Genomic DNA, 56,843 nt, shown 5'->3' with positions numbered 1-56,843 from the left:
GCTTCGAGATCGGCGACCGAGCGCAGCGTCACCCGCGCCGCCGATTCCTTTCCCATCGCATGGACCATGACCTTCGGATCGGCAAGCGCGATCAGTCGGTTAGCCTGATAACCATGCGCGAGAAATGCCCCCGACATCGCCCGCCCCACGATCAGCCCGATCACCGGATGACCCGCGAGCCGCGCGCTCGCGTAGGCATCGGCGGCACCGGCGAGCGCCTGGTGGATGCCATACGCTTCCTCGCGGCGTCCGTATGCTTGACTCGCCACGTCGATCACCGCGACGATCGCGCGCTTCTCATCTCGCTTGCTGTCCGCATTGACCACTTCACGCACCGCGCGCGCCACCTCCCATCCTTCGATGAGACCGACCTCACCGCTGCGCGCTCGCGGATACGGGTTGTCCGGATCGGGCACCACAGCGATGAAGCGCGCGGGATGGTCGCCGAGCCGCGCATCGGCGACCCGCACCGACGGGGGATAGCCGTCCTGCAGCGGCGCGCTGTAAGTGAGCGCGTCGAGCCAGACTGCGCCGCGCTTCGAAAGCTCTTGTGTGCTCATGACTGAAACCCCTTGCCGTAGATGGCGGCCGCCTGTTCGGGCGTGGCCTGCACGCCTGGATCGACTTCGGAAAGCCGCGCGAGGAATCCCGCGACGCGTTCGCTGCGGCATGCCTCGGGCCGCCCCGCGCGAAACAAATCGATGACGGCCGCGCGGATCGCGTCGGCGTCGTCGGCGACGTAGTCATCGACGAGTCCCGTGCGATGCCGCTGCTCGCAGCCGGTGAAGCTCCAGATCATCGGACGGTCGCGTGAATCGAATTCGGCGATGCCCGCTTCCTGTTCGATGACGGCTGGGCCGTTGAGGCCGAGGCGCGCTTCGCGGGTGCCGATCAGGTAACTGCACAGGCCCGCTGCGATCGACATGCCGCCGTAGCAGCCGATCGGACCCGCCGTGATGCCGATCACCGGCTGGTAGCGCCGCAAGTCGACGATGCCCGCGTGAATCTCCGCGATCGCCGCGAGTCCGAGATTCGCTTCCTGCAAGCGCACGCCGCCCGTTTCGAAGAGGATGACGGCGCGCGTCGGGATGCCGTTGCGGTTGTCCTCGGCGGCGAGTTCGAGGCTGCCCGCGATCTTCGCCGCCGACACCTCGCCCATGCTGCCGCCCTGGAATCCGCCGTCGATACCGAGCACGACGGCGGGCTGCCCGTCGATGGTGCCTTTCGCGACCACCATGCCGTCGTCGGCCTGCGTCACGATGCCCTGGCGCATGAGCCACGGCGACGTGACGCGCTGGAACGGATCGAGCAGTTCGCTGTACGTGCCTGCGTCGAGCAGCTTTTTCGCGCGGCTGCGGGCATCCAGTTCGATGAAGCTCTGGCGGTCGAGCAGTTGCTGTGTGTCCATGATCTTCACGCTCCGCCGTTTGATTTCAGTTGTTCGAAGACCTGCCCGATGCGCATCTGCACGACGCCGGGCGTCGCGCCCGAATCGTTGATTTCGAGCTTCGCGGCGGGCAGCGACCCGTCGCCGAAGATGCGTTCGAGCACGGCCTGCCAGAGGCGGCCCTTGCCGTCGACGGAAGTCGTGACGTTCACGACGGTGCGGTTCGCCGCGTTCGCTTCGAGCAGCACTTCGAGGTCTCCCGAAGCGACGACGCCCACGAGCGCGCGCCCTTGTGCGGGCTGCCCCGCCGGGAATTCGAGGACGATGGTTTCCATGTGTGTTCCTATGCGTTCGACTGATGATTGGCTTCGCTTTGAAGCCGGTCGAGAAAGAGGGCTGCGGCGAGCAGGTCGGCGGCGCCACCGGGCGAAACGTGCAGTTCCACGAGACGCCGGTCCAGTGCCTTCAGTTCGCGGCGTCCCGCGAGCGCTGCTGCGCCGCCTTGTTCCAGCACGCGCCGTGCTCCGTGCTGCATCTCGGCCAGCGCGTTCGGTCCGCCGCGCGCGAGGACGCAGGTGTCGTCGAGTGTCGCCATCACGGCGAGCAATGCGTTGAGGCGCGCGGCCGTTTCGCTGTCGCCACGCGAGCGCGAACGCACGAGTTCCGGCAGCGCGATATCCACGACATGCGGAAAGCCCGCCTGCGCCTGTCCGCGTGCGCCGCCGACGTTATAGTCGAGGCACGCCTGCTCGCCCTTGTTGCCGGTGATCGCCGGCGCGTGGCGATCCTGCACGCGAGCGATCGATCCAGCGCGTGCCGCGACGGCTTGCGGCGCCAGATCCAAAGGCTCGCGTGCCGCTGCGGTCACGAGCAGCCCGAGCGCCCAGATCGCACCGCGATGCGTATTCACGCCGCCGGTCGCGTCGAGCATACGTGTTTCACCTACGCGTCCGATCGCGCCGATACGTTCGCGCAGCGCGAGCAGCGGCTCAATTTCGATTCCCGCACACGCCATCTCGACGAACGTCGGCTGCAATGCGAGCGCCGATACGCACATCAGTTTCCAGTCGAGATCGTGATGCGCGCCGCGGCTGCGGATATCGACGAGGCCGGGCTTCGGCGCAAGCGTCACTTCGTCGAGCAGAGCCTCCACCACATGCGTGCCGAAAAGGTCCGCCAAGGCCGGTGCGCGGCGCAGCGGCCGAGCTGCGTTGAGTGCGAGGTGCTCGCGCATTACCAGCTCCGAAAGCGTGCGGGCGGCTCGTACAGTCCGTCCGACCAGTCGACGATATCGGCCATGCTCTTCGCGGCGAGCAGCGACCGGCTCGCTTCGCTGCGATGGATGCCGAGGTCTTCGGGCAGTGCGACGAAACCGTCGCGGCGCAGCGCGGCGAGCTTGCCTGCGTCGCTCTTCAGCCCGATCGGCGTGACACCGGAAACGGCCGCGATCATCTCCTTGCGATGGTCGAGCGAGCGCGCCTTGTACAGATACGCGATGCCTTCCTCGGTCAGCACGTGCGTGACGTCGTCGCCGTAGATCATCACGGGCGCGAGCGGCATGCCGGATTCGCGCCCGACATCGACAGCGTCGATCGATTCGACGATCGTCGGCTGGCCGCCCGCCTGGAACGTCTCGACCATCTGCACGACGAGCTTGCGGCCGCGTTCGAGCGGGCTGTTCGTTTGCAGCAGGTCGAGCCATGCGGGCGTCGCGTGACGACGGCCGTGCGGATCGTGGCCCATGTTCGGCGCGCCGCCGAAGCCGGTAAGCCGTCCGTGCGTGACAGTAGACGAGTTGCCTTCGCCATCCATCTGCAACGTCGAGCCGATGAACATGTCCACCGCATATTGCCCCGCGAGCTGGCACATCGTGCGATTGGAGCGCATGGAGCCGTCCCGGCCGGTGAAGAAGATATCGGGCCGCGCGGCGACATACGCTTCCATGCCGAGCTCGCCGCCGAAGCAATGCACGCTCTCGACCCAACCGGTTTCGATCGCGGGGATCAAAGTCGGATGCGGGTTGAGCGTCCAGTTGCGGCAGATCTTGCCCTTGAGGCCGAGTTTCTCGCCATACGTCGGCAGGATCAGTTCGATCGCGGCCGTGTTGAAGCCGATGCCGTGATTGAGCGACTGCACCTGATGCTTCTCGTAGATGCCGCGAATCGCCATCATCGCCATCAACACCTGGATCGGCGTAATGAGGCGCGGATCGCGCGTGAAGAGCGGCTCGATGAAAAACGGCTTGTCGGCCTGCACGACGAAATCGACCCACGAGCCGGGGATATCGACGCGCGGCAGGTCCTTCGGATCGTCGACGATCTCGTTGACCTGCGCGATCACGATGCCGTCGCGAAACGCGGCGGCTTCGATGAGCGAGGGCGAATCCTCGGTGCTCGGGCCCATGTAGAGATTGCCCGCGCGATCGGCCTTGTAGCCCGCGCACAGCACGACGTTCGGCGTGAGATCGACGTAGAGCCGCGCATAGAGCTCGATGTAGGTATGGATCGCGCCGATCTCGAGGATGCCATCCTGGAGGAACTGCGAGATGCGCAGGCTTTGCGCGCCGGCATACGCGAAGTCGAGCTTTCGCGCGATGCCCCGTTCAAAGAGATCGAGATGCTCGGCGCGGCTCACGCTCGGAATGATGAGATGCAGGTCGTGGACGACTTCCGGATCGACCTTCGCGAGCGAACGCGACAGAAAATCCGCCTGCTTCTGGTTGTTCCCTTCGACGACCACGCGGTCACCCGTGGCGACGAGCGCCTGCAGGACATCGACGATGCGCTCGGTGGGCAGCACCATGCCATCCGCGATCGATGCGACTCGCGCAAGCCGGCGATGTTTTTCCGCACGGCGCGTGGCCCAGCGGGACGGGGTCTGACTTTGACTGGACATAGGGACTCTCGCTCAGGACATGAAGCCAAGTCTAGGGAGCGGGAGCTTGCGGTTCAATGACGTTCGGGACGCGACTGTTATCACGAGAGTAACGATCGGAGGAAACGAACGGTCGAACGATGCCGGGATTCCCTTCTGCAACCGGCCCCGGCGGTGCGCCTCATGGAAAACCCGCGCACGCGTAAACCCCGGTCAAATGAAAGGCTCCGCGTAAGAAGCGGGTAAGCGGACATGCTTAACGTAGCGACATGCACCGCTGAGCGTTACCTGTTCCAGCGCGGCAAAAACTGCTGCAAGGGATCTTCCGAAGAAACGGCGCCCGCAACCGGCGCCCGCAAGTCTTCCGGGCAGCGTATGACAATGAAAGAGTCACGGCAGGAGACAAAATGGAAGAAGACCTCGTCCGCAAGATCAAGTCGAACCCGCGCTATCACGAACTCGTGAACAAGCGCTCGAAGCTCGGATGGACGCTGACCGCGGCCGTCCTCGTCGTGTACTACGGATACGTTCTCTTGATCGCCTTCGACAAGGAACTGCTCGCGAAGAAGCTCGGCAGCGGCGTCATGACGCTCGGCATTCCGCTCGGGCTCTTCGTCATCGTGTTCACGGTGGTCATTACGGGCCTCTATGTGCGTCACGCCAACAATACATACGACGATCTGACCGACAAGATCAAGCGGGAGGCCGCATGAAAGTGAAAGCACTTCATCACGTTACTGCGGGCGCGCTGCTGACGCTGTCGGCGGGTGCGATGGCCGCGGGCGGAGACCTCGGCCAGGCCGTCAAGCAGCCGACGAACTGGACGGCGATCGGGATGTTCGTCGTATTCGTCATCGCGACGCTTTTCATCACCAAATGGGCCGCGGCCAAAACCAAGTCCGCCGCTGAGTTCTACACGGCGGGCGGCGGCATTACGGGCTTTCAGAACGGCCTCGCGATCGCGGGGGACTTCATGTCGGCGGCGTCGTTTCTCGGCATTTCGGCAGCGGTCTACGCGAACGGCTACGACGGCCTCATCTACTCGATCGGTTTTCTCGTCGGCTGGCCGATCATCACGTTCCTGATGGCGGAGCGCCTGCGCAACCTCGGCCGCTTCACGTTCGCCGACGTTGCCGCGTACCGCTTCAAGCAAACGCCGATTCGCGCGTTCGCCGCGTCGGGCACGCTCGTGGTCGTCGCGTTCTACCTGATCGCGCAGATGGTCGGCGCGGGGCAGCTCATCAAGCTGCTGTTCGGGCTCGAATACTGGATCGCGGTCGTGATCGTGGGCGCTTTGATGATGGTGTACGTGCTCTTCGGCGGCATGACGGCAACCACCTGGGTGCAGATCATCAAGGCCTGCCTGCTGCTCGCGGGTGCGACGTTCATGGCGTTCATGGTGCTCGCGCAATTCCACTTCAGCCCCGAGGCGCTGTTCGCCAAGGCCGTGGAAGTCCATGACAAGAAAGACTCGATCATGGCGCCGGGCAACTTCATCAAGGACCCGATCTCGGCGATCTCGTTCGGCATCGCGCTGATGTTCGGCACGGCTGGCCTCCCGCACATCCTGATGCGCTTCTTCACGGTGCCCAACGCGAAGGAAGCGCGCAAGTCGGTGTTCTGGGCGACGACTTGGATCGGCTACTTCTACATCCTGACCTTCATCATCGGCTTCGGCGCGATCGTGCTGGTCGGTACAAACCCGATCTTCAAGGACGCGGGCGGCAAGCAGTTGCTCGGCGGCGCGAACATGGCGGCCGTGCATCTTGCGAGCGCGGTGGGCGGCAACGTGTTCCTCGGCTTCATCTCGGCCGTGGCGTTCGCGACGATTCTCGCGGTCGTCGCCGGATTGACATTGGCGGGGGCATCGGCGGTTTCGCACGATCTGTATGCCACCGTGTTCAAGAAGGGCAACGCAACCAGCTCTAGCGAATTGCGTGTCTCGCGTGTGACGACGGTCGTGCTTGGCATCGTCGCGGTGGTGCTCGGCATCGTGTTCGAGAAGCAGAACATCGCGTTCATGGTGTCGCTGGCGTTTGCTGTCGCCGCGTCGGCTAACTTCCCGGTGCTGTTCATGTCGGTGCTGTGGAGCGGCTGCACGACGCGTGGCGCTGCGCTTGGCGGCTTCATGGGGCTTCTGTGTGCGGTGGTGCTGACGGTGCTCTCGAAGGCGGTATGGGTCGATGTGTTCCATTACGCGAGCGCGCCGTTCCCGTACGCATCGCCTGCGCTCTTCTCGATGGCGGCCGGGTTCTTCGGGATCTGGTTCTTCTCCGTGACCGACAAGTCGGAACGCGCGCGCATCGACAAGGCCGGCTTCGAAGCGCAGACGGTTCGCTCGGAGACGGGCATCGGCGCGGTGGAGTCAGCGAGTCACTAAACGCTTCCTGCGACGTACGGCATCACGCTGTACGTCGCGTCAAATTCCCCCGGACGCGTCGAACTGCATCTCCGATTGCACCCACTTCGGCACGCTCCCATCGACGCTCTGTTGCGACAGAGCGCTCGCCTTTACCCCTAGCAAACGAATACTCCGGTCGAGCGTGACGCGCTTCAGACATTCCGTCGCGGCGCGCCGGATCGACGCGGCATCTGCGACGCCCGCTTCGAGCGTGTGATCGCGCGTGACCGTGCGGAAGTCGCTGAACCGCACCTTGATACTGATGCACGCCGACGTGAGATTGCGCCGTTCGAGATCCTCCGCGAGGCGCACGCACAGATTGGTGAAACGCTCGGATAGCTCCGCCCGATCGCGGCGCGGATGCAGGTCGCGTGAAAACGTCGTCTCGCGCGACTTCGAACGCGGCACTGACGATGTCTCGATCTCGCGGTCATCGATTCCTGCCGCGATGCGCGTAAGCCACGTCGCGTAGCTCAGACCGAAGTGCTGCTGAAGCAACGCGGGATCGGCTGCGGCGATATCGCCGACGGTGTGGATGCCGAGCGCCGCGAGCCGGTCGTTCGCTTTCGGCCCGATGCCGTTTACTTTCTTCGCGGGCAGCGGCCAGATGCGCGTCTCCAGGTCGTCGAAGGTGAGGAGAGTCAGGCCGTCGGGCTTGTCGAGTTCAGAGCCGATCTTCGCGAGCAGCTTGTTGGGCGCGACCGCGATCGAGCACGAGAGACCGGTCGTGTCCGCGACCACGCGCTTGATACGCTGGGCGAGCGTGCGCGTCTCGCCGGGCACGTCGGTCAGATCGATATAAATTTCGTCGATGCCGCGATTCTCGATGCGTGGCGCGATCGTCGCGACGGCGCTCTTGAATAGCTCCGAGTAGTGCCGATACGAATCGAAATTGCTCGGCAGCAGGATCGCGTCGGGGGCGAGTTGCGCCGCCTTCATCATGCCCATCGCGGAAAACACGCCGAGCTTGCGGGCCTCGTAGGTCGAGGTCGTCACGACGCCCCGGCCTGCGTACTCGCGCAGCCTGACGAAGTGGCGCGTGCCATGCTCGTCGACGGTCGGCTCCGACCGGTGCCCGCCGCCGACCACGACCGCCTGCCCGCGCAACTCGGGGTACCGTAGCAATTCGACGGAAGCGAAGAACGCATCCATGTCGAGGTGCGCGATGCGGCGGGGTAGGTCGCTCATGTCGGCTGATGCGATGCGGCTTAAGGCGTGCTTGAGGAGAGTGCCGTTATGTTATCAACAGCGCGGGCGTCGCGGGCAAACGGGCTTCGGCGGGCATTGCTACTCGCGGCTATGATGACATCTCCCCGCCGCTCCGAAGGCTGCCTGTCATGAAGATGGCGCCGCTGTCAGGCAGCCGCCGGCGACCTTAAACCAAGGAGCACACGCATGGATTATGTGAAGCTTGGCTCGACCGGACTCGACGTGTCGCGCCTCTGTCTCGGATGCATGACCTACGGCGACCCCGCGCGCGGCAAGCATCCGTGGACGCTCGACGAAGACCGCAGCCGGCCGTTGATCAAACAGGCGCTGGACGCAGGCATCAATTTCTTCGATACCGCCAATACGTATTCGGACGGCACGTCGGAGGAAATCGTCGGCCGCGCGCTGCGCGATTTCACCAAACGCGACGACCTCGTGATTGCGACCAAGGTGTTCAACCGGATGCGTCCGGGGCCGAACGGCGCGGGCCTCTCGCGAAAGGCGATATTCAACGAGATCGACAACAGCTTGCGGCGCCTCGGTACGGATTACGTCGATCTATATCAGATCCATCGCTGGGATTACGGCACGCCGATCGAGGAAACGCTTGAGGCGCTGCACGATATCGTGAAAGCGGGGAAGGCGCGTTATATCGGGGCGTCTTCGATGTATGCGTGGCAATTCAGCAAGGCGCTGTATCTCTCGCGCGAACGCGGCTGGACTCCATTCGTCACGATGCAGAATCACCTGAACCTGCTGTATCGCGAGGAAGAGCGCGAGATGCTGCCGCTGTGCAAGGACATGGGTATCGGCGTGATGCCTTGGAGCCCGCTTGCACGAGGACGCCTGACGCGCGACTGGAACGAGACCACCGAGCGCCAGCAGACCGACGATTTCGGCAGTGGTCTCTACGCGGCATCGCTCGATGCGGATCGCGCGGTGATAGAAGCGGTGGCTGCCGTCGCGGCGGAACGCGGCGTGCCGCGCGCGCAGGTCGCGCTCGCATGGGTTGCGCAAAAGGACACGGTGACGACGCCGATCATCGGTGCATCGAAGCCCGCGCATCTGACCGATGCGGTCGCGGCGCTTTCGCTGAATCTGTCGGCGGAGGAGATCGCGCGGCTCGAAGCGCCGTATGTACCGCATGCGATCGCCGGATTTCAATAGTTCCGGACTCAAGCGGCGGTCCATAACGATCACCCTATGGTGCGGCAAAGAATCTCTGATTGTTCCGGATGCGCGCATGGCACTAAGCTTGCCATGCGCCGCATTCCCGCGTCGATAACCACGATCGCTGATGACCACTACCCTCGTCTATACCCACGCCGCTTGTCTGGAACATCGTCCGGGGCCTGGCCATCCAGAATCGCCGGAGCGCTTGGAGACCGTACTGAGCGCCTTGCGTTCGCCATCGTTTGCGGCGCTCGAATGGCGTGACGCGCCGATGGGCACACTCGAGCAACTCGAGTTGATCCACGATCGCGACTTCATCGATCAAGTTGCGGAGATCGCGCCGCAGCGCGGCTACGTGCCGCTCGACGGCGGCGATACGGTGATGTCGCCGGGATCGTGGGAAGCCGTGATGCGCTGCGTGGGCGCGGCTTGCGCGAGCGTCGATGCCGTCATGAACGGCGATGCGCGCAATGCGTTCTGCGCGACGCGTCCGTGCGGTCATCATGCGGAACCGGCGCGGGCGATGGGGTTCTGCATCTTCAATCAGGCCGCGATCGCCGCCGCTTATGCGTATGACGTGCACAAGCTGGAGCGCGTCGCAGTCGTCGATTTCGACGTTCATCATGGCAATGGCACGCAGGCGGCTTTCTATAACCGTCCGGAGCTTTTGTATGCTTCGAGCCATCAGTCGCCTTTGTATCCCGGCACGGGCAGAGCATCCGAGACCGGCGTGAGCCATAACATCGTCAACGTGCCGTTGCCGCCGGGCTGCGATTCCGGACTCTTCCGTTCAAGGATCGAAGCAGACATGCTGCCGGCCATTCGTGCGTTCGATCCTGAACTCATCATCATTTCCGCCGGGTTCGATGCGCATCGGCTGGACCCGCTCGCGGGCCTCAACCTCGAGGACGACGACTTTCAGTGGATCACGCTGGAGCTGATGCGGATCGCGGAATCGACTTGTCGTGGACGGATCGTTTCGATTCTCGAGGGTGGCTATAGTCTCGAAGGACTAGCGACCGGGACGGCTGCCCACGTTCGCGCTCTGATGGGGTAAGCGGGTCTCTGATCGTCGTTTTCCCGGTTCGGAACATTCATCATATGTTCCGGGCGGTCAGTCTCCCGGCGTGTCCTGTCGTCACAAGTAAAACAATCATCGATCAGGCGCCGCCCCATCTTTCACGTAACTGAGTTTGAAAAACAGGAACGCGTGCACTACCGTTCCTGAAGAACGCCCCTTGCGTTCCGCAAAAAATCGAAATGATCAGCGCGATTGAATGGTTTGTCGAAACTAAGTCATTTTTTTCCAGGCACGGCGGTGGACAAGAGAGACTTCCATGACATTGGGCCGATTCACAATCGCCGCATTCCTCTCGCTGACAGCGCTGCTATTCCCCGCATTCGGCTCCGCCCAGACCTCGACTGACAAGCCCAACATCGTCGTGATCTTCGGAGACGACATAGGCATGTGGAATGTCGGCGCCTACGATCACGGCATGATGGGCCGCACGCCCAACATCGATAGTCTCGCCCGCGACGGTGCGCTCTTCACCGACCAGTACGGGCAACCGAGTTGCACTGCTGGCCGTGCCGCGTTCATCATGGGCCAGATGCCGATACGCACCGGCATGACCACGATCGGCATCCCCGGTTCGAAGCGCGGCATTCAGAAGACCGACCCGACGCTTGCCGAAGTACTGAAGTCGCAAGGGTACGCGACGGCGCAGTTCGGCAAGAACCACCTCGGCGACCGCAACGAATTCCTGCCGACCGTGCATGGCTTCGATGAATGGTTTGGCAACCTGTATCACCTGAATGCCGAGGAGGAACCGGAAGAGCTCGACTATCCGGGCCAGCGCAACCCGCAATACACGAAGGATGTGGGACCGCGCGGCGTCCTGCACACATGGGCCACGAGCAGCGACGATTCCACCGACGATCCGAAATTCGGCCGCGTCGGAAAGCAGCGCATCGAGAACACCGGGCCGCTGACCCGCAAGCGCATGGAGACGTTCGATTCGGAAGTCGTCACGCAAACGCTCGACTGGATGGACCGCACCGGCAAGACGGGCAAGCCGTTCTTCGTCTGGTTCAACACGACGGCGATCCACATCTGGTCGCATCCGCAGATGAAGTACCTTCAACAGGCAGTGGCGGAAGGGCGCGCGGAACAGGACGTCGTGCGCGCGAAGATGCTGGAGCATGACGAGCAGGTCGGCATGATCCTCAAGAAGCTCGACGAGATGGGGGTGTCGAAGAACACAATCGTCGTCTACACCACCGACAACGGCAACGAACTGATGATGTGGCCGGACGGCGGCTACGCGCCGTTTCGCGGCGAAAAGGGTACGACGTGGGAGGGCGGCGTGAGAGTGCCGTGCCTGATCCGCTGGCCCGCCGTGATCAAGCCCGGTACGGACCTGAACGGCATCCAGAGCCATGAGGACCTGTTCGTCACGCTGGCCGCGGCCGCGGGTTTGCCGAACCTGAAACAGGATCTGCTGAAGGGCTACAAGATGAATGGCACGACCTACAAGGTTCATCTCGATGGCTACAACAATCTGGATTATTGGGCGGCGAAAACCGATAAATCAGCGCGACGCGAGTTCTTCTACTACGACGAAACCGACCTGATGGCGATCCGCGTCGATGCGTGGAAGATGCATATCGGCATCAAGAAGGACGGTAGCTGGTTCAACGAGAAGACCTATCCGAGCGTGCCGTACGTCTTCAACCTGCTGATGGACCCGCAGGAGAAAATGGACCCCGAGTCGCCGGAGTGGGGCTATATCGGCCGCAAGTTCGTCGCGCAGAAGCTGTGGGCGCCGACGGCGGGCGTGCCATTTCTGCAGGCGCATTTGAAGAGTTTGCAGGACTATCCGCCGAGTCAGGGCGCGGATACGCTCAGCATGAAGAAGGCGGTCGACGAAGCGATGCGGAAGCTCTCGACACCTACCGGCAGCAGCAACTAAGCGACGCTACTGCGCGTTCTTCCTCAAGCGCAGCGGCGTCGTCCCGATTCGCGCGGAGAACAGCGCCGTCATGTGCTGCTGTGACGAGAATCCGCATGCCGCTGCGACATCGCATAGCGGCGTATCGGTCGCGCGCAGCAGCTGCGTCGCCGCATCGATCCGCTTTTCCAGCACGAATCGATAAAGCGAATACCCGGTGCGTGCCTTCACGCCTTCGAAGACCACGCGCACCGGCAAGTCGAGCGTCGCCGCGATCTCCGCGCAGCTCAGCCTCTCCTCAATGTTGGCAGTCACGTACTGTTCGAGGCGCGAAAATTCGGCGTCGGAAATGCCGCGCGTGCGCTTGTCGGCGGTGGTCTCCAGATGCCGCGTCGTTTCGATCCAGGCAAGTGTCGCGAGGCACTGCATCTCCCACGGGTCCACGCGCAGAGCGCTATCGGCCGGTACTTTCAGGCGCGCATAGCGCACCAGATGACGGATCGCATCAGCTCCGAGGTTGCTGCGGCTGTCCATGCGGCGGGTCGCGCTTGCATGGCGCTGAAACGCGTCGAGATACCGAAACGCGATGAAGCCGTTCCGAACCTGCTGCGCCTCGATCCGCATGCTGCCGCCGCGCGCATGGAACGCAGCGGTCTCCGCCTGAAACGTGAAGGGGAGCGCGGGGCCGTCGTCGTAACGCGTCTCCGAAACGATCGTGCCGAGCAGCAGACAGATCATGTCGGGCGCATCGGCTACTTCGAACGTGTAGGGCGTTCCGCCGGAGATGCAGTATTCGAGCCCGGGCGCGCCGGATACCGCGCTGAATCCGTTGATTCGCCTCTGGGTGGATGGCTGGGGTGTCGCCCTCACTTGTCGTCTCCGATTGCCTAAATAGTGCATTTTTCACGAGTATAGCCACGCTGCGGCGCTCCAATGGGTCGCCGTTTGCGAACGCGCCGTGCGTATTTTTCAGCCTAGTGTTGACCCTGATGCCGCGCGATGCGGCAGGAATCTGTAATCCGCGAAACATGAAAGACCCGATGATCGCGTCGCCGTACGGTGTGGCTCATTACACCAAAATACGGAGACAACGATGGGAAGGATCAAACGACCGCTGAGATTGCGACGCGAAACGCTGACGCTCGCCATGATCAGCGCAACGTGCGCGATGCAGCTTGCAAGCACGGCCCATGCAGCGGGCATCCCGTTCGCGACCGACCGCCCTCAGACCTGGCAATTCAGCTCGGACTTCGAAGGCTCATACGATTCCTTCGGCCAGAACCTCGGATGGAATCACGAGGGCCGCGCGTTCGATTCACACGGCAACCAGATCGACGGTCCGGGCACGAACACCTTCGTCGGGCTCTCGACGTTCATCCACTACTGGAAGCTGCCTTCGCTGCCCCACGTAGGTTTCAACGCCAGCATCACGGTGCCTGAGATCCGCTCGCAGGGATCGCAATTTTCAGCTAGCGGCATCGGCGATCCGCTGCTCGGCGGCCTCGTCTGGTACAACCCCGCGCCCGCGACGACGCTCGGTTTTCAGGCGTACGTGCAAGTGCCGATCGGGCAGAACAGCGTATCGACGAATACGTGGTCGTTCTGGCCTTCGGTGTTCTACGACGACTGGTACGGCCACGTGAACGTCGATCTGCTGGTCGGCGGCATCCTGCGCGGACGCACGCTGCGCTCCGGCCAGGACGATCTTAGCCCGGGCAACACGTTCCATCTGAATCTGCGCGTCGGCTACAGCATCTCGGCGCCCGATAACCCGTTCGCGATTCCCTTCTTCGCCTTCGATCATCAAACGAGCGGCGGCACTTTCAACCAGACCGCCCTCACGGCGGTGCCGAACAGCGCGAGCCGCGAGACGACGGTCGGCGCGGGCGTGCTGTTCCAGTTCAAGCCGAACAGCCTGCCGTTCCTGCATCAAAAGATGTACGACCAGCTTTCCATTCAATACCAGCACTCGGTGTCGGGCCGCAATACCGCGCTCACCAACGGAATTCTGGTGCAGGCGTGGCACTACTGGTGAGCGCCGCGCCTTGCATCAACCGCATATGAAAACTCAGGAGACGAACATGATCGATGACAAGAAACATCCCACCGCATCGCGGCGTAACTTCATCAAGGCGGCGGGCGCGGGCACCGCGGCGGCCGCGTTCGGCGCGGTGACGCTGTCCGCCAAAGCCGCCAGCGAACTCAAGTTCGACGCGGAGTACGACATCGTCGTGTGCGGCGGCGGAGGCGGCGGCTTGCCGTGCGCGCTCTTCTCGCGCTGGCTCGGCAACCGCGTGGCGATCCTCGAAAAGGCGGGCAGCGTCGGCGGTACGGCGGCGAAGGCCGCGTTCTGGTACTGGGTGCCAAACAACGAGCCGATGCGGCGCGCCGGCATCGCCGATCCGAAAGCGGATTATCTGCGCTACGTGGCGCGGCTTTCGCGGCCCGAGCAATACGATCCGTCGCTGCCGAAGCTCGGTCTTTCGGACTGGGAGTACGAGATGTGCGAGGCGATCTACGACAGCGCATCGCCCGCGGCCGAGCTGCTCGCGAGCAAGGGCGCGCTGCCGTATCGCCATGAAGGATCGGTGCCCGACTATTGGGCCGAATTGCCCGAAGACAAGGCGCCACGTGGCCGCGTGCTGTTCCCGAAGGACGGTTTGCCGAGCATGTCGGACGGCGGCCGCGTTGCGATCCGCACGCTGAGCACGGCCGCGCGGCGCGACGGTATCGACATTCGAACAGGGTATCGCGTGCAGAAGGTGCTGGTGGACGGCAAGGGCGCCGTGATCGGCGTCGAGGCGCAGACCGAAGAAGGCACGCATTTTCGCGCGCGCGTGAAGAAGGCGGTCGTGTTCGCGACAGGCGGCTTCACGCACGATCCCGAACTGCGCAAGAACTTCCTGCACGGCGCGGTGTACGGCGGCTGCGCGGCGCCGACCAACGAAGGTGACTTCGTGCGCATTTCCAGCGCGCTCGACGTGCAGTTGCGCAACATGAACTACTCGTGGATGGCGCCGATCTCGCTCGACAAGGCGATCGCGAAAGACGGCTCGCTCTCCGGCATCTTTACGCCGACGGGGGATTCGATGCTCTACGTGAACAAGTATGGCAAGCGCGTCGTCAACGAAAAGCTCGCGTACAACGAGGTCTGCGCGACGTTCTCGCAATGGGATGGCGCGAAGGGCGAGTATCCGAATCTCGCGCTGATCTCAATCTGGGACCAGCAGGCGCAGGACCATTGCGCAAGCGACGACTACGGCAGCCTGATCGTGCCGAAGGGATCGAATGACCGGCACGTGTTGCGTGGAAACACGTTGCCCGAACTTGCCACCGCGATCCGCGAACGTCTTGCGAAGCACAAGAGCGCGGTCGGCGGGATGGATCTCAGCGACGACTTCCTCCGCAATCTCGACACGACGATAAAGCGCTTCAACGGCTTCGCCAAGACCGGCGCGGATGCGGACTTTCATCGCGGCGAGCGCATCGTCGAAAAGCTGTTCAACGGTCCCGTCAGCAAGAAGGCGGACCAGAAGAACGAAACGATGTATCCGCTGAGCGCGAAGGGGCCGTATTACGCGGCGCTGATCGTCGCCGGCAATCTCGATACGAAGGGCGGCCCGAAGACCAATTCGCACGGACAGGTGCTCGATGTAAGCGGCACACCGATCAAGGGGCTGTATGGCGTCGGCAATTGTGTCGCGTCGGCGTCGGCGCGTGCTTACTGGGCGGGCGGCGGCACGCTCGGGCCGATCATCGCTTTTGCGTATCGCGCGGCGAACGCGGCGCATGCGGAAACCTCGACATCCATCTGAACCGGAGCGAAACCATGAACCGAAAATTTGTGCTTGGCGCCGTGCTCGCTCTCGCCGCTGGAGCGAGCTACGCGCAGGACGCGCAAGACACCGTCGCGATCGGCAAGAAACTCACGACCAACAACTGCGCCGTGTGCCATACGTTCGGCAAAGGTGAGCCGAACGGGCAGGGGCCGAACCTGTTCGGCATCCTCGGCAAGCCGTTCGCATCGGAGCCGGGCTTCAAGTATTCAGCGGGCATGAAGGCGGCCGCGGCCAGCAAAGTGTGGGACGACAAGCTGCTCGACGCGTGGCTCACCGATACGCAAACGGTCGCGCCCGGCAATGCGATGACCTACTTCGAAGGCGACCCGGCGCGACGCGCGAAGATCATCGCTTATCTGCGGACGCTGCACTGAACGACTTCATTGACTTAGGAGACGAACGATGGAAACCACCATGAACGACGAACAACGCAAGATCATCGCGCTGGAATATCTGCGCCGCCTCGACCGAGGCGCTCCCTTCTTCGATCTCTTCGACGACCACGCCGAAGTGTACTTCCCGAAGTGGGGTATCGCATCGGGGCGAGACGCATTCGAGAAGCTCTTCGCCGATCTCGGCTCGATCGTCGCGAAATTCAAGCACGATCTCGCGTATCTGAACGTGATCCAGCAGGGCGATACAGTGGTGGTCGAAGGCACGAGCTATGGCACGACACAAGGCGGCGTCGAGTGGCGCGCGGGTGTGACGCATGCGGGCCGTTGGTGCGATGTGTTCGAGATTCGCGACTTCAAGATCCAGCGCTGCTTCATCTATCTCGATCCCGACTACGAGGATGCGGATACGAAGCGCTATCAATGGCTTGCGCGGTGATGATGTGAAAAAGAGCGGCCGCGGCCGCTCTTATTGATTGATGCAGTCAGAACTTCGTTTGCAAGCCGATTCGAGCCAGCGTCTGCGAGCGGTTGCTTGCCGCCGCATCCGGTTGCAGCAATCCGTTGATCCACGCGCGCGTCGTAGCGCCGTCGCCGCTTGCGCGCTGGTAGATCGCTTCGACGTAGGCAAGCGTCGCCTTCGAGAAATGATATTGCACCGCAGAGCTCACCTGATGCGCTTTGTTGTTCGACAGGACTTCGTTGCCCTTCATGAACTGATAGTCGAGCCCGGCCGACCACGGACCGGAGATCGTCCACAAGCCGCCTGCCTTGTAGACGTCGATCTTCGCGCCGCTCGCCGTGTTCTTCGTGTTCGTGTAGAGGAGCATGCCGAGCACGCTGCCGAGCTGGTAGTGCGTGCCGAAGCCGAAGTTGCGGATGCCGTCGTGACCTTCGCCGAGTTCCGGATACTTGACTTCGACATACGCGGCACCGATTCCGAACGGACCGTTCTGATAGCTCGCGCCGAAACTGATCGACGAATTCTCCGAGAACGATCCAGGCACGCCACCGAAGCCATACAACGCGCCGAAATTGAAGCCTGACAGATCAGGGCTTCGATATTTCACCGCGTTCGACACGCGCGTGGCGCCTGCCATGCGGTCGAAGTCGAAGGCGCCGGTGGGATTGTTCGGCACGCCGAGCGCGCTGAACGGACCCTGCCGAAAATCGTAGAGTCCGCCGAAGAGCAACGCGCCGTCGAAGAGACCGAGCGTCAGCGTCTCGAACATGAAGTCGTATTGATTGCCGAACGTGAGCGTGCCGTAGCTATCGTTGGACAAACCCACATATGCCGTCCGATTGAAGATCTGCCCCGCGCCCGGGATGGTCGATCCGTTGCCGAGATCGAACTGGGAGGTCAGTGCGAATACCGCCTTGTTGCCGCCGCCGAGGTCTTCCGTTCCCTTGAACGTCAACAGGTTCGGTGCGTAGATGCCGCTGTCGAAGAACGTGACCGATTTGCCGTGCTGGTTGTTGACGTAAGTGATGCCGCCGTCGATCATCCCTTGCAACGTGACGCTGCTTTGTGCCTGTGCGTGTGCCGCCGTGAGCGCCATCAGCACACAGCATGCGAGCCTAATGTGAACATGTCCTGCCTTCCTCATGCTTCTCTCCCCCATCGTTGATGAATATTTTTCTGTCCTCCATGCGAATCGGGACCGGCGTAAGGCGTGCGCCCAGGCAAGGTCCGTCGATGCAGACGCCGTCCTCGAAGCGGAACATCGCACTGTGATGCGCGCACATCACGAGTTCGCCGCCGTATGCCCAGAACGTGTTCGGCTCGTAGTTCAGAGGGATCGAGAAGTGCGGGCAGACGTTGCGATAGGCCCATGCATCGTCACCGCGACGCAGTACGAGGACTGCGGACGCCGCTTCGATACCGCCGCCGTCCGGAACGTCGTCGAGTGCGCAAAGGGCGTTGTCTCCGGTGGAATCGTTCATGACCGGTTCGCTGCGATCAGCACGAAGTCACGTTCGACATCGAAGTGAGATTCTTTGGGCACATAGTCGACGACGAGCGACGACTTCACGCCAAACACCGCATCGGAATCGACATACGGATCGTCGGATGAAAACAACGCGGTCGTGAGCGTCTCGTAGCCGGGCGCGGCAATCCGGAAGTGGACATGTGCGGGCCGCATCGGATGGCGGCCCGTCGCGACGAGCATTCGTCCGACGGGCCCGTCAGTGGGGATCGGATAGCTCGTGGGCTTGAGCGAGCGGAACGCGTATTCGCCGGCTGCATTCGAATGAAAGCGGCCGCGCAGGTTGCCCTCCGGCTGGTCCGGGTCCTGTCCTTCGTACATGCCGTTGGCGGCCGTTTGCCAGACCTCGATCAGCGCGCCGGCGACCGGTCTTCCATCCACATCCACCACGCGCCCTCGAAAGACAGCAGGGTCGCCTTCCGTCTGTGCGATGTCAGCGCCGAACTCCGCTTCCTTCACGCCATCGCGATAGAACGGCCCGAGCAGGCTGCTCTCGGTCGACTGTTCTTCATGGCGCTGGTTGATCGCATCGAGCACAATCGAGAAACCGAGCGTGTCCGACAGCAGGATGAACTCCTGCCGGATGCCGTCGCACTTCTTGCCCGTCGCGGTCAGAAACTCGATGCCATGGCGCCACTCGTCGTGCGTCAATCGCACTTCGCGCGCGAAGTCGTGCAGATGACGAACGAGCGCGGTGATGATTTCCTTCGTCCTCGGTTCGGCGCATCCGCTGAACGCATCGATGACGGTTTCGGTGAGGTTGTCATTGGTCAGGTCTTTCATGGTGTGGATGCCTCAGGAGTGCGGTACGGAAGGAGCGGAATGCGCCGCATGGACCTCGCCGCGCGAGGATGACGGCGCCTTGTCGATAAACACGACGTGCCGCGCAACCGGGAAGAGCTGCCAGCCGAAACGACGCGACACGTACCCCCAGATACCTTGGGGAAAGAACATCGTGACGACGATCGCCAGCGCGCCCAGACCGATGAGATACCACGTGCCGAAGTAGGACAGGAACTTGTTGAGAAGGAAGAAGACGAGCGTGCCGATGATCGGGCCTTCGAGCGTGCCAAGACCACCGATCATCACGATGAAGATTGCGAACGCGGTCCAGTTCACTGAGAACGCGGCGTCCGGCGAGATGCGCAGATTGCCGACGAAATAGAGACCGCCCGCGAGTGCCGTGCCCGCTGCCGACACCAGATAGACCACCAGCCGCGCACGCTTCACATCGACGCCCTGGCTGTTCGCAGCGATCGCGTTGTCGCGCATCGCGGTGAGCGCGAGGCCACGTTTCGAACGCAGGAACACATACAGCAAACCGATTGCTGCGGAGACGATCGCGAGCGCCGTCCATAGCGTCAGCGATTCGCGCAACACGCGCGGCACGCCCTGAAACGCCGTGAGACTCGTACCCGATCCGCCGCCGAGCCACGATACGTTCGCAACCGTTAACCTGAATACCTCCGCGATCACCCATGTCCCGATCGCGAAGTAACCGCCTTCCAAACGGAACGCCACGAGCGAAACCGGAACGGCGATCAAAGCGGCGATGACAGCGCCAATCGGCACCGCGATAAACGGCGAGATGCCGCCGTAGTTGGCGAGAATCAGCATCGCGTATCCGCCGATGCCGAAGTAAGCCTGCTGCCCGATCGACACCATGCCGCCGTAGCCCGCGAGCAGGTTCCACATCAGCGCAAAGACCAGGTAGGCCGCGATCTGCGTGAAATCGCGCAACGTGTCGCGGCCGGCCCAGTAGGGCAGGCTCGCCACGATGACGGCCGCGATCAAAAGCACGAGCACGGCCACTCTGCTCGCGCGCGTCGCACGCCGGACTTCGAAAGCTCGTTCGCGCATACTCATGTCTGTCACCTCGATAAAACGTCAAGCGGTCTTGGGGAAGAAGCCTTGCGGCCGCACGGTCAGCACGGCGAGGAACAGCACGTGCCCGAGCCAGATACCCCAGCCGGGATCGAAATAAAAGCCGATCTGTTGCGCGATCCCGAGCGCAATGCCGCCCGCGAACGTGCCCCAGAACGAACCCATGCCGCCGATGATCACCGCTTCGAACGCGTAGAGCAGCAGCGCGGGGCCATCGGTCGGGGAGACTGCGGTCCGCATGCCGTAGAGCGTCGCAGCGAGCGCGATCAGCACGAACGCGATGCTCATCGCGAGGGCGAACGTGCGGCGTGGGGAGACGCCCATCAGTTGCACGATCTCGCGATCGTCGGAGGTTGCGCGAAACGCGCGGCCGAGCGGTGTGCGGCCGAAGAGCCATTGCAGCGCGAGCGTCGCGGCGATCGTGACGGCGAGCGTGAGGAGCGGCAAGAGCCCCAAGGCGATGCCGCCGGGCAACGCAAAGCTCATCGATTCGAAGCCGCCCGTTGCGAGCGAACGCGGGTCCGCGGAGAACACTTCCTGCAGCAGGTTCTGAATGACGATCGAAAGCCCGAAGGTAACGACGAGCGAAGGCAACGGATCGCGTCCGCTCACGCGATTGAGCACCGCGAACTGCACGGCATAACCCGCGCCAAAGGCGATTACGATCAACAGCGGCACGGCGAGCCACAACGGTACATGCGCCCAGCTCGTCAGCGCGAAGAGCACGAACACGAGCAACACGATGAAGTCGCCGTGCGCGGTATTGGTCAGACGCATCACGCCGAACACGAGCGACTGGCCCATCGCGAAGAGCGCATACAGCGCACCGAGCAGGACGCCTTGCAACACTATATTGACGGTCGAACTCATGACGTCACTCCGAAATAGGCTTGCGTGATCGCTTCGTCGGAGACGTCGGCGGAGGCGCCCGAAAGCGACACACGTCCCTCCTGAAAGCAATAGAAACGCGACGAGACCTTGCGCGCCAGTTGCACGTCCTGCTCGACGACGATCGCGCTCATGCCGTCCGCCACGATCGAAGGCAGCGCTGCGTAGATCTCGCGCACGATGACAGGCGCGAGCCCAAGCGAGAGTTCGTCGCACATGATCAGATCGGGGTTGCTCATCAGCGCGCGGCCGAGTGCGACCATCTGCTGCTGGCCGCCTGAGAGCGCCGTCGCCTGATGGCGTCTGCGTTCCTTCAGCACAGGGAACAACTCATAAACAGTCTGCAGATTCCAGTGTCCCGGCCGTTCGCAATATCCGCCGAGCAGCAGATTCTCTTCGACGGAAAGGCTCGCAAATAGCCTGCGTCCTTCCGGCACGAGCGCGATGCCCTTGCCGACAATGCTCGCTGCTGGCATGCCGCCGATCGCTTCGCCCTTGTAGAGCACCTGCTCCGGACGCGTGCGCAGCAAGCCTGCGAGCGTCTTGAGAAACGTCGATTTGCCCGCGCCATTCGAGCCGATCAGCGCGATCACTTCACCGCTGTTCACGGCCATGTCGATGCCGAACAGCGCCTGAAAATCGCCATAGAACGCGCTGAGCGCGCGTGTTTCGAGAATCGCCGGCATGCTCAAGCCTCCAGACCGAGATAGACGCGCTTCACTTCGGGATCGTCCATCACCGCAGCGGGCGATCCCTCCGCGAGGCGCTTGCCGAAGTGAATGACGAGCAATCGATCGGCAACGGCGAGCAGCGCATGCACGACGTGCTCGATCCACACGATCGTCACGCCATGCTCCTTCACGCGCTTGATTTCATCGACAAGTTCATGCGTCTCCGGCTCCGTGAGACCGCCTGCAATCTCATCGAGCAGCAACAGCTTGGGACGTGTGGCGAGTGCGCGCGCTAGCTCAAGACGCTTGCGGTCCAGCAGCGTGAGTGTGCTCGCAAGCTGATTTGCGCGGCGCTTGAGACCAGTGCGCTCCAGTACGTCGATGCACACGTCGTAGGCCGCGTGTTCTGCAAGCTCGCCGCCGAACGTCGCGCCGACCAAGAGGTTTTCGAATACGGTCATCCCGCCGAACGGACGCGGCACCTGATACGAACGCCCGATCCCCGCGACGCAGCGCTTGTGCGGAGCGAGCGCGCCGATATCGTTGCCGTCGAAGTGGATCGTGCCCGCATCAGGGCGCACGTCGCCACTCACAAGGTTGAAGAGGGTCGTCTTGCCCGCCCCGTTGGGGCCGAGGATGCCGTAAGTCTCGCCGCGCTGGATCTCGAAGCTGATGTCGTCGGTGACCTTCAGTGCGCCATAACTCTTCGAGACGCTCGACAATGCCAGAACGCTGCTCATCGCTTTGTCTCCCTCGTCATGCGATCAGCTTCAGCGGGCCGGAGAGCGGCACGCTGGGAGCGAGTTGATTGTTCACGATCGCGAGATCGAAGCGATGCGGTTGTCCTGCCGCAGTCTTGAGCCACTGCCCGCCGACGAGCGGCGTCTTCGCAACGTTCTTCACCGGGCCGCTGCCCCAGGCCACGCGTCCGACGACGGTATCGAGCTTCGTCGTCGCCACGGCGTCGCGGATCGCTTCGTTCGAGTCGATGTCTTTCGTGCGCTTGAACGCATCGACGGCGATTTCGAAGAGCGCGTGCGCGAAGCCGATAGGCTGCGTCCATTGCTTCGACGTGGCGGCTTCGTACGCGTCGGCAAGCTGCCGCGCGGACTGTCCCGTCAACGAAGACTTGAACGGATGTGACGGCGACCACCACACTTCGGTCGAGAGGCCATCGCCGAGATCGCCGAGCGCTTCGATGGAAGTCGGAAAGAGCAGCGCCTTGCCGATCGAAATGACCTTCGGCTTGAATCCTTGCTGACGCGCCTGCACGAGAAAGTTCTTTGCATCAGGCGGAATCACGACGCCCGTCACGATCTGCGAGCTGCCTTGCTTGAACGCGGAAATCTGCGCGGAGAAATCCTGCGTCATCGACTGGAAACGGCCCGGGTCCTTCAGCGTGAAGCCCTTTTGCGCGAGCACGGGCGGGAAGCCGAGCTTGCTGTCGCCCCATGCGTTGCCGTCGCCGTCGTTCGGGAAGAGGCCGCCGACCGTCTTGTTGGTCTGCACCGATCGCCACATGCCTGTGTAGACGGCGATCACGTCCTCAAGGCCCCAGAAGAAGTGATAGGTGTAGTTGAAACCCTTCTTCGGGTCGCCTTTTCTGCCGAAGAACCACGGCTGCCACGGAACGACAGTCGATACGCACGGCATCTCGTTCACTTCGCACGCGTCGCTGACCGGGTTCGCGGTTTCCGGCGTGCCGGAGACGAGCATGATGTCGACCTTTTCCTTGAGGATCAGATCGTTCGCCACTTCGCCCGCGCGGTTCGGATTGGACTGGCTGTCCTTCACGAGGATCGATACCGGATACTGCTTGCCGCCGATCGTAATGCCGCCCTTCAACGCCGTCTGCATCTGCTGGATCGTGAAGCGGTCGGCTTCGCCGAAGGGCGCGAGCGGCCCCGTTTGCGGCGATACGTAGCCAATTTTAAGCGTGCGCGGACCTGCGGCGTTTGCGATGCGCGCGAGCATCGGTGAGCTGCCAACGAGCGCGGCGCTTGCGGCGGCCTTCACGAATTGACGGCGAGCGCCGTCGATGGATCGATCGTCCATGTTTGTCTCCTTCAGTCTATTTATGGTTCTGCGCCAGCGTTTTTCTGTGCTGTGCGTCAGGTTGGCGCGCGGCCTTCGAAGGCCGCTTCGAGCAAGGCCCGCAAAGGCGCGCGTTCCAGCGGACGCGGGTTCCAGTAAGGGTTCTTCAACGCGATGTCCAATGCGATGTCGATGTCGCTTTCCTTGAAGCCGATATCTTTCAATGCAGTGGGCGCGCCGTTATCGCGCGCGAGATCGAATGCGCCTCGTGCGGCGTCCGTCGTGCCTAGTGCGCGTGCGATGCGCTTCATCGCTTGCGGCGCCGCATCGCGGTTGTAGGCGAGCGCGTGGGGTAGCACGATCGTGTGCGTCTCGGCGTGCGGAAGATTGAACGTGCCACCGAGCGTGTGGCACAGCTTGTGATGCAGCGCCATGCCGACATTGCCGAGCACCGCGCCGCACAGCCAAGCGCCGTAGAGACAGTCGCTGCGTGCATCGAGGTCACCGGGTTGCTCGACGACTTTGCCGATGCCTTGAGCCAGCGCACGAATGCCTTCCTCGGCCATCAGGCTGATGACCGGATTCGCGTCCTGCGCATAGAGACCTTCGGCCGCGTGCGCAATCGCGTTGATGCCGCTCGTGACCGACAGCGATGCAGGAAGCGACACCGTCAGCGCCGGATCATAGATGACGGTCTTCGGCAGCACGCGAATGTCGCGGCCCGTCTTCTTGAGTCCCGCCTCCGTGAGACCGTAGATCGGCGTCATTTCGGAGCCGGCATATGTGGTAGGAACGGCGAGTATCGGCAGCGACGAGGTCAACGCGATCGCCTTGCCGAGCCCCGTCGTGGAGCCGCCGCCGATTGCTACAGCGCAATCGGCGCCGACCCGTTCTGCGTACTCGCGTGCTTCGCGGGCGGTCTCCATGGGCACGTGCATCACCGCTTTTGCAAACACGCCCGTGACGCGCACACCGAGCCTTTCCGCGAGTGCTTCCGCCTGTTCGCGCTGCTGAGGCGTCGAGAGCACGATGGCGCGCTTCGCGCCGAGCAGATCGATCTCACGCTCAAGATGTTCGATGCTCCCTGCACCGAACACCACGCGCGACGGCATGCCCTGATAGATGAACGAGTTCATGATTTCAGCGCGGATAGTAAGGCGGAATGTTTGCATCGACATTCACCCAGACCGACTTCGGCTGCGTGTATTCGCGCATCACTTCGAAACCCATCTCGCGTCCATAGCCACTCGCGCCGACACCACCGAACGGCGACGCGGGACTCACGCGCTTGTAGCAGTTGATCCACACCATGCCGCTCCTCAACTGCCGCGCGAAGAGATGCGCGCGTTGCAGGTCGCGTGTCCACAAGCCCGCGCCGAGGCCGTATTCGGTGCCGTTCGCGATGGCGAGTGCTTCCTCGTCGTTGCTGAACGTGCTGACCGTGACGAACGGGCCGAACACTTCTTCCTGCGCAACGCGGTCGGTAGGCTTCGCGGAGACGATCGTCGGCTCGACGTAGAAGCCCTTCGCAAGCGCAGCGTTCGCGGGCGCCTTGCCGCCTGACAGCACGCATCCGCCTTGATCGCGTGCGACATCGACATACGAGAGCACACGGTCGCGATGCATCTGCGAAGTGAGCGGGCCCATCTCCGTGGAAGGGTCGAGTGGATCGCCGATCTTGATCGAGCGCGCGAGCGAGGTGAAGCGTTCGAGCAGTTCATCGGCGACGGATTCATGCACGATCAACCGCGACGCCGCGATGCACGCCTGCCCCTGGTTATGGAAGATACCGAACGCGGAGCCTTGCACGACCGCATCGAGATTCGAGTCGCTGAAGACTACGTTCGCGCCCTTTCCGCCGAGTTCCAGTTGCACCTTCTTCAGGTTGCCGCTCGACGCCTGCACGATCTTGCGGCCCACGGCGGTCGATCCCGTGAACGCGACCTTGCTGATCTCCGGATGTTCCGCGATGTATTGACCGGCCACGTAACCGAGCCCCGGCAGCACGTTCACGACGCCCGGCGGAAAGCCCACTTCAGCCATCAGTTCAGCGATAGCAAGACTGGAGAGCGGCGTGAGTTCCGCTGGCTTCATCACGACACAGTTGCCAGCGGCGAGGGCGGGCGCCATCTTCCAGCTTGTGAACATCAGCGGAAAATTCCACGGCACCACCTGCCCGACGATGCCGACGGGCTCGCGCGTCATGTAGTTCAGGAAGCCCGCTTCGACAGGGATCACGGAGCCTTCGACCTTGTCGGCCATGCCGCCGAAGTAACGGAACGTCGCGGCCGTGCGCGGCACGTCGAGGTTGCGCGTGTCACGGATCGGATGACCTGTGTCGAGCGATTCGAGGCGTGCGAGTTTATCCGCGTTCGCTTCGATCGCATCGGCGAGTTTGAGCAGCAGCCTGCCGCGCTCGGCTGCGGCCATACTGCTCCATTTCGGGAAAGCGGCCTTGGCTGCATCGACCGCGCGATCGATATCCGCGCGTCCGGCCATCGAGACTTGCGCGATGACCGAGTTGTCGTGCGGGTTGACGCTCGCGAGCGTTTCGCCGCTCAGTGCCGGAACGAAGCGGCCATCGATGAAGAGTTGCGTTTGCATGTCGGTCCTGCCTGAAGAATGCTTAAGACAAAGCGGTCCCCGCGACGCCGGTTCTCGGCGTCGTCGTTTCGATGCGGGGCAGGGAAGGGGTTAGCGCCGGGCGCTTTAGAGGGGCACCGGGTACGGCGGAAGTTCGCCGCTTTCGTAGCGCTTGGGCAGATCGGGCGTCGCGTTCTCCCACACGAGCAGCATGGAGCGCTTCTGCGAATACCCTTTGTGGCGAATATCGGCGGGCATCGCGGCGATGTCGCCCGCGTTCATCGTAATGCGCGCACGCGGCTCGCCGGTGTCCTTGTCGGCAACGTCCCAGATGATCTGGTCGGAGAGTTGCAGGAACCACTCGACGCGGTCGTTGCCATGAAAGACCGGCAGCACGAACTCCTCGGTCGTCGGGCAGAAGAGGCTCTGCTTGCACACCGACGTCACCGACGGATTCCACGTCACGTCGGAACGCGACAGGTACTTGAAAAGACTGAAGGCATGCAACTGGCCTTCGAAACCAGGCGCTGCGTGAATCTCGGGTTCGTCCTGCTCGATGTCGGCGAACTGGCGGTTGACGGGAAGATCGTCGCGCAATGGCGAGTCGCCTTCGAGCCCCGGCATGCGTTTTGTCGCAATACGCGTGCGGTCGATGGCGGCGATGTTGTCGCCGTGCTTGGCGCCGAACGCGGAGCCGGTTTCCTCGGGCGCGGCGAACGGATCGAAGCCTTCGTTGACCCAGTCCTTCAGGATCGCCTTGAAGGTCGCCATGATCACGGGTGTCTCGAACTGCTGCGTGTAGTCGACGCCCGCGTCCTTGAAGCTCGCGTTGTACGCGCCGGCGTACATGTCCACCTTGCCGTAATGATTGCGCGTGCCGATCACTTCATCGAAGTTGACCCAGCCGTAGAAGAAGCCCCATGCCACGTCGCGCATCATCGCGCGCAGGAAGTCGTCGGCGTGCATCTGGTGGGAGCGGGTCTGTCCGTTCGACGGCCACTTCACCGTGGCGAAATAGGCGTCGCGGCTGAATTCGAAACCACCGAGTTTGAAGGTGCGATAGCCGGTGACGCTGTCCGGGTCGGTCGCGACGACGTTCTGAAGAATGCTGGCTTGATCCATGATGTACTCCGAAAGGGGTGGCGTTGATTGCGTGTCGGTTACTGGATGCAGATGTCGGCCCACTTCTCGACCGAAGCCGACCCGAGGATCGTCTGCACCAGCAGCACACCCGCCTTCCGCGCTTCGAAGCGATACGCGGCGCCCGCGGGCAGCAGCGCCTGATGACCGCGGCGCAAGCGCACGAAACCCATCGACTGGCCCGAGGGTTCACCATCGAGTTTCACGGTGCCTTCCGTTTGTTCGCCGACGAGCGGACCATCGGACGGCTTGATGAAATGAACGTCGATCTCGCCATCGAGCGCAACCGCGAATTCATCGTGCGATGCCGTGAACCACGGCGAGGTGCCTTCCGCGCGCAACGTCTCGATCACATACTTGAGGTTCTTGCCGACGACGACCTTTTCGTACGGCGCCGAGGTGTTCGCAACCTCGAACACGTTCGACATCGCGTAGTGTCCGGGTTTGCCCTTGATGATTTCGATCGAGCCCTTGCGGTAATTGCCGAGGCTGCCGAGTTGGGTAGCTTGCATGTCTGTCTCCATTGCTCTGTTGATCTTCGTGAACGTGCTGCCTTGGAACGAAGATTAGGGCCGCCTGTGCGGCAAGGCAATGGAACGAGGGTCGCGTTTCGCGAACGCTGCGTACGTCGATTTCGACGCTAGGGAAACTACTGATATCAGGCGTTGCGAAGGCTCAGGCGTCGCCGAGTTCTTCGTCTACATTGCGGCTTTCGTCGTCGGACGGCGAGATGCCGAGCGCCTTGTCCCACTGGGGTTCGCGCAGATATCGCTCGCGCAGGAAGTCGACGAACGCCTTCACCTTGGTGGTCGATCGGTGCGACGCGGGATAGACCGCCGAAAGCCAAAGCGGCGGCGCCGCGTACTCGGGCAGCACGTGCACGAGCCGGTGTTCGAGGAGATCGGCGGCGGCGACCATCGTCGGAAGATAGGCGACGCCTGCGCCCGCGCGCGCGAATTCCAGGAGCAGGTGCACGCTGTTCGTCTTGAGCACCGGATTGAGCGAGACTTCATAGCACTCGTTGCCCTTCATGAGCGGCCACTTGTCGCCCCACGGATAATGCGAATAACGCGCGAAATCGTGACGTACGAGATCGAGCGGTGTTTCGATGACGGGTTCCTCCTTAAGGTACGCGGGCGCCGCGCACAGCACGCCGCGCACCGGAAACAGCTTGCGTTCAACCAGCAGGTTCGATGCGGGCGGATAGATCTGCAGCGCGAGATCGAGGCCTTCCTGGACGGGATCGATCACGCGGTCGTTGACGGTCACGACGAACTCGATGCGCGGATGCGCCTCGCGAAACGCGATCAGCGCCTCGGAGAAGTGCCCGAGCGCGAAGCCCGGCAGCACATGAACATTGAGCGTGCCGGAGAGCGACTGGGTCTCGGCGCTCGTGCGGCCCGACAGGTCGTGCACTTTGTTCACCAGTTGCACGCACTCGCGATAATAGGTTTCGCCGGCTTCTGAAAGGCGCACGGCGCGCGTCGAGCGATGAAAGAGCGCCACGCCGAAATGCTCTTCCAACTGCTTCACCCGCGACGTGACGACGGATTTCGCGACGCCTAGCTGCCGTGCCGCGCTGGCGAAGCTTTGTGCTTCGGCTGCGCGTACGAATGCCTCCATCGACATGAAGATGTCCACGCTGTCTCCACTATTTGATTTGTCCGAATGCCCCTTTCAGTTCCCAAGCGCGCACGGATGCCTAGAATAGCCGTAGATGGACTCATGCAGCAACGCCCAGGGAATGCAACGAACGTATCACGTAACGACCGCGAGGCCTTCATGATCCTCTATCCCGATCCACCCACGTCGCTCGCCGATTTTCCGGTGTCCGCGTTCCTGCTCTCCGGAGCGATAACGGTCACCTGTCCCCAGCCTACCTTTGGCAAGGAGCCCGCGGCGTTGATGCAACTCGTGCTCAAGCGGCGGCCCCCGTGGGAGAACGAATTCCGTCAGATCTATTCGGTCGCGCGTGCGCACCACGGCGGGTTCGAGGAGACGGTCAATGCGCTGCAGCCATTGGCGAAGTCGCTTGGCGTGCTCGCGCTCAGCTACGCAACCGATATCAAGGGACTCGAACATGGCGACGCGCTGTTGCAGGCAAGCGGCGCAAAGGCGGCCGAGTGGCAACCGCTGATCGGCGGCAACCGCGCTGCGACCGGCTTCTTCAGACACCTGTCCGAACAGTACCTCGACTTCGACAAGGATCTCGAAGCCCTCTATCGCTATTGCGATCACTTGTACAAGGAGAACCTCGTGCCGCTGACGCTGCTCAAAATCTACCTCACTAGACTCGCGTTCACGGACACGCTTCGCGAAATGCCGGACATGCCGCTGCTTCTGACGAACGAGCGACTCCCAGCGTTCCTCGCGCAGCTTCCGGTCGACGTCGACGTCGATGAAGCGGGCAAGGAAGAGGATCGGCACCGGTTGATTGCGTGGGAACTCTTTCAGCGTCTCGTGTCGCCTCGATTCGGCGTGCTGGATGCAAAAGGCGTCGAAGTGTTGCGCTCGTTGCACGAGAACAAGCGCGAGGAAATCGAGCGATTGCGGGAGCGCTGCAGTGTGATGGCTTACGAGGTCGCTCCGTCCGCAACGGCACCGGCATTCGAAAAAGTGATCGCCACCAAGGCATCAAAAGAGATCAGGGAACTGTTCGAGCTCGATAGCAAGACGAACCGGGAATATATCGCCGGAATCTTCTCCGATGCGAAGACCTGGGCCGCGTTCGCGGCAGCCGTCTCATTCCTGGTCAGCGGCGCGCCCTTGTTGCTGAGCGCAGGCGGCGCAATCAGCGCGCTGTCGCTCGTTGGGGCCAACGGGGTGAAGGTGGCGTACCAAAGGAAAGAGAAACTGCGCCAGAGCGACTTCGCGCTGCTGTATTCGATCGCGCGCATGCGCTGACGCTGCGCGCACGCATTTTTCGTCGGCAGTATCATCGGCGTCGATGCCGTTCATTCGCCATCGTGCATTCCGGCAAACCTCCGTTCGATCGGAATAACGGCCGCATGCGATTCGTTGATACTGGTTCAACGCACGATCCGCTCTCCATCGTGCGCTAAGAGGCGCAACCCAGCATCGCCATGTCACGCGACTGGCACCACGCGCCGCACTCAGCAACCTCGACGTGTACGAAGGAGCAGAAAGTGCCAGATAATGTGCGCGATTCGACTGGCGCCCAGCGGAAGCTGGGCGCCGGCGCAGTGGTGGTGAGGCTCGGCGTGATCGGCGGCGCGGTGTTCTGCGTGGCAGCGGCGTTCGCGTATGCGGGCGGCTGGCTCTCGCCGGGGCGCCTCACGCAGACGAAGATCGTCGCGGCCTTCGAGCAGGCGAACGGTCCGCATCCCGGTTTCCGTCGCAATCACGCGAAGGGGGTGTGCGCGACGGGTTGGCTCGACAGCAACGGGCAGGCGGCCGCGCTCTCGAAGGCGGCGCTCTTTGCGCCCGGCAAGGTGCCGGTCGTCGCGCGCATCGCGTATGCGGGCGGGCTGCCGTTCATCCCCGACGAGCCCGCCACGGTACGCAGTCTCGCGCTGCGCTTTCTTTCCCCTAACGGCGAGGAATGGCGCACCGGGATGATCAATATCCCCGTCTTCCCGGTGATGACCGCGCAGGCGTTCTACGATCAACTGGTCGCATCGAAGCCGGACCCCGCGACCGGCAAGCCCGATCCCGCAAAAATGGACGCGTTCGCCGGCGTCCATCCGGAATTCGTCGCTGCGATCAAGCTCATCAAAGCCCGCCAGGTGTCGTCAGGATTCGCCGATGCCACGTACAACGCGCTCAATACGTTCCGCTTCGTCAACGCGGAGGGCGTGTCGACGCCGGTGCGCTGGTCCGCCGTGCCGCTTCAGCCGTTCGCGCCGGCAGCCGCGGGTGGCGCAACGGCCGACAAGAACGCGATGTTCGATGCCCTCATCGCCGAGGTGGCGAAGCATCCGGTGCAGTGGCGGCTGATGATCACGGTGGGCCAGGAGGGCGACCCGACCGCGGACCCGACGCGGCCGTGGCCCGCCGATCGCAAGCAGATCGACGCGGGCACGGTAACGATCGACAAGCTTTCGAGCGAAGACGACGGCCCTTGCGTCGACGTGAATTACGACCCGATGGTCCTGCCCTCCGGCATCACCGCATCCGACGATCCGATCCCGAGTGCGCGTTCAGCGGCCTACGCGCGTTCGTTCACGTTGCGCGAAGGCGAGCGCAAAGAGAAACCACCGAGTGCGGTCACGCCGCAGGAAGTCAGCGCGGGAGGCCAGTCATGAGCACGAGCACTGCAAGCACACGTTTCGCCGCGTCGTCGCGCTTACTTCACTGGCTGATGGCCGTGCTGATCCTCGCGATGCTGTTCATCGGCGTGGGGATGGCGGCGTCCGCATCGCCTCGCTATGCGACGCTGGTGTCGATTCACAAGCCGATCGGCATCGCGATACTGATCCTCGTCGCGATCCGCCTCGTGAACCGCTTGTTCAACCCGCCGCCGCCGCTTCCCGCGGACATGCCGGCCATTCAGCGTTTTGCCGCGCATGCATCGCACTGGGTGCTCTATGCGTTGATGTTCCTGTTGCCGCTGATCGGTTGGGGGATGCTATCGGCGGGCGGTTACCCGATCGTTCTGTTCGGACCGCTGCAACTGCCGCCGATACTGGCGCAGAACGCCACCGTCTACGCGACCCTGCGTCAACTGCATACGATTCTCGCGTACCTGTTGTTCGCGACATTCCTGGTGCACTTCGCGGCGGCTCTGTTTCATGGGCTGATCCGACGCGATGGTGTACTCGAAAGCATGCTGCCGGGACGCTCTGGGAAGTAGCGAGATTTCTTAAGGGTCGCTTGCTGCGGCCCTTAAGAACGTAAGCATGCTCTTTCGCTCAGCCAATGACTTGACAGTGAGATATTAAGCGTCAATGCTGCGCGGGGTGATTGCATTCACCCATCGCGCAGAACGATCGTGCAGATGAGGCTCGTTGCCGCGCAATTGATTCGCTTTCCAGACGTACGACTCAACGACCTTGGAATCGAATTCATGATCACGACGCGCAAACTCGTCGATCGCTTGATTACGCTAGCCGATATAGCCGCGGTAATCGGCCTCGTGGCGGTATTTGCGGGGAGTGTCGGGCTGATTCTGACGAAGCCGCCGGTCGTATGGGTCGACGTCGTATATGACGACGCGTATTATTATCTGGGCATCGCGCGCAATGTCGTTGAAAGCGGGGTGAGTTCGTTTCTGCCGCCCTTCAAGACAAATGGATATCAGCCGTTGTGGCTCGCGCTGATATCGGCATCGGCTTATCTGTTTGGCACGTCCGTCACGTCGATGGCCGCGCAGGTTTGTACGTTGTCGTTCCTCTTCATCTTCTTCTTTCTATTGGTTTCGAAGCTTCGCTACGGGGTGATTTTCCCGGCTGCGGCGTGCATCGGCTATCTTCCTTTTGTCATGGCGCATAGCATGGAAACCGCCATGCTACCGCCGCTTTTCATTCTCTTTCTAAGTCGCAGCACGTGGAAATGGCGCGGCGTATTCGGTGCGCTGCTGTTCCTTGCGCGGCTCGATGCACTGAGCCTGATCATTGCAAAAGACATCGTCGATCTCGTTCGGTACAAGAAGGCCGATTTCAGGAAATACGCGATCATTGTTCCCGTAATCGCAATTTACGCGTGGATCAACTACAGCCAGTTCCATAGTATTTTCCCCGTATCCGGTCTCGCGAAATCGATCGGCAACGTGACGGGCCAGAACGTCGCAGTTGCGGTATTTCATCTCACCGCCATGTTCTTTGCAATAGCGATCGCGGCGGGCATCGCGATCTACGCTGCCGTGACGAAGCTGCGCCCGCGCCTTCAATTTCCCGATGAACTTGCGACGTGTTTCATCGCGCTCGTAATGTGCGTCGTGTATTACCTCGTTAATTCGGGCTGGCCGGTCTGGCCTTGGTACTACTGGCCGGAATTCCTGCTGACCTACTATCTGATTCTCGAAGCCGTGGAGATCATACGAGCGCATTCATCGACGCTGCAAACGAGGCGCTGGTACGCGTTGACGCTGCTCGTCGTTGCGCTCTTTGCGCTCGTGCGTCCGGCATTGAGTTTCCCGCTTTACCGAATGAATTTTCTCAGGCTTTCATATGCCGACCGGGGCGCTAAATACGATGCCTTCGGCGCCGAGAATGTCAGGCTGGTGCAATACCTGCATAACAAGGGCATCGCGCCGGGCACCTTCTTCGCGATGGGAGATCGCGGAGGATCGTTCGGCTTTTTCCTTGGCAACGAATACCGTTTCCTGCACACCGAGGGGCTCGTCGGCTCGTATGGCTACTACGAGGCCTTGCGTGCGGATGAAGGGCGCGAGTATGTCGATGGCCTCGGCCTCGACTACCTCGTCGTAGACCGGCAGAATTACCTGAATGAAGGCAATGTGATCGGCGTCATCGAACCGGTGATGCCGCTTTCGGCGAGATCGGGCGTCTACCTTCTTTGTTTCGATAAAAGCGCGATCCAGTTCACGCAGGAATATCGTTCGCAGACGCGCTACCTGCTCGATTACAGGAAGCGCGTCGCGTGTCCCGCTGGTATGACGAACCAATTCACTGCGCTGAAGAATCACTACGGTGCGGTCGTCCGATACACGTTCCCCGTGGAGTTGAAAAACCGTCACGACTTGATGTATCGTCTGCTGGGTTTGCCGTACTGCACGACGCGCAGAAATTGCTGATCGGGTGACGGCGCTTTCAGCCGCCTCTTCAATGCCCCGCGCTTTGCCCACCGTCCACGTGGAGAATTTCCCCCGTCACGAACGGAGCCGAGTCGAGATACAGGACCGCGTTCACGATATCGCTCATCTCGCCCATATGTCCGACCGGATGAAGCGCGTCGAGCGCCGCATGCGTCTCGACCGCGTGCATCGGCGACTTGATGATTCCCGGCGACACCGCATTCGCCCGGATGCCTGCCTTCGCGTACTCGATCGCCAGCGACTTGGTGGCCGAATTGAGACCGCCCTTCGTGAGCGAGGCCAGCACGGAGGGCACGCCGGCGACCGCATGATCGACAAGGCTCGTCGTGATCTGCACGACGTGGCCGCTCGAACGCTTCTCCATCTCCGCGATGGCGAGCTGCGTGATGTGGAAGAAGCCGTTCATGTTCACGTTCAGCACCGCGGCGTAGTCTTCCTCGGTGTACTGCGTGAACGGCTTCGCGATGAAGATGCCCGCGTTGTTGACGAGCGTATCGATGTGTCCGAAGCGCGCGATGCCTTCGGCGATTACGCGCTTCGCCACTGCGCGGTCGCCGATGTCGCCGGCTACCGTAACCACGTTCGGATCGTCAACCGGCTTGATCGAACGGGCCGTCGCGATCACACCGTAACCGTGCTCGCGGAACGCCTTGACCAGTTCACCGCCGATTCCTTGCGATGCACCCGTTACCACGACGACTTTTTGCGTATTGCTCATGATGAACCTCGAATGTAAGTTGGTTTGTAGCGGATCGGGCCCGCGGCCTCGATGGGTTCCAATTTAGACTTGTCGAAGCGGGTTGCGTACACACGCGGTGGACTAACAGTATTGAGTGGCGGTAACAAATCGATCTGCACGATCGTTTCAATTTCGATACGCTTTCGCATCATGGACACCATTCGCTACATGAAAATCTTCATCGAGGTGGCGGAGTCGGGAAGCTTCACGGCCGCCGCCAATCAGCTCGATACCACCACGGGCTACGTCTCGCGTTGCCTTTCCGAACTGGAAACGCACCTGCGCACGCGGCTTCTCAACCGCACGACGCGGCGTATCGCGCTGACGGAAGCCGGAGAGCGTTACCTGAACCGATGCCGCGCGATCGTCGCCTCCGTGGCGGAGGCCGAGGCCGAAGCGTCCGATGCGCACGCGAACCCCGTCGGCACGCTGCGCGTGCACGCGATGTCGAGCATCGGGCAGAACTATGTGGTGCCGGCGATCGCCGCGTATCAGGCGCGCTATCCGTCGGTGACGGTGGATCTGACGCTATCGCAGAACGTGCCCGATCTGCTGGAGGAGGGATACGACGTCGCGGTGCGCGTGTCGCCCGACGCGCTGCCCGATTCGAACTACATCTCGCACAAGCTCGGCTCGATGCATAGCGTGCTGTGCGCGGCGCCGTCTTATCTGGCGGCGCACGGTACGCCCGAGACCGTCGAGGCGCTGGCGGAGCACGTATGCCTGCAAGTCGCGATGCCCATGTTTCCGTCGAGGAGCTGGCTCCTTTTCGGGCCGGAGGGCGCGCGCGAAGTGCATCTGCCAATGGCGCGCTTTCGCGTCAACGTGCCGGATGCGATGGCCGTCGCGCTTCAGGAAGGGATGGGCATCGGCGCGCTGCCGACGCTCACGATCCGGTCGCTCTTTCGCAACGGCTCTCTCGTGAGAGTGCTGCCCGGCCACTATCTGCAGCCGCTCAACATCTACGCGATGTACGCGTCGCGCCAGTTTCTCGATGCGAAGATCAGGACGTGGATCGAGTTCCTGCGCGAATGGATCGCTGAAGCGCTCAGCGCCGACAACGTCATGCTCGAAGGCAAAGACGCTGCGGCGCCGTTGAAGGCTGCTCCGGATGCGTGAGAGGGATCATCGCGTGCACGCAATCGCCGCGAGCACCAGCGCGACGCCTGCGGCGGCGAGCGGCTGATTGAACGAGTGCGTATGCGCGAAGAGGCTGTTCGCAACGAGCGGCCCGACGATCTGCCCGACGCCATACGCCGCCGTCATCACGGCGATGAGGTTGAAGCGAACCGTCGACGCGACGCGTCTTGCCGCCGGCATCGCGATCGTCACCGTTCCCACGAACGTGCCGCCGACGAGGATCGCGCTGCCGAGAAACGCGATGGCGCTCGCGTCGATTGCTGGCAAGATCACGCCTATCGCCTGCACCAGCAGATTCGCCGCGAGTGCGGCGCGGCTGCCGAGCTTCTGGTGCAGCCAGTGCCACAGGAAGCACGACGGCGCCGCGCCGAGCCCGAACGCCGCCCACACGTGCACCGGATTCGTATTCGCGAGCGCTTCCTTCACGAGCAACGGCAGATAGGTCGCGGTGACGATATAGCCGAATCCCGCGAGGCCGTAAATCAGCACGAGGCTGCGCGCACTGAGGATCGATTGCTGTTGCCTGCCTGCGTCAGCGGGTGCTTCACTGGCTTCGCTCGTGATCTGGCGCGAGAGCGTCGGCCCGGCGACGACGCACAGTATCAACGCGACCGCCGCGAGCAGTGCCCACAAGCCCGCGCCGTTCAGGCCGACGCGCCCGCCGAACGCGATGATCTCCGCCGATGTCACGATGCCCACGCCAACGCCTGCATACAGCACGGGTGCGCCCTGGTGATATCCGATCACATGAAAGAGCCAGATCGAAGCGGCCACAAGCGCGACGGCGCTCAACGCGCCCGCAACGAACCGCACGCCGATGATGTAAGCCGTGCCGAAATGCAACGACAGCGCGGCGAGGCAGGCGATGGTTCCGATCATCGCAAACTGGGCGAGCCGCGCTGCGTGCCTGTTGTCGAACCGCGCGGCGAGGATTGCGCCAAGCAGATAGCCCGCATAGTTCGCCGATGCAGCGAGCGACCCTCCGGCGACGCTGATCGCGCCTTCCCTGACCATCAGCGGATACATGCCGGTGAAGGCGAAACGTCCGAAACCCATGCCCACAGCGAGAACGAGCGCGCCCGCGAGGGTCGCCAGAAGCGGCGCGCTCGTGTTTGATCCTGCAAATGACTTGTCCATTGGACGTTCCTCCCTTGTGTCCGTAACCATGTGGATCATTATTCATGCGCAATCGGCGGGAACAATGCTCGGGCGGTGAAAGGACTGTTTACTGGAGGGAGCCGGAGGTTCCCGCGGGCGGACAGGACGGAGTTTCAACGCGGCGGAACAAGTGCTGTCCGGTGACGGAATATATTCAGGCAATCACCATGCACAAAGGACAACCTCGCTTGATTGCCCCGGTCGAATGGTATAGAACTGACGATGCGGTCACCAAAACCTCGACACGGAGCCGAATCGGGCACGGAGGCGCCCACCGTCTTCCGGCCGCGACTGGAAACGCTGATCTGAGTCAAGTATTCGAGACGCTCTTCAGCCATAGTTTCCGCCTGCATATCGAAACATCGAATCATCGAAACGGGTCTCGCCGAACACGCGGTAGCTTAAAAACGAGTCGCGAAGTCGCAGGGCACTGGGGCGCCGTGAGTGACGCACCCTTGCCCCTTGACGTTCCGACTTCCGAGGACAGCGCGAGCCCGATGGGCGCGCGTGTCGTCCGGTTTGCAGCTCTTGCCGATACCGAGGCTCACGCCATGGATGCCAGCACGCCGCTCGCCCGCAGTCACGAGATCAGCAGGAAGGTCGCGCTCGTGTTCCAGAAGCGCATGGAGAATGCGCAGACGCACTTCCGGGAGCGGCTCTCCGATGCCGCCGGCCCTGACGCAACACGCGGTGTCCTGGCGCTTTCCCCCGCATCGTTCGACCCGTTGGCGGGCTACCGTTACGCACTCGACGCGATGCAGCGCTCGATCCTCTTCTGGGACACGCTGCGCGAACGCGGCACCGCCTTCGTCGAGCAATCGGCGAGCGGACTCAAGCCGGCGCTCCATTTCGACTACGACACGATCCTCGACGGCCGCACCTTCGCGCGCCCCGTCAACTACGCGCTGCTCAAGATCAAGCCGCCGCCCGGCGTGACGATCTCCGACGAGCGCCGCCCCTATCTGATCATCGATCCGCGCGCCGGCCACGGACCGGGCATCGGCGGCTTCAAGGACGATTCGCAGGTTGGCGTCGCGATGCGGGCGGGGCATCCCGTCTATTTCGTCGTGTTTTATCGCGATCCCGAGCCGGGCCAGACGCTCCTCGACGTATGCGCCGCCGAAGAAGAATTCGTGCGCAAGGTGCGGGCGCTGCATCCGGAGAGCCCGCGGCCCGCGATCATCGGCAATTGCCAGGGCGGCTGGGCCGCGATGATGCTCGCCGCCTCGAACCCCGACGACACCGGGCCGATCGTCATCAACGGCGCGCCGATGTCGTACTGGAGCGGCGCCTGGAGCGAAGGCGAGGGCGACAATCCGATGCGCTACTCGGGCGGCATGCTGGGCGGAACGTGGCTCGCGTCGCTCACGGCCGACCTCGGCAACGGCAAGTTCGACGGCGCGCATCTGGTGCAGAACTTCGAGAACCTGAACCCGGCCAACAGCTTCTGGGACAAGTACTACCACCTGTACGCGAATATCGATACCGAGCCGCCGCGCTTCCTCGATTTTGAGCGCTGGTGGGGCGGCTATTATCTGATGAACCGCGAGGAGATCGAGTGGATCACGCGCAATCTGTTCGTCGGCAACAAGCTCTGGTCCGGCGACGTGAAGGACCCGGCGGGCAAGGGCTTCGATCTGCGCAACATCAAGTCGCCGATCGTCCTGTTCGCCTCGATGGGCGACAACATCACGCCGCCGCAGCAGGCGTTCAACTGGGTGGCCGATCTCTACGGCAGCACGGAGGAAATCAAGGCGCGCGGGCAGGTAATCATCGGGCTTCTGCATAAAAGCATCGGGCATCTGGGGATCTTCGTGTCGGGCAAGGTCGCGCAGCGCGAGCACACGCAGATCGTCTCGGTGCTGAAGACGATCGAGTCGCTGCCGCCCGGCCTCTATGCGATGCAGATCACGGAGCGCAAGAACGAGCGCGGCGAGACCGAATGCGAAGTCGATTTCCATGAGCATCGTCTGGAGGAGATTCTCGAGCGGCTGAATCGGTTCGAGCGCGTCGACGAGAAGCCGTTCAAGGCCGTGGCCGAAGTGTCGGACTTCAATCAGCGCGCGTACGAACTCTTCGTACAGCCGTACGTACAGGCGACATCGAACGACTTCACGGCGCAACTATCACGCGCATTCCATCCGCTGCGCTTTCAACGCTGGGCCTTCTCCGACATGAATCCTTGGCTCGCGTGGCTCGGCCCTGCGGCCGCGTCGATCAAGGCGGCGCGCAAGGACCCCGTGGACTCGGGGCCGTATCGCGACGTCGAGAAGGCGGGGTCGGAACTCGTCAGCGCGTCGATGGATTTCTACCGGGCGATGCGCGATGCGGCCACCGAAGCGGCGTTCTTCATGTGCTACGGCAACATGGCCGCGAAAGATCGCGCAGATACAACGCCAGCGCCCGCTGCGGCGGACGTCGTGCCGGACCCGCGTGAGTTGCCGTTCGTGAAGGAAGCGCTCGATGCCATATCGGAAGGCGGCTACGCGGAAGCGTTCGCACGCATGGCGTTCCTGCTCAAACGCCACGGCGAGCCGATTCCGCTCGCGCGACTCGTGCTGCAACAGGAACTCGCGAACGATTACGCGGAATTCCTGCCGAACTTGCAGCCCGATCAATGGCGGCGCATTCGCGGCGAGCAGGAGATCATCGCGCGTTACGAACCGGAGCAGGCGCTTGTCACGTTGCCGAAATTGCTGGCGGACCGCGTCGAAAGGAAACGCATCCTGACGCTGCTGGACAGGCTCGTTACCGACGAACGCGTGCAGCGCGGCCAGCCGACCGACGAACAGCGCGCGATGCTCGAACGGATTCGCACCGTGCTGCTCGGCAAGGCCGCACGCGAGCCGCGCGCGACGACGCTCGCGCGTTGAAATGCTGCCATCATCACGTTATCTCACCTCTCCCAGGAATCCGCCGTGGAACGTGAACACGCGAAGTACAAGAAGCTCATCGAGTTTTGCAGATCGCTCGAACCCGTACCGACCGCGATCGCGCATCCGTGCGATCAGAGCTCGCTCGAAGGCGCGATCCAGGCGGCGCAGAACGGACTGATCGCGCCGATCCTCGTCGGGCCGCGCGCGCGCATCGAGGCGGTGGCGGCAGAGCACGGCATCGATATCGCAGGCTATCCAGTCGTCGATGCGGCCTTCAGCCATGCCGCGGCGGCGGCTGCGGTCGATCTCGTGCGCGAAGGCAAGGCCGAGGCGCTGATGAAAGGCAGCCTGCATACCGACGAACTGATGGGCGCGGTCGTGCGCCGCGAGACGGGGCTGCGCACGGCGCGACGCGTGAGCCACTGCTTCGTGATGGACGTGCCCGGCTACGAAAACGCCCTCATCATCACCGACGCGGCCGTCAACATCGCGCCGACGCTCGAAGAAAAAGTCGACATCCTGCAGAACGCCATCGATCTCGGGCACGCGCTGAACTTTCAGGAAGTGCGGGTCGCGATTCTCTCTGCGATGGAGACGGTCAATCCGAAGGTGCCGTCCACCATTGAAGCCGCCGCGCTCTGCAAGATGGTGGATCGCCATCAGGTGACCGGTGCCCTCGTCGACGGACCGCTCGCGCTCGATAACGCCATCGATCCCGAAGCGGCCCGCATCAAGCAGATCGATTCACCCGTCGCGGGACGCGCGAACGTGCTGCTCGTGCCAGATCTCGAAGCCGGCAACATGCTGGCGAAGAGCCTGTCGTTTCTTGCGGGAGCGGACGCAGCCGGCATCGTGCTCGGGGCGCGGGTGCCGATCATCCTGACGAGCCGTGCCGATTCGCTGATGACGCGGCTCGCTTCCTGCGCGGTGGCGGCGCTCGTCGCGAAGGCGCGCCGCGAAGGCGGCAAGGCGCTGGGGTGAGCTCATGACCGACGCCATTCTGGTACTCAATGCGGGATCGTCGAGCATCAAGTTCCGCGTGTTCGCGATGAAGGGCGCCGCGCCCGAACTCGTCATGCGCGGGCAGGCGGAAGGACTGCACACGGCGCCCGCCTTCAGCGCGTTCGACAGCGCGGGCAAGCAAATCGGCGAACAAACGTGGGAGAAGGGCACCGCGATCGGACATGAAGGCGCGATTGCGTGCATCGGCGACTTTTTGCGCGGCCATCACGAAGGCTACGAACTGATCGCGGTCGGGCATCGCGTCGTGCATGGCGGCGAGGTATTCACGCAGCCCGTGCTCGCCACGCCCGAAGTGCTTGCGAAGCTCGACGAACTCGTGCCGCTCGCGCCGCTGCATCAGCCGCACAACCTGGAGCCGGTGCGGATCATCGCGAGGCGTCGTCCGGAATTGCCGCAGGTTCTGTGCTTCGATACGGCATTTCATCGTGCGCAGCCGGAAGTGGCGCAAGCGTTCGCGCTGCCGGAGAAGATCACCTCGCGCGGCGTGCGGCGTTACGGCTTTCACGGCTTGTCGTATGAATATATCGCGAGCGTGCTGCCCGAATTTGCGCCCAGCGCCGCGACGGGGCGCACGGTCGTCGCGCATCTCGGCAACGGCGCGAGCATGTGCGCGATGGCGGCGAGCAAGAGCGTCGCGAGCACGATGGGCTTCACAGCCGTCGATGGCCTGCCGATGGGCACGCGCTGCGGCAGTCTCGATCCCGGCGTGATCCTCTATCTGATCGATCAGATGGGCATGGACGCGCGCGCGATCGAGAACCTGATCTACAAGGAGTCGGGGCTGCTCGGGGTATCGGCGGTGTCGAGCGACATGCGTGAACTGCTCGCGAGCGACGATCCTCGCGCACGCTTCGCGGTGGAGCTGTTCGCTTACCGCATCGGTCGCGACCTCGGCTCGCTTGCGGCGGCGCTTGGCGGCATCGATGCACTCGTGTTCACCGCGGGCATCGGCGAGCATGCGCCGGCGGTCCGCGAGCGCGTGTGCAAGAGCGCGGCGTGGCTCGGCATCGAACTGGATGCGCAGGCGAACTCGCGCGGCGGGCCGTGTATCAGCACGGCATCGAGCAAGGTGTCGGCGTGGGTGATCCCGACCGACGAAGAGCTCATGATCGCGCGCCACACGCAGGCGACGATCGGCTGAATCCGACATCGACTAGGAGCCTCACATGACCGTGGAAATCCCTCGCCCGATCCTGAAGGACAAGAAAGCGCTCGTCACGGGAATCGCGAACGAGCACTCGATTGCCTACGGGTGCGCGAAGGCGTTTCGCGAGCTGGGCGCCGACCTGGCGATCACTTACGTGAACGAGAAGGCGAAGACCTACGTCGAGCCCCTCGCGCGCGAACTGGAAGCGCCGATCCTGATGCCGCTCGACGTCTCGCAGCCGTCCGATCTCGACGCGCTCTTCGCACGGATACGCGAGGAATGGGGCAGGCTCGATATCCTCGTTCATTCCATCGCGTGGGCGCCGAAGGAGGACCTGCAAGGCGGCCTGCTCGATAGTTCGGCCGAAGGCTTCGCGAAGGCGATGGACATCTCCTGCCATTCGCTCGTGCGCATGGCGCGGCTCGCGGCGCCGCTCATGACGGACGGCGGTACGATCCTCACGATGAGCTACCACGGCGCGACCAAGGTAGTGCCGAACTACAACCTGATGGGACCGGTGAAGGCGGCGCTCGAAGCATGCGCCCGTTATCTCGCGTACGAACTCGGATCGAAGGGCATCCGCGTGCATGCGATCTCGCCGGGACCGCTCAAAACGCGGGCCGCGTCGGGCCTGAAGGATTTCGACTTGCTGCTCAACGAAGCCGCACAGCGGGCGCCGCTTGGCGAGCTGGTCGACATCATGGACGTCGGCTTTACGTGTGCGTTCCTTGCGACGCCTTATGCGCGGCGCCTGTCGGGCGAAACACTGTACGTCGACGGCGGGGTGCACATCATGGCCTGACGGCCGTGCTGCAATGTCAATAAAAGAGAGAGGGGTTTGATTATGGCCGAGCTTTGGATAGGCAATGTAGCGGACGATGTAACCGACGAAGAGATCAAGGAATTCCTGATCCGCTATGGCTTTCCTGCATTCGACGAAATCCAGCGCGTTCCGGGTGCCGGTTCGCGGCCTGCGGTGCTGCTGACTTTCAACAACGTCGAGCCGCATTCGCTGCGCAGTCTCGAAGGGCGGGTTCACAACTTGTTCTGGAAGAACCGCACGATCAACGTCAACGTGGTGCCGCCGCGCGAAGAAGAGTAGAGGCGGCAGGAGAGCGACGTGGGCATTCTGAGCTGGCTTGTCGGCGGCAAGCACGAGAGCGAGGCGTGCGCGGACGCGCGCGTGACGGACGCGCTCGCGCGCATCGTGCGGCTCGATCCGCAGCTTCGGCTTGTCGACAAGTACGAAGGGCGCATGGCTCAGGCGCTTGCTACTTGCATCGGCTATGTCGATGGCCTTGTCGGCGCGTTGCCCGATCCGATGAATGCGAGCGCCGAGGCGTGGTCGTGCGACCCGTCGATGCATGCGTTCTTCGCGACGCCCGGCGACGTCGCGCCCGTGCTGAGCCGCTCGACGGAGTTGCGGTCCTGCTTCGAGCAGAACCCGGACCTCACGCACGTTCATGCGGTGCTCAGCATGGCAATGATCGAGCGCCGCGTGCTGGGCGTCGCGTGGGTGGGCGAGCATGCGCGTCCCGATGTCGCGCAGACGACCATCAGTTTCGACGATCACCGTATAAAGATTTGCGCGCGCACCGACACTGAACTGCGCGAGGAGATCGTGCGGCGCGCGGTCGATCAACTGGCGCTCGACGGGCTGCAAGGCGTCGCGGGCGATGCATCGAAGCGAGAAGTGCTGGAAGAGGAGCGCGCGCTACTCAAGGCGCGCTTGCAGTTGCTCGAACGGCAGGGCGTGGGTACGCGCTCGGTGTTCGGCAACGAAGCCGCGCTCGACGCGGGCGAGATCGCGCGGTTGCAGGCGCGCATCGAAGAGAACAGCCAGACGCTTGCGGGCCTCGGCCTGCCGATGGACGCGCTCGAACGCAAGTTCGAATATGTACGCAGCGTGCTGGCCGAGCCGCAGGGGCGGGCATTCGTCGAGGTGAAGCGATTGCGGCTCGACCGGATGAACGTCGTGATGGACGACACGTGCACGCAACCGGGCGACGACATCGAGTTCCGGATCGCACACATTCCAGGCACGCCGCCGGAGACGCGGGCGTTTTCGCTCGTGCGCACCGCACGGGCCGGTTTGCTGCCGGCGAAGAGCCGTCTCGACGAGGCGGCGCGGCTGATTTGATTCGATCGCGGGAGAGACGTGATGCAGAGCCGTATCGCCAGATTGATTGTCTGCGCGGGGGCGTTGGCGCTCTTTGCCTGCGCTCAGCCGTATCAGCAGGTCGAGCCGGGCGCGGATCAGTCCGCGTTGGTCGCGAAGCTCGGACCGCCCAAAGAAACCTACGATCTCCCCGGCGGCGGCAAGCGCCTCATGTGGCCGACCCAGCCAATGGGCACGACCACGACCGCCGCCGACGTTGATGCATCGGGCAAGGTGGTAAGCGTTCGACAAGTGTTGCAGGAGAGCGAGTTCTACCGCGCGGAAGTCAACAAGTGGACGCGTGAGGACGTGCTCATGAACTTCGGCCGTCCGTTCGAGACATCGTATTTTTCGCGAATGAAACGGGACGTCTGGTCTTACCGGTATGTGGAAAACAACATCAATCACCTGATCTTCAACTTCTATTTCGACGATCAGGGCGTCTTGAGGCAAACGCAGAAATCGCCTGATCCGATGTACGATCCGAGCCGGCGCGGCTTGTTCTAGCAATTCCGCAGCATTGTCTTTTAAGGGTTTTGCACCTAAATTGTAAACGCGCCTTCGGGCTGCATCTTCAGGTCATCGAGAAGCTTCATGCGCCGCCGGGTTTCTGGCCGCGTCCTTTCTTGCTCATCGAAGGGTACTGTCATGGATGCAGTCAGGATGTTGCTCGAATCCCAGCCGCTGCTCACGCTCTTCGTCACGGTCGCGCTCGGCTATGTCGTCGGCGAGATCAGCGTCAAGGGCGTGGCGCTCGGCTCGGGCGCGGTGCTCTTCGTCGGGCTCGCGATCGGCGGGTTTGCGCCGAAGTCCGCGCCGCCCGCGCTGCTCGGCACGCTTGGGCTGCTGCTCTTCCTCTATGGCATCGGCATCCAGTATGGCGACCAGTTCTTCAAGGGCCTTACCAGCGCCGACGGCCTCAAGGCCAACATCGCCGCCGCGCTTGGCGTGATCGCCTCCGGGCTCCTGGCGATCGCGTTCGTGCCGCTCTTCGGCGTGAAGCTCGACGAATCGCTCGGCCTCTTCGCCGGGTCCGGCACCAGCACGGCGAGCCTGCAAGCCGCGATGGCCGCCATGAAAAGCGACGGCGCGACGGTCGGCTACAGCGTCGCGTATCCGTTCGGCGTCGCGGGGCCGATTCTTTTCCTGTATGTCCTTAGCGCGCTGCTGAAGCCGCATATCGAGCGGCCGCCGCCGAAGCTCATCGAAACCGCCGAGATCGCGTTGCGCAATCCCGAGTTCATCGGTTCACGCCTGGCCGATGTGAAGACCCGCATGCCGGCGGGCATCGCAATCGCCGCCGTGCGTCGCGAGCACCACAATCGCCCGCCGACCGACGATCTCGTCCTGCAAGCCGACGACGTCCTGCTTGCGACCGCCACCGATCCCGCCGCGCTGCAAAGAGCCATATCGCTCTTCGGCGAGTTGCAGCCGGGGCGCATGACGAGTCATCGCGAGGATTTGGACTACGGGCGCGTGTTCGCCTCGAGCAAGCTCGTGGTGGGACGCATGCTGCGCGATATCCGGTTCCCGGAGGGCGTCGTCTGCACGATCGCGCACGTGCGCCGGGGCGATGCCGACCTGATGCCGAATCAGGACCTCATTCTCGAATTTGGCGACCGCGTAGGCTTGCTTGCGAACCGCGCGCACATGAAGCCGCTGCGCGCGTTCTTCGGCGATTCGATCAAGGGAACAGCCGAGTTGAGCTTCATCTCGATCGGCGTCGGCGCGGCGCTCGGGCTCCTGGCCGGCGCGATTCCATTGCCGATTCCCGGCGTCGGCAAGCTCGCGCTTGGGCTCGCGGCGCTGCTGCTGGTCGCGCTCGTATTGGGGCGCGTGCGTCGCGTCGGCCCGTTCGTCTGGACGATGCCGCTTTCCGCGAACCTGGTCCTGCGCAACTTCGGCCTGACAATCTTTCTCGCGCAAGTGGGCATCGCCTCGGGGCCGAAGTTCTTTGCGACCATCGGCGTGGCGGGTTTGTCGTTCCTGTTGTACGGCGTGGCCATTGCACTCGCGCTCCTCATCGTCACGGCGATCTTCTGCCTGTGGGTCTTCAGGCTGCCGTTCGACATGACGGTCGGCATACTCAGCGGCGCGACGGGCAATCCGGCGATCCTCGCCTTCGCGAACCGCGTCGCGCCGACTGATGCACCGGATGTAGGCTATGCGATGATCTTCCCGTCGATGACCGTCGTGAAGATCCTGTTCGTACAGATCGCCGCTGTGCTCGCGAGCGGATAGCTTGGCACGTTCACGCCGGATTCAAGAACTTCGGAGGCACTCGATGGAAATCGCCGTCTTCAGCGCGAAGCCCTACGATCGCGAATATCTCGATGCCGCGAATGCGGCGCACACCCATCGTCTCAAGTACTACGAGGTCCCGCTCGACGACGAGACCGTGAGTCTCGCGGCGGCCCACGGCGCGGTGTGCATCTTCGTCAACGACCATGCGAATGCGGCGGTGCTCGAAGCGCTTGCGAAGGGCGGCACGAAGCTCGTCGCGCTACGCTGCACCGGCTTCAACAACGTGGACCTGAGCGCCGCGCGCGCGCTCGGCATCAAGGTAGTGCGGGTGGTCGACTACTCGCCGAATTCCGTCGCGGAGCACGCCGTCGCGCTGCTGATGGCGATCAACCGCAAGATCCACCGCGCCTACAATCGCACGCGCGACTTCAACTTTTCGCTCGACGGCTTGATGGGCTTCGACCTGTGCGGAAAGACGGTCGCGGTGATCGGCACGGGCAAGATCGGACGCGTCTTCGCGAAGATCATGCTCGGCTTCGGCTGCGACGTGATCGGCTACGACAAGTTTCCATCGCCGGAATTCGAGGCGATGGGCGCGCGCTATGCGGAGCCGGGCGAGATCGGTTCGAGCGCGGACATCATCTCGCTGCATTGTCCGCTCACGCCCGATACATATCACATCATCGATGCCCATACGCTTTCGCGCGCCAAGCGCGGCGCGCTGCTGATCAACACGAGCCGCGGCGGGCTCATCGATACGGAAGCCGTCATCGATGCGCTCAGAAGCGGCCAGTTGGGCGGTCTTGCGATCGACGTGTACGAGCAGGAGGCGGGGCTCTTCTTTCGCGACCTCTCCGGCACGATCATCACCGATGACGTGCTGCAACGGCTCGTCACGTTCCCCAACGTGATCCTGACCGGGCACCAGGCGTTCCTCACGCGCGAGGCGGTGACGACCATCTGCGAGACGACGCTGCAAAGCGTGACGGAGTTCGAATCGGGCGCGCCGCTGACAAACGAGATCGACGCGAGCTGAAGGCTTGACATCGGAGGCACGGACATGTCGAAGAAACGGGGTAAAGAGGCGCCTTCGCAAGGCGATGCGCTGAGCTACAAGGATTACACGAAGGCGTTGCTGCCCTTGCATGCGGAACTCGTGAAACTGCAGGAATGGGTGGTGCAAAAGCGCAAGAAGGTGTGCATCGTCTTCGAAGGACGCGACGGTGCGGGCAAAGGCGGCGTCATCAAGGCGATCACCGAGCGCGTGAGTCCGCGTGTGTTTCGCGTGATCGCGCTGCCGGCGCCGACCGAGCGTGAGAAAAGCCAGATGTATGTGCAGCGCTATTTGCCGCATCTGCCGGCGGCGGGCGAGGTCGTCATCTTCGATCGAAGCTGGTACAACCGGGCCGGCGTCGAACGGGTCATGGGCTTCTGCTCGGAAGAAGAAGCGGAGGCGTTTCTAAATGCGATTCCGCTGGTCGAGCGCGCAATCGTCAATTCCGGCGTGCTCCTCATCAAGTACTGGCTGGAGGTCACCGAAGAAGAGCAGACGCGCAGGCTGGAGGCGCGCATCAACGACGGACGCAAGGTCTGGAAGCTCACCGACATGGACCTGCGGTCGTACAGCCGCTGGTACGACTATTCGCGCGCCCGCGATGCGATGTTCAAGGCATCGGACACGGAAATCGCACCGTGGTCCGTCGCGATATCGAACGACAAGCGCCGCGCGCGGCTCAACATCATCAGCGATCTGCTCGGCAGGATCCCCTATGAAGCGATGCCGCGCAAGCGCGTGAAGTTGCCCAAGCGGCAAGCGTCCGATGGCTACACGGCGCCTGATTATCCGTTCAAATTTATCACCGAAGAGTTCTAAGCGCGCTGCGGGTTCGCTTTCAGGTAATAAGCGGAACCGCTTCAATCAGCATGAAACCGAGCAACGCGCCGATTGCCGCACCGATCAGCTTCGGGTGCCATCGATCGAGATGCACCGCGGCAAGCAGCGCGCCGATGAATATCACACCAAGCAGCGCGCACACGATGATCAGATAACCCATTTCGAAGTCGCTGTTGATAAGCATGGTCGTCTCCCTTCAAGCCCCGACGGTTCGATTATAGATCACAATGTGATATATATGACGGCTGTCGCGTCGTCGTTCGTTTCAGGGTTGCAGGCCGTGCCATGCGACACGCCAACACTCAAACCCCCGCAAAATCGTGCGTTTCCGCTGCGACTGCGGGAAAACGCTAATGACGTTTTATCCGGCGCGCTGCGCGCAAGCGTGTCACGTTGTGATACGTTTACATTACACATGGTTGACGCTGGACGAGGCGAACATGGCAGTCGGTTCCAGTTTTACGAGGTGGCTGACGAGTGTGCGACGCGCCACCGCACAGCTCGATGCGGGTCATTCTTTTCGCAACGAGCTACACACTTCCGGGCTGGACCCGGATCGCGTGGAATTGCTGCGTGAGAGGCTGGAGCAGCAAGCCTATTTCAGGCGGCTGATGGAAATGACTTGCGGGGAGGTCATGCGAGCCCCCGTCACGAGCGTGACCGGCGATCAGACCATTGGTGAAGCGCTGGGTCTGCTGGACAAACGCCGGGTCAAGCTGCTGCCGGTAATCGATTCTGAACATCGCCTGATCGGCGTGGTCACGCGCGCGGATCTTCAACCGCTTCCCACTGGCATTCGGAGCGACGCAACCGACCAGGCGGAGCGCGAAAGGAGGGCGCTACCGGTTCGCAGCGTGATGTCGACGGCCATGACCACCGTCGATGCAGCGACACGCGTCTCCGACGTCATCCATCGCTTCACGGCCAAAGGGCATCATCACATGCCTGTAGTGCTCGACGATAACGAACTCGTCGGGATGCTGACGCAGTCGGACATCGTGGCCGTGATGTGTCGCAAGAGGGAGTTTTGACGCGCGGGAGCCAGGGCCCTACTCTGCAGTCGCCTACATACCACAGCGCTTGCTTCTACGCTTCTGTCGTTAGCCTTGGGAACAGCGCTTTTTCTCGTGACATCCAATCCCATAGAAAGCCCGAATGGCAATCTCGCCGCGCGGGCCGAGCACGATGCACATCGCTCCCGGAGACAGGTCATGAGACTCAGCAGAATCCCCATGCTTGCGACGTTGGCGCTATCCAGCACGCTATGCGTAGCGCAGAGTTCGCAACCCACCGATCCACAAATCGCGGCCATCGTGGTGACCGCGAATCAGGTCGATATCGATGCCGGCGAGCTGGCGAAGTCGAAGAGCCGGTCGAACGACGTCAAGGCGTTTGCGCAGCAGATGATCACCGACCATAGTGGCGTCAACAAGGCCGCCACCGACCTCGTTCAGAAGCTCGGCGTGAAGCCCGAAGACAACCCGACGAGCCAGAGCCTCAAGCAAGGCGGCGATGCAAATCTCGCCAGTCTCAAGGCGCTCAAGGACAAGCCGTTCGATCGGGCGTACATCGCTCATGAGGTCGCGTATCACGAGAGCGTTTTGAGCGCGCTCGACAAGACCCTGATCCCGAGTGCGCAGAACGGAGAGTTGAAGGCGCTTCTCGTCAAGGTGCGGCCGGCTTTTGTCGCGCACCTTGAACATGCAAGGCATCTGCAGGCTGAACTGGGCAAGAGCGGTGGTTGATCGCGCGATGATTCTGGCCGTTGCGCTTGCTGTGTCTTGTGACACGACGCTGGCCGAGTCCGAAACGCACGTCGTCGTGATCGAGCAGATGCGCTTCGATCCCGCGACGCTGACGGTGCGGCCGGGCGATCGCGTCGTGTGGATGAACAAGGACCTGTTTCCCCACACGGCGACCGCACCAACGAAGGCGTTCGATTCGCACAGCATCGCGCCGAACGCATCGTGGAGTTATGTCGCCGGCCGGGTGGGAAGTTATCCGTACGTGTGCGACTTCCATCCCACGATGCATGGTACGTTGACCGTCCAGAAGGCCCCGTGATGGAAAGAGCCGCATTACCTTCGACCCCTCCCGCCATCGACGACCTGTCGATCGTCTCCCGCATTCGCGCGGGCGATCGCGCGGCGTTCGAACTGCTGATGCGCCGCCACAACCGGCGTCTGTATCGATTGGCACGCGCCACGCTGCGTGACGAGGCGGAAGCCGAGGACGCGTTGCAGGACGCGTACCTGTCGGCCTATCGATCGATCGGCCAGTTCCGCGGCGACGCGGCGCTCGTGACGTGGCTGTCGCGTCTCGTGCTCAATGAATGCTTTGCCCGCTTGCGCCGGACAGCCAGGCGTCAAAGAGTGATCCCAATGGTGGAATGGACCACCGATGTCGAGGTCGACGCAATGGCACAGGCCGAAGATCACGCCAGTTCTCCCGACAAGGCAGCGGCGACCGCAGAAATGCGCGCGTTGCTGGAGCGCAAGCTGGACGAGATGCCGGAAGTGTTTCGCGTCGTGTTCGTGCTGCGTTCGGTCGAGGAGATGAGCGTCGAGGAAACTGCGCTGTGTCTTGGGATTCCCGAGGCCACGGTGCGCAGCCGGCATTTTCGCGCGAGGAGCTTGCTGCGCGAATCGCTCGCGAGGGATATCGATCTCGCTGAGCCAGGTCTGTTCGAATTCTGCGGTGCGCAGTGCGATCGTGTGGTGGCCAGCGTGCTGCATCGACTTGGCGAAGAGAGTTGAACAGCACGCCCGACTTCACCTCACACATCGAAAAACTGCGCCACCAGCGCCGCCCCGAGAAACGTCCCCGCATTCGCGACGAACGAAACCAGCACGATTCTCCAGCCGAGTCGCCGGAATGCCGGAATATCCTTCGCGATGGAAAGCCCCGCGAAAGTAAGCATCGGAGTCGTCACGCCGAGGAAGTCGTTCTTCGAGCTGAACGCGGCGATCTGCGCGCCCCACGGACACCACGGCGACGTCATGAACATGGCGACCAGCGACACCCAGCACACCGCCGGAATCTTGCGTCCGCTCACCTTGAAAACCGCGTCGCCGACGATCACCGCCAGCACCATCAGTAGCATGCCGGGAAGGCCTTCGAGCGGCGTTGTCCCGTGCGTGATCCAGTCGCACACGAGCGCCATCACCGCCGTCACGCCCCACGCGAGCATCTTGCCGCGATAACCCAGTTCGGGCGCTTCCGTCTGCACGTCGCCGAGCTTCGGGCGCGCGTCGTTGATTACGTCCGATGCGCTCGATGCCTTCGTCGTCCGCCCGATCAGCGGTTCGAGCAGGCGATAGCCCCACACGGCCATCGGCAGCGAGATGAACAGCGTGAAGTACGTGCCGATGGTCGTCGTAATGAGGTTGCTGGCCGCAGCGAAAGTGAGCACGGATTTCGCCATCTCGGGCGTCTGCTGCGCGGCAATTGCGCCCGATGCCGCCGCCATCATGCTGCCGGAGCCGACGCCCGAGCCCATCGCGAGCGCGAGCGGGTGAAAGATGTTCAGGCTCGCGACGAAGCCCGCGAAGATCGCGATGAATACCGCGCCGAACACGGTGCCCGTCAGGTACTCGGCGAGCACGCCGCGGCCCTCGGCGGAATCCATGCCGTACTTCTCGCCGATGATCGCCAGGCTCGGTTCGCGGCCGACCGAGAATGTGGCGCCAATCGCCTCGCGCTTGATGCCGAGCAACAACGCGAGCGGCAGCCCGAGCAAAATCGTGCCGACGAAGTGGCCCAGTTCCTGGAACGCCAGCGCCCAGCCTGCGGCGGCCAGCTTGGGCAGCGCGCTGCCGACCAGAAGACCGAGCTTCGAGATGAAAAGGAGCAGGGCGGGTTGCAGGATCGCGGCCGCGAGGAACTGCGTGCGCACGTCGAGGCGCGCGGCGCTCTTCCAGCGATCGCTCGCGAGGCCGAGCGCGGCGCCGAGCAGGAGCGCCCAGATCATCGGCAGCAGCACGACCTTGCCCGGCCCGACCTTGAACGAAAACGACCCGATGAACTCGGCGATGAGCAGAATCACCGCCGCGTACAAGAACAGCTTTGCGCTTCTCATGCCATCGCTTCCCGTCGACTGGGTCGTTAGCGTGTGTTCCATTCCTGCTCCCCTTTCATGATTGTTTCGTGCTCCCTCCCGCCGGTGCGACGGGAGGCCGTATTGTCACAGATAGCCGAACGCGGTGGCCGGGTCCTTCGCCGTCTCGACCCACACGCTCTTCGTCTGCGTGTATTCGTAGAGCGCTTCCACGCCGCTCGAGCGTCCGTAGCCGCTCAGTCCGTAGCCGCCGAACGGCGACGCGACGTTGATCGTCTTGTAGCCGTTGATCCAGAACGTCCCGGCATCCACCCCCGCCGCCACGCGATGCGCGCGGCCGACGTCGCTCGTCCAGACCGCGCCGGCCAGGCCGAACTCGGTGTCGTTCGCGATGGCGAGCGCTTCCTCTTCGGTATCGAACGGGATCGCGGCCACGACCGGCCCGAAGATCTCGGTGCGCGCGACGTCCATGTCGTTCGTCACGTTCGCGAGCACGGTCGGGGAGACAAAGTAGCCATCGTCGGATAGCTCGGTGGAACCGGCGGCGAGCGTTGCGCCCGCTGCGACGCCCTTCGAAATCATGCTCATGACGTGCTCGTACTGGCGGCGATTGTTGATCGGACCGACTTCGGTCGAATCGTCGAGCGGGTTGCCGACCTTGATCTTTTTCGCGCCCGTCGCGACCATCTCGACGAACCGGTCGTAGATCGAGCGCTGCACCAGAAGGCGCGACCCCGCGACGCAGCTTTGTCCCGCGCCGGCGAAGATCGCGGCTTGCGCGGTAAGGGCGGCGCGCTTGAGATCGGCGTCGTCGAAAATGATGTTCGCGGATTTGCCGCCGAGCTCCAGCACGCACGGCAGCACGCGCTTCGCGGCCGCCTCGGCGATGCGGATGCCGGTCGCGGGCGAGCCGACGAACACGACCTTTTTCACGACCTTGTTCGCGATCGCCGCCTGCCCGACGGTGTGGCCGTAGCCCGCGAGCACGTTGATGAGACCCTTCGGCGCGCCGGCCTTCTCGGCGAGCATGCCGAGCACGAGCGAGGTGAACGGCGTCAGTTCAGAGGGCTTGAGCAACACGGCGTTGCCCATCGAGATTGCGGGCGCGACCTGCCAGCCGCAGGTGAAGACCGGCGCGTTCCAGGGCGTCAGTTGCAGCACGGTGCCAGCGGGTTCGCGTCGCGTGTAATTGAGATGCGACGACGGCACCGGAATCACGTCGCCGTAGAACTTGTCGGTCCAGCCGCCGTAGTACTCGAACATCTCGGCGACCTTCGCCACTTCGCCGCGGCAGTCGCGGATCGGCTTGCCCGAGCCGATCGATTCGAGCCGAGCGATCGGCTCGGCTTCGGCGCGCAGTTCGCGTGCAATCGCGAACATCACGCGTCCGCGCGCGGCATGCGTGAGCGCCCACCATTCTTTCTGCGCGCGCTGCGCTGCATCTGCAGCCTGCGCGACGATCGCGGCGCCGCCGTCCTTGTATGCGAGGCTCGCCTTGCCCGTCGCCGGGTTGTAGAGCTGGATGTCGTCGCCGGTTCCTTCGACGAGTTCCCCGCCGACCCACGAGCCGACCGTCTTCGCTTGCGGGAAGAAATGGGCGAAGGCCGCGAGCAACTGTTCCGCTTCGTTGAATTCCACTTTCACTGCTCCTTAGGCTGTCGATTAATGTTCGGGGACGAACTGGACGATGCGGTTGAAATCCTCCGCATCGCCGATGGTCTTCGCGCTCTCGGCCCACAGGCGGCCCGCTTCGGCGCTCATCGGCGCTTCGGCGCCCTGGCCGCGCAGCAGGTCCATCGCGAGGCGCACGTCCTTGCGCATCAGCTTCATCGTGAAGCCCGAGTCGAATTTGTCGTTGAAAATCCAGGTCGGATAGTTCGTGAGCGTCGCGCTGTTGCGTCCCGAGCCGCCGTTCAGCGCCTCGACGAGCTTCTGCGGATCGACACCCGCAGCCTCGGCGGCGCGCACGGCTTCGCTCGCGGCGAGCAAATGGATGCCGGTCAGGAGGTTGTTGATGATCTTGGTGACGTGCCCGGCGCCTACCGGGCCGACGTGAACGCGCTTCGCGCTGATCACCGCGAGAATCGGCTCGACGGCCGCGACATCTTGTTCGGAGCCGCCGAGGACCATCGTCATCGTGGCGGTGGCAGCGCCTTTCGGGCCGCCGCTGACCGGTCCGTCGACGAAACCGATCTTCATCTCCGCGAGCGCCGCCGCGACCTTGCGCGTGCTGTTGGGCTCGGCGGTCGTCGTATCGACGACGATGAGGCCGGGTTTTGCGTTCGCCGCGACGCCGTCCGCGCCCAGCACGACCTGCTCGACGATCTCGGAGGTCGGCAGGCTCAGGATCAGCACATCGGCGTCGCGCGCGATGGCGGCTATCGATTCACGCGCCTCGACGCCTTCTTCCTGCAGCTTCGCGGCGACGCCCGGCGCGGCGTCGAAGCCGAGCACCGCGTAGCCCCCGCGTTTAAGCGACAGCGCCATGCCGCGTCCCATGTTCCCCAGCCCGATGACTCCGACCGTCTTCATAAAGTCCACTCCTTGCAGATTCGCCTGACCGATGCGGTGCGGGCGTTTGAGCTGTGATGTTGGACTCGCGGAACCCTATAATCAATCGACGCCAATATTGAGAATGTTCTAATTTTTAGAACGGAGCGACCGAGTGGCCGAGATCCTGACCGAGAGCCGAATCGTCTATTTCTACGAGGCTGTGCGCTGCGGCACGATCCGCGCCGCTGCCGACGCGCTGAACGTCGCGCCATCGGCGGTGAGCCGTCAGATTGGCCTGCTCGAAACCGAACTCGATGCCGTGCTAGTCGAGCGCCACGCGCGCGGCGTCAAGCCGACCGAGGCGGGGGCGCACGTCATCGATTATTTTCGGGAGCAGCTCGCGCACCGGGACGACTTGCTTTCGCGGCTACAGGAACTGCGCGGGCTGCGGACCGGGCATATCAGTGTCGTATTGGGCGAAGGTTTCGTGTCGGACCTGCTCGCCGGGCCGATGCAGCACTTCTGCAAGCAGTTTCCCGGCATCGCGGTGAATCTGGACCTGGCCGGCACGAACGAGGTGATGCGCAAGATTTCCGAGGACGAGGGCGAGATCGGACTCGTGTACAACCCGCCGAACGAGCCGCGAATCGTGTCGCGCGCGTTCAAGCGTCAGCCTTTGATGGCGGTCGTCGGGCGGTCGTTCGAGGGGCTCGGGAAGAAGAAGTCGATGACGGTGCGCGAACTGGCGTCGTATCCGCTGGCCGCGACGCATTCGAGCTATGGCACGCGGCAGATGCTTGAAGCTGTTGAATATGCGGAGAAGATTCGACTGGAACCGGTCGTCACGACGAATTCCATCGCGATTCTCAAGCAGTTCGTGAAGTCGGGGCTCGGGATCACGTGTCTTCCGGAGTTCGCCGTCACGACGGAGATCGCCGCCGGAGAACTGTTCGTGATCGAAATCAGCCATCCGTTGTTAGGGAAGGCCGAGGCGCATCTGATCACGCGGGTGGGGCGCAAACTCTCGGTGGCGTCGAACAAGATGCTGCAGATGATGCAGGCGCAGATGCGGGCGTTTCGGTGAAATTGCTTTAGTTTTGAGACGGACACGGCCCCGTCGATTCGCGCACCTGAAGCAACGCGCGCACTTCGTGTCCACGCATTGCCCGCTTGCCATCGAGCGCGTCGAGCAGATGTTGCGCCGCGAGCCTGCCGATCTCGGCGGTATCGACACGCATCGTCGTGAGCGCGGGCCGCATTTCCTTCGCGATGGCGAGGTCATCGAAACCGGTCACCGACAATTCGCCCGGAATCGCGATTCCCAGATCCTCCGCCTCGCGCAACACCCCGAGCGCGATGTGATCGTTACCGCAGACGATTGCGGTCGGCCGCTCGCCGGGCGCTTCCCAGATCGCGCGCAGGCTGCGCCGCCCGAATCCGATGGTCGATTCGCCTTCGAGCATGTGTTCCGGCCGCACCGCGAGGCCGTTGCGTTCGAGCGCCGCGCGGATGCCCGCGACGCGCGCCTGCACGCGGTCGTTGTCGCGCGTCGGCTGGATACAGACGGCGAACGAGCGGTGTCCGAGGCCGATCAGATGTTCTGTGAGTTCGACATACGCCTTGTGATTGTCGAAGCCGATGCAGTCGTGCGGGCTGCCCTCGCGATACGCATACGTGACCGCATACGGCACGCGGTAGAGCCGCAAGGCGTCGAAAAGCTCGGCCGGATGCGCCTCGCCGACGATCGCCATCGCTTCGACGCCG

General features: G+C 62.9%; 56 protein-coding genes (2 of these 56 cut by a window edge). 29 read left to right on the top strand and 27 right to left on the bottom strand.

Features of this window, described 5'->3' with window-relative positions:
- The 5 genes in view from mdcE to mdcA are tightly spaced (at most 8 nt apart) and all read right to left on the bottom strand, a layout consistent with a single transcriptional unit that may run on beyond the window.
- Positions 1–560, bottom strand: the 5' portion of a protein-coding gene (mdcE, locus tag AWB65_RS07605) for a biotin-independent malonate decarboxylase subunit gamma (protein WP_087666554.1). 256 nt of this gene lie to the left of the window's left edge; 560 of the gene's 816 nt are visible here — the first part of the coding sequence; it begins with the start codon at positions 558–560; its stop codon lies off the left edge, out of view.
- On the bottom strand, positions 557–1,408 hold the full coding sequence (locus AWB65_RS07600; RefSeq protein WP_087666575.1) for a biotin-independent malonate decarboxylase subunit beta: 852 nt from the start codon (positions 1,406–1,408) through the stop codon (positions 557–559). Before AWB65_RS07600 ends, mdcE begins: the two co-directional genes overlap by 4 nt.
- Positions 1,409–1,413: 5 nt before the next feature.
- On the bottom strand, positions 1,414–1,722 hold the full coding sequence (locus AWB65_RS07595) for a malonate decarboxylase subunit delta (RefSeq protein ID WP_087666553.1): 309 nt from the start codon (positions 1,720–1,722) through the stop codon (positions 1,414–1,416).
- Positions 1,723–1,730: 8 nt separating this feature from the next.
- On the bottom strand, positions 1,731–2,621 hold the full coding sequence (locus tag AWB65_RS07590) for a triphosphoribosyl-dephospho-CoA synthase (RefSeq protein ID WP_087666552.1): 891 nt from the start codon (positions 2,619–2,621) through the stop codon (positions 1,731–1,733).
- A complete protein-coding gene (gene mdcA, locus AWB65_RS07585) occupies positions 2,621–4,282 on the bottom strand; it encodes a malonate decarboxylase subunit alpha (RefSeq protein WP_087666551.1) in 1,662 nt (553 codons plus the stop codon). Before mdcA ends, AWB65_RS07590 begins: the two co-directional genes overlap by 1 nt.
- A 386-nt stretch (positions 4,283–4,668) precedes the next feature.
- Between mdcA and AWB65_RS07580 the strand changes: the two genes are divergently transcribed.
- Together AWB65_RS07580 and AWB65_RS07575 are read left to right on the top strand one after the other, a co-directional pair.
- A complete protein-coding gene (locus tag AWB65_RS07580; RefSeq protein ID WP_087657012.1) occupies positions 4,669–4,974 on the top strand; it encodes a DUF485 domain-containing protein in 306 nt (101 codons plus the stop codon).
- The gene (locus AWB65_RS07575; protein WP_200821681.1) at positions 4,971–6,641 is read left to right on the top strand and encodes a cation acetate symporter; all 1,671 of its coding nucleotides are present in this window, start codon (positions 4,971–4,973) and stop codon (positions 6,639–6,641) included. The genes AWB65_RS07580 and AWB65_RS07575 overlap by 4 nt, the downstream gene beginning before the upstream one ends.
- 39 nt (positions 6,642–6,680) lie before the next feature.
- On the opposite strand, the gene dinB is transcribed toward AWB65_RS07575, so the two are convergent.
- A complete protein-coding gene (dinB, locus tag AWB65_RS07570) occupies positions 6,681–7,850 on the bottom strand; it encodes a DNA polymerase IV (RefSeq protein ID WP_087666550.1) in 1,170 nt (389 codons plus the stop codon).
- Between the two features lie 207 nt (positions 7,851–8,057).
- Between dinB and AWB65_RS07565 the strand changes: the two genes are divergently transcribed.
- From AWB65_RS07565 to AWB65_RS07555, 3 genes are all read left to right on the top strand, one after another.
- A complete protein-coding gene (locus AWB65_RS07565) occupies positions 8,058–9,038 on the top strand; it encodes an aldo/keto reductase (protein ID WP_087666549.1) in 981 nt (326 codons plus the stop codon).
- A 130-nt stretch (positions 9,039–9,168) separates the two neighbouring features.
- Positions 9,169–10,101 carry a histone deacetylase family protein gene (locus tag AWB65_RS07560; RefSeq protein WP_087666548.1) on the top strand — a complete coding sequence of 311 codons (933 nt, stop codon included), beginning with the start codon at positions 9,169–9,171 and terminating at the stop codon, positions 10,099–10,101.
- Between the two features lie 280 nt (positions 10,102–10,381).
- Positions 10,382–12,016, top strand: a complete 1,635-nt coding sequence (locus AWB65_RS07555; RefSeq protein ID WP_087666547.1) for an arylsulfatase — start codon at positions 10,382–10,384, stop codon at positions 12,014–12,016.
- 6 nt (positions 12,017–12,022) lie between these two features.
- On the opposite strand, the gene AWB65_RS07550 is transcribed toward AWB65_RS07555, so the two are convergent.
- Positions 12,023–12,865 carry an AraC family transcriptional regulator gene (locus tag AWB65_RS07550; protein WP_235007538.1) on the bottom strand — a complete coding sequence of 281 codons (843 nt, stop codon included), beginning with the start codon at positions 12,863–12,865 and terminating at the stop codon, positions 12,023–12,025.
- Between the two features lie 223 nt (positions 12,866–13,088).
- Between AWB65_RS07550 and AWB65_RS07545 the strand changes: the two genes are divergently transcribed.
- Genes AWB65_RS07545 through AWB65_RS07530 form a run of 4 tightly spaced genes read left to right on the top strand, consistent with a single transcriptional unit; the run spans position 13,089 to position 16,665 of the window.
- Positions 13,089–14,030, top strand: coding sequence for a transporter (locus tag AWB65_RS07545; RefSeq protein WP_235007537.1), 942 nt, complete (start codon positions 13,089–13,091; stop codon positions 14,028–14,030).
- Positions 14,031–14,076: 46 nt separating this feature from the next.
- On the top strand, positions 14,077–15,810 hold the full coding sequence (locus tag AWB65_RS07540; RefSeq protein ID WP_087666545.1) for an FAD-dependent oxidoreductase: 1,734 nt from the start codon (positions 14,077–14,079) through the stop codon (positions 15,808–15,810).
- Between the two features lie 14 nt (positions 15,811–15,824).
- Complete coding sequence (locus AWB65_RS07535; RefSeq protein ID WP_087666544.1) at positions 15,825–16,208, top strand: c-type cytochrome; 384 nt, start codon at positions 15,825–15,827, stop codon at positions 16,206–16,208.
- 28 nt (positions 16,209–16,236) lie between these two features.
- Positions 16,237–16,665, top strand: coding sequence for a nuclear transport factor 2 family protein (locus AWB65_RS07530; protein ID WP_087666543.1), 429 nt, complete (start codon positions 16,237–16,239; stop codon positions 16,663–16,665).
- 46 nt (positions 16,666–16,711) lie between these two features.
- On the opposite strand, the gene AWB65_RS07525 is transcribed toward AWB65_RS07530, so the two are convergent.
- From AWB65_RS07525 to AWB65_RS07465, 13 genes are all read right to left on the bottom strand, one after another.
- Positions 16,712–17,833 (bottom strand): porin, encoded by a 1,122-nt coding sequence (locus AWB65_RS07525; RefSeq protein WP_200821680.1) that lies wholly within the window; start codon positions 17,831–17,833, stop codon positions 16,712–16,714.
- Entirely contained in the window at positions 17,805–18,170 is a 366-nt protein-coding gene (locus AWB65_RS07520) for a Rieske (2Fe-2S) protein (protein ID WP_087666541.1), read from the bottom strand. Before AWB65_RS07520 ends, AWB65_RS07525 begins: the two co-directional genes overlap by 29 nt.
- Entirely contained in the window at positions 18,167–18,997 is an 831-nt protein-coding gene (locus AWB65_RS07515; protein ID WP_087666540.1) for an intradiol ring-cleavage dioxygenase, read from the bottom strand. Before AWB65_RS07515 ends, AWB65_RS07520 begins: the two co-directional genes overlap by 4 nt.
- A 12-nt stretch (positions 18,998–19,009) precedes the next feature.
- Positions 19,010–20,080 (bottom strand): branched-chain amino acid ABC transporter permease, encoded by a 1,071-nt coding sequence (locus AWB65_RS07510; RefSeq protein WP_087666539.1) that lies wholly within the window; start codon positions 20,078–20,080, stop codon positions 19,010–19,012.
- A gap of 21 nt (positions 20,081–20,101) precedes the next feature.
- Positions 20,102–20,968 carry a branched-chain amino acid ABC transporter permease gene (locus AWB65_RS07505; protein ID WP_087666538.1) on the bottom strand — a complete coding sequence of 289 codons (867 nt, stop codon included), beginning with the start codon at positions 20,966–20,968 and terminating at the stop codon, positions 20,102–20,104.
- Positions 20,965–21,672, bottom strand: a complete 708-nt coding sequence (locus AWB65_RS07500; protein ID WP_087666537.1) for an ABC transporter ATP-binding protein — start codon at positions 21,670–21,672, stop codon at positions 20,965–20,967. Before AWB65_RS07500 ends, AWB65_RS07505 begins: the two co-directional genes overlap by 4 nt.
- A gap of 2 nt (positions 21,673–21,674) precedes the next feature.
- Positions 21,675–22,397: an ABC transporter ATP-binding protein gene (locus tag AWB65_RS07495; protein ID WP_087666536.1), complete on the bottom strand. Its 723-nt coding sequence runs from the start codon at positions 22,395–22,397 to the stop codon at positions 21,675–21,677.
- 16 nt (positions 22,398–22,413) lie between these two features.
- Positions 22,414–23,712, bottom strand: a complete 1,299-nt coding sequence (locus AWB65_RS07490; protein ID WP_087666535.1) for an ABC transporter substrate-binding protein — start codon at positions 23,710–23,712, stop codon at positions 22,414–22,416.
- 56 nt (positions 23,713–23,768) lie between these two features.
- On the bottom strand, positions 23,769–24,827 hold the full coding sequence (locus tag AWB65_RS07485; RefSeq protein WP_087666534.1) for a maleylacetate reductase: 1,059 nt from the start codon (positions 24,825–24,827) through the stop codon (positions 23,769–23,771).
- 4 nt (positions 24,828–24,831) lie between these two features.
- A complete protein-coding gene (locus AWB65_RS07480) occupies positions 24,832–26,295 on the bottom strand; it encodes an aldehyde dehydrogenase family protein (RefSeq protein WP_087666533.1) in 1,464 nt (487 codons plus the stop codon).
- 105 nt (positions 26,296–26,400) lie between these two features.
- Entirely contained in the window at positions 26,401–27,396 is a 996-nt protein-coding gene (locus tag AWB65_RS07475) for a hydroxyquinol 1,2-dioxygenase (protein ID WP_087666532.1), read from the bottom strand.
- 38 nt (positions 27,397–27,434) lie between these two features.
- Positions 27,435–27,926, bottom strand: coding sequence for a cupin domain-containing protein (locus AWB65_RS07470; protein WP_087666531.1), 492 nt, complete (start codon positions 27,924–27,926; stop codon positions 27,435–27,437).
- Between the two features lie 163 nt (positions 27,927–28,089).
- Complete coding sequence (locus AWB65_RS07465; RefSeq protein ID WP_087666530.1) at positions 28,090–29,055, bottom strand: LysR family transcriptional regulator; 966 nt, start codon at positions 29,053–29,055, stop codon at positions 28,090–28,092.
- Positions 29,056–29,196: 141 nt separating this feature from the next.
- Here AWB65_RS07465 and AWB65_RS07460 point away from each other — a divergent pair, with 141 nt between their 5' ends.
- From AWB65_RS07460 to AWB65_RS07445, 4 genes are all read left to right on the top strand, one after another.
- On the top strand, positions 29,197–30,318 hold the full coding sequence (locus AWB65_RS07460) for a hypothetical protein (protein ID WP_087666529.1): 1,122 nt from the start codon (positions 29,197–29,199) through the stop codon (positions 30,316–30,318).
- A 242-nt stretch (positions 30,319–30,560) separates the two neighbouring features.
- Complete coding sequence (locus tag AWB65_RS07455) at positions 30,561–31,679, top strand: catalase family peroxidase (protein ID WP_235007536.1); 1,119 nt, start codon at positions 30,561–30,563, stop codon at positions 31,677–31,679.
- The gene (locus AWB65_RS07450) at positions 31,676–32,227 is read left to right on the top strand and encodes a cytochrome b (RefSeq protein ID WP_087666527.1); all 552 of its coding nucleotides are present in this window, start codon (positions 31,676–31,678) and stop codon (positions 32,225–32,227) included. The genes AWB65_RS07455 and AWB65_RS07450 overlap by 4 nt, the downstream gene beginning before the upstream one ends.
- Before the next feature lie 144 nt (positions 32,228–32,371).
- Positions 32,372–34,129 carry a hypothetical protein gene (locus AWB65_RS07445; protein WP_087666526.1) on the top strand — a complete coding sequence of 586 codons (1,758 nt, stop codon included), beginning with the start codon at positions 32,372–32,374 and terminating at the stop codon, positions 34,127–34,129.
- A 28-nt stretch (positions 34,130–34,157) separates the two neighbouring features.
- Here the strand turns inward: AWB65_RS07445 and AWB65_RS07440 are convergent, their stop codons facing one another.
- Complete coding sequence (locus AWB65_RS07440; RefSeq protein WP_087666525.1) at positions 34,158–34,868, bottom strand: SDR family NAD(P)-dependent oxidoreductase; 711 nt, start codon at positions 34,866–34,868, stop codon at positions 34,158–34,160.
- 171 nt (positions 34,869–35,039) lie between these two features.
- Here AWB65_RS07440 and AWB65_RS07435 point away from each other — a divergent pair, with 171 nt between their 5' ends.
- Positions 35,040–36,008 (top strand): LysR family transcriptional regulator, encoded by a 969-nt coding sequence (locus AWB65_RS07435; RefSeq protein ID WP_087666524.1) that lies wholly within the window; start codon positions 35,040–35,042, stop codon positions 36,006–36,008.
- A gap of 6 nt (positions 36,009–36,014) precedes the next feature.
- On the opposite strand, the gene AWB65_RS07430 is transcribed toward AWB65_RS07435, so the two are convergent.
- The gene (locus AWB65_RS07430) at positions 36,015–37,166 is read right to left on the bottom strand and encodes a YbfB/YjiJ family MFS transporter (RefSeq protein ID WP_087666523.1); all 1,152 of its coding nucleotides are present in this window, start codon (positions 37,164–37,166) and stop codon (positions 36,015–36,017) included.
- Positions 37,167–37,738: 572 nt separating this feature from the next.
- Here AWB65_RS07430 and AWB65_RS07425 point away from each other — a divergent pair.
- The 10 genes from AWB65_RS07425 (at position 37,739) to ppk2 (ending at position 48,508) form a co-directional block, all read left to right on the top strand.
- Complete coding sequence (locus tag AWB65_RS07425) at positions 37,739–40,060, top strand: DUF3141 domain-containing protein (RefSeq protein ID WP_087666522.1); 2,322 nt, start codon at positions 37,739–37,741, stop codon at positions 40,058–40,060.
- A 45-nt stretch (positions 40,061–40,105) separates the two neighbouring features.
- Positions 40,106–41,044, top strand: coding sequence for a phosphate acetyltransferase (locus AWB65_RS07420; protein WP_087666521.1), 939 nt, complete (start codon positions 40,106–40,108; stop codon positions 41,042–41,044).
- A gap of 4 nt (positions 41,045–41,048) precedes the next feature.
- Complete coding sequence (locus tag AWB65_RS07415; RefSeq protein ID WP_087666520.1) at positions 41,049–42,227, top strand: acetate/propionate family kinase; 1,179 nt, start codon at positions 41,049–41,051, stop codon at positions 42,225–42,227.
- A gap of 25 nt (positions 42,228–42,252) precedes the next feature.
- Entirely contained in the window at positions 42,253–43,035 is a 783-nt protein-coding gene (fabI, locus tag AWB65_RS07410; protein ID WP_087666519.1) for an enoyl-ACP reductase FabI, read from the top strand.
- A 42-nt stretch (positions 43,036–43,077) separates the two neighbouring features.
- A complete protein-coding gene (locus AWB65_RS07405) occupies positions 43,078–43,335 on the top strand; it encodes an RNA recognition motif domain-containing protein (RefSeq protein ID WP_087666518.1) in 258 nt (85 codons plus the stop codon).
- Between the two features lie 18 nt (positions 43,336–43,353).
- The gene (locus AWB65_RS07400; protein ID WP_087666517.1) at positions 43,354–44,373 is read left to right on the top strand and encodes a hypothetical protein; all 1,020 of its coding nucleotides are present in this window, start codon (positions 43,354–43,356) and stop codon (positions 44,371–44,373) included.
- 21 nt (positions 44,374–44,394) lie between these two features.
- A complete protein-coding gene (locus tag AWB65_RS07395; RefSeq protein ID WP_087666516.1) occupies positions 44,395–44,898 on the top strand; it encodes a hypothetical protein in 504 nt (167 codons plus the stop codon).
- A gap of 141 nt (positions 44,899–45,039) precedes the next feature.
- The gene (locus AWB65_RS07390; protein ID WP_087666515.1) at positions 45,040–46,632 is read left to right on the top strand and encodes an aspartate:alanine exchanger family transporter; all 1,593 of its coding nucleotides are present in this window, start codon (positions 45,040–45,042) and stop codon (positions 46,630–46,632) included.
- Positions 46,633–46,675: 43 nt separating this feature from the next.
- The gene (locus AWB65_RS07385) at positions 46,676–47,671 is read left to right on the top strand and encodes a 2-hydroxyacid dehydrogenase (RefSeq protein ID WP_087666514.1); all 996 of its coding nucleotides are present in this window, start codon (positions 46,676–46,678) and stop codon (positions 47,669–47,671) included.
- A gap of 24 nt (positions 47,672–47,695) precedes the next feature.
- Positions 47,696–48,508: a polyphosphate kinase 2 gene (gene ppk2 / locus AWB65_RS07380; protein ID WP_087666513.1), complete on the top strand. Its 813-nt coding sequence runs from the start codon at positions 47,696–47,698 to the stop codon at positions 48,506–48,508.
- A 19-nt stretch (positions 48,509–48,527) separates the two neighbouring features.
- On the opposite strand, the gene AWB65_RS07375 is transcribed toward ppk2, so the two are convergent.
- Positions 48,528–48,713 carry a hypothetical protein gene (locus AWB65_RS07375; RefSeq protein ID WP_087666512.1) on the bottom strand — a complete coding sequence of 62 codons (186 nt, stop codon included), beginning with the start codon at positions 48,711–48,713 and terminating at the stop codon, positions 48,528–48,530.
- 256 nt (positions 48,714–48,969) lie between these two features.
- Between AWB65_RS07375 and AWB65_RS07370 the strand changes: the two genes are divergently transcribed.
- The 4 genes from AWB65_RS07370 to AWB65_RS07355 all read left to right on the top strand — a co-directional run bounded on the left by AWB65_RS07370 (position 48,970) and on the right by AWB65_RS07355 (position 51,285).
- Entirely contained in the window at positions 48,970–49,560 is a 591-nt protein-coding gene (locus AWB65_RS07370) for a CBS domain-containing protein (RefSeq protein WP_235007535.1), read from the top strand.
- 180 nt (positions 49,561–49,740) lie between these two features.
- Entirely contained in the window at positions 49,741–50,274 is a 534-nt protein-coding gene (locus AWB65_RS07365) for a DUF4142 domain-containing protein (RefSeq protein ID WP_087666511.1), read from the top strand.
- A gap of 7 nt (positions 50,275–50,281) precedes the next feature.
- Positions 50,282–50,593, top strand: coding sequence for a cupredoxin domain-containing protein (locus AWB65_RS07360; protein WP_087666571.1), 312 nt, complete (start codon positions 50,282–50,284; stop codon positions 50,591–50,593).
- Positions 50,593–51,285 (top strand): RNA polymerase sigma factor, encoded by a 693-nt coding sequence (locus AWB65_RS07355; protein WP_087666510.1) that lies wholly within the window; start codon positions 50,593–50,595, stop codon positions 51,283–51,285. Before AWB65_RS07360 ends, AWB65_RS07355 begins: the two co-directional genes overlap by 1 nt.
- A gap of 20 nt (positions 51,286–51,305) precedes the next feature.
- Here the strand turns inward: AWB65_RS07355 and AWB65_RS07350 are convergent, their stop codons facing one another.
- The 3 genes from AWB65_RS07350 to AWB65_RS07340 form a co-directional block, all read right to left on the bottom strand.
- Complete coding sequence (locus AWB65_RS07350) at positions 51,306–52,649, bottom strand: DUF3100 domain-containing protein (RefSeq protein ID WP_087658591.1); 1,344 nt, start codon at positions 52,647–52,649, stop codon at positions 51,306–51,308.
- A gap of 63 nt (positions 52,650–52,712) precedes the next feature.
- Positions 52,713–54,224, bottom strand: a complete 1,512-nt coding sequence (locus tag AWB65_RS07345) for an aldehyde dehydrogenase family protein (RefSeq protein WP_087666509.1) — start codon at positions 54,222–54,224, stop codon at positions 52,713–52,715.
- Positions 54,225–54,248: 24 nt separating this feature from the next.
- Positions 54,249–55,118 carry an NAD(P)-dependent oxidoreductase gene (locus AWB65_RS07340; protein ID WP_087666508.1) on the bottom strand — a complete coding sequence of 290 codons (870 nt, stop codon included), beginning with the start codon at positions 55,116–55,118 and terminating at the stop codon, positions 54,249–54,251.
- A gap of 133 nt (positions 55,119–55,251) precedes the next feature.
- Between AWB65_RS07340 and AWB65_RS07335 the strand changes: the two genes are divergently transcribed.
- Positions 55,252–56,163 carry a LysR family transcriptional regulator gene (locus AWB65_RS07335; protein WP_087666507.1) on the top strand — a complete coding sequence of 304 codons (912 nt, stop codon included), beginning with the start codon at positions 55,252–55,254 and terminating at the stop codon, positions 56,161–56,163.
- A gap of 7 nt (positions 56,164–56,170) precedes the next feature.
- Here AWB65_RS07335 and AWB65_RS07330 read toward each other — a convergent pair whose 3' ends face one another.
- Positions 56,171–56,843: the 3' portion of a LacI family DNA-binding transcriptional regulator gene (locus tag AWB65_RS07330; protein ID WP_200821678.1), read on the bottom strand. Its footprint extends 401 nt past the window's final position; only the last 673 of its 1,074 coding nucleotides appear in the window; its start codon lies off the right edge, out of view — the gene reads right to left on this strand; the stop codon is at positions 56,171–56,173.

It is taken from the genome of Caballeronia humi, from assembly GCF_001544475.1.
GTDB lineage: Bacteria > Pseudomonadota > Gammaproteobacteria > Burkholderiales > Burkholderiaceae > Caballeronia > Caballeronia humi.
This window is presented reverse-complemented; position numbering and strand designations above follow the sequence as displayed.

Coding starts and splice junctions, on each gene's coding strand:
- AWB65_RS07600 (WP_087666575.1), bottom strand. CDS start 1,408: ATGGACACACAGCAACTGCTCGACCGCCAGAGCTTCATCGAACTGGAT.
- AWB65_RS07595 (WP_087666553.1), bottom strand. CDS start 1,722: ATGGAAACCATCGTCCTCGAATTCCCGGCGGGGCAGCCCGCACAAGGG.
- AWB65_RS07590 (WP_087666552.1), bottom strand. CDS start 2,621: ATGCGCGAGCACCTCGCACTCAACGCAGCTCGGCCGCTGCGCCGCGCA.
- mdcA (WP_087666551.1), bottom strand. CDS start 4,282: ATGTCCAGTCAAAGTCAGACCCCGTCCCGCTGGGCCACGCGCCGTGCG.
- AWB65_RS07580 (WP_087657012.1), top strand. CDS start 4,669: ATGGAAGAAGACCTCGTCCGCAAGATCAAGTCGAACCCGCGCTATCAC.
- AWB65_RS07575 (WP_200821681.1), top strand. CDS start 4,971: ATGAAAGTGAAAGCACTTCATCACGTTACTGCGGGCGCGCTGCTGACG.
- dinB (WP_087666550.1), bottom strand. CDS start 7,850: ATGAGCGACCTACCCCGCCGCATCGCGCACCTCGACATGGATGCGTTC.
- AWB65_RS07565 (WP_087666549.1), top strand. CDS start 8,058: ATGGATTATGTGAAGCTTGGCTCGACCGGACTCGACGTGTCGCGCCTC.
- AWB65_RS07560 (WP_087666548.1), top strand. CDS start 9,169: ATGACCACTACCCTCGTCTATACCCACGCCGCTTGTCTGGAACATCGT.
- AWB65_RS07555 (WP_087666547.1), top strand. CDS start 10,382: ATGACATTGGGCCGATTCACAATCGCCGCATTCCTCTCGCTGACAGCG.
- AWB65_RS07545 (WP_235007537.1), top strand. CDS start 13,089: ATGGGAAGGATCAAACGACCGCTGAGATTGCGACGCGAAACGCTGACG.
- AWB65_RS07540 (WP_087666545.1), top strand. CDS start 14,077: ATGATCGATGACAAGAAACATCCCACCGCATCGCGGCGTAACTTCATC.
- AWB65_RS07535 (WP_087666544.1), top strand. CDS start 15,825: ATGAACCGAAAATTTGTGCTTGGCGCCGTGCTCGCTCTCGCCGCTGGA.
- AWB65_RS07530 (WP_087666543.1), top strand. CDS start 16,237: ATGGAAACCACCATGAACGACGAACAACGCAAGATCATCGCGCTGGAA.
- AWB65_RS07525 (WP_200821680.1), bottom strand. CDS start 17,833: ATGAGGAAGGCAGGACATGTTCACATTAGGCTCGCATGCTGTGTGCTG.
- AWB65_RS07520 (WP_087666541.1), bottom strand. CDS start 18,170: ATGAACGATTCCACCGGAGACAACGCCCTTTGCGCACTCGACGACGTT.
- AWB65_RS07515 (WP_087666540.1), bottom strand. CDS start 18,997: ATGAAAGACCTGACCAATGACAACCTCACCGAAACCGTCATCGATGCG.
- AWB65_RS07510 (WP_087666539.1), bottom strand. CDS start 20,080: ATGAGTATGCGCGAACGAGCTTTCGAAGTCCGGCGTGCGACGCGCGCG.
- AWB65_RS07505 (WP_087666538.1), bottom strand. CDS start 20,968: ATGAGTTCGACCGTCAATATAGTGTTGCAAGGCGTCCTGCTCGGTGCG.
- AWB65_RS07500 (WP_087666537.1), bottom strand. CDS start 21,672: ATGCCGGCGATTCTCGAAACACGCGCGCTCAGCGCGTTCTATGGCGAT.
- AWB65_RS07495 (WP_087666536.1), bottom strand. CDS start 22,397: ATGAGCAGCGTTCTGGCATTGTCGAGCGTCTCGAAGAGTTATGGCGCA.
- AWB65_RS07490 (WP_087666535.1), bottom strand. CDS start 23,712: ATGGACGATCGATCCATCGACGGCGCTCGCCGTCAATTCGTGAAGGCC.
- AWB65_RS07485 (WP_087666534.1), bottom strand. CDS start 24,827: ATGAACTCGTTCATCTATCAGGGCATGCCGTCGCGCGTGGTGTTCGGT.
- AWB65_RS07480 (WP_087666533.1), bottom strand. CDS start 26,295: ATGCAAACGCAACTCTTCATCGATGGCCGCTTCGTTCCGGCACTGAGC.
- AWB65_RS07475 (WP_087666532.1), bottom strand. CDS start 27,396: ATGGATCAAGCCAGCATTCTTCAGAACGTCGTCGCGACCGACCCGGAC.
- AWB65_RS07470 (WP_087666531.1), bottom strand. CDS start 27,926: ATGCAAGCTACCCAACTCGGCAGCCTCGGCAATTACCGCAAGGGCTCG.
- AWB65_RS07460 (WP_087666529.1), top strand. CDS start 29,197: ATGATCCTCTATCCCGATCCACCCACGTCGCTCGCCGATTTTCCGGTG.
- AWB65_RS07450 (WP_087666527.1), top strand. CDS start 31,676: ATGAGCACGAGCACTGCAAGCACACGTTTCGCCGCGTCGTCGCGCTTA.
- AWB65_RS07445 (WP_087666526.1), top strand. CDS start 32,372: ATGAGGCTCGTTGCCGCGCAATTGATTCGCTTTCCAGACGTACGACTC.
- AWB65_RS07440 (WP_087666525.1), bottom strand. CDS start 34,868: ATGAGCAATACGCAAAAAGTCGTCGTGGTAACGGGTGCATCGCAAGGA.
- AWB65_RS07435 (WP_087666524.1), top strand. CDS start 35,040: ATGGACACCATTCGCTACATGAAAATCTTCATCGAGGTGGCGGAGTCG.
- AWB65_RS07430 (WP_087666523.1), bottom strand. CDS start 37,166: ATGGACAAGTCATTTGCAGGATCAAACACGAGCGCGCCGCTTCTGGCG.
- AWB65_RS07425 (WP_087666522.1), top strand. CDS start 37,739: ATGGATGCCAGCACGCCGCTCGCCCGCAGTCACGAGATCAGCAGGAAG.
- AWB65_RS07415 (WP_087666520.1), top strand. CDS start 41,049: ATGACCGACGCCATTCTGGTACTCAATGCGGGATCGTCGAGCATCAAG.
- fabI (WP_087666519.1), top strand. CDS start 42,253: ATGACCGTGGAAATCCCTCGCCCGATCCTGAAGGACAAGAAAGCGCTC.
- AWB65_RS07405 (WP_087666518.1), top strand. CDS start 43,078: ATGGCCGAGCTTTGGATAGGCAATGTAGCGGACGATGTAACCGACGAA.
- AWB65_RS07395 (WP_087666516.1), top strand. CDS start 44,395: ATGCAGAGCCGTATCGCCAGATTGATTGTCTGCGCGGGGGCGTTGGCG.
- AWB65_RS07390 (WP_087666515.1), top strand. CDS start 45,040: ATGGATGCAGTCAGGATGTTGCTCGAATCCCAGCCGCTGCTCACGCTC.
- AWB65_RS07385 (WP_087666514.1), top strand. CDS start 46,676: ATGGAAATCGCCGTCTTCAGCGCGAAGCCCTACGATCGCGAATATCTC.
- ppk2 (WP_087666513.1), top strand. CDS start 47,696: ATGTCGAAGAAACGGGGTAAAGAGGCGCCTTCGCAAGGCGATGCGCTG.
- AWB65_RS07375 (WP_087666512.1), bottom strand. CDS start 48,713: ATGCTTATCAACAGCGACTTCGAAATGGGTTATCTGATCATCGTGTGC.
- AWB65_RS07370 (WP_235007535.1), top strand. CDS start 48,970: ATGGCAGTCGGTTCCAGTTTTACGAGGTGGCTGACGAGTGTGCGACGC.
- AWB65_RS07365 (WP_087666511.1), top strand. CDS start 49,741: ATGAGACTCAGCAGAATCCCCATGCTTGCGACGTTGGCGCTATCCAGC.
- AWB65_RS07360 (WP_087666571.1), top strand. CDS start 50,282: ATGATTCTGGCCGTTGCGCTTGCTGTGTCTTGTGACACGACGCTGGCC.
- AWB65_RS07355 (WP_087666510.1), top strand. CDS start 50,593: ATGGAAAGAGCCGCATTACCTTCGACCCCTCCCGCCATCGACGACCTG.
- AWB65_RS07350 (WP_087658591.1), bottom strand. CDS start 52,649: ATGGAACACACGCTAACGACCCAGTCGACGGGAAGCGATGGCATGAGA.
- AWB65_RS07340 (WP_087666508.1), bottom strand. CDS start 55,118: ATGAAGACGGTCGGAGTCATCGGGCTGGGGAACATGGGACGCGGCATG.